34 protein-coding genes and 1 pseudogene are annotated in these 42323 nt (G+C 62.9%); 16 read left to right on the top strand and 19 right to left on the bottom strand.

What is annotated here, in order from left to right; translation table 11 throughout:
* The 3 genes and pseudogenes from KBX19_RS08920 to KBX19_RS08910 all read left to right on the top strand — a co-directional run.
* Window positions 1-1029 (top strand): annotated as a pseudogene (locus KBX19_RS08920) (hypothetical protein); the annotation flags it as partial.
* 138 nt (window positions 1030-1167) lie between these two features.
* Entirely contained in the window at window positions 1168-1947 is a 780-nt protein-coding gene (locus KBX19_RS08915; RefSeq protein ID WP_255998497.1) for a class F sortase, read from the top strand.
* A gap of 197 nt (window positions 1948-2144) precedes the next feature.
* Window positions 2145-3779 (top strand): DUF5979 domain-containing protein, encoded by a 1635-nt coding sequence (locus tag KBX19_RS08910; protein ID WP_255998495.1) that lies wholly within the window; start codon window positions 2145-2147, stop codon window positions 3777-3779.
* A 203-nt stretch (window positions 3780-3982) separates the two neighbouring features.
* On the opposite strand, the gene KBX19_RS08905 is transcribed toward KBX19_RS08910, so the two are convergent.
* The gene (locus tag KBX19_RS08905; protein WP_255998494.1) at window positions 3983-5263 is read right to left on the bottom strand and encodes a hypothetical protein; all 1281 of its coding nucleotides are present in this window, start codon (window positions 5261-5263) and stop codon (window positions 3983-3985) included.
* Between the two features lie 518 nt (window positions 5264-5781).
* Between KBX19_RS08905 and KBX19_RS08900 the strand changes: the two genes are divergently transcribed.
* The gene (locus tag KBX19_RS08900; RefSeq protein WP_255998493.1) at window positions 5782-7890 is read left to right on the top strand and encodes an Ig-like domain-containing protein; all 2109 of its coding nucleotides are present in this window, start codon (window positions 5782-5784) and stop codon (window positions 7888-7890) included.
* A 295-nt stretch (window positions 7891-8185) separates the two neighbouring features.
* On the top strand, window positions 8186-9472 hold the full coding sequence (locus KBX19_RS08895; protein WP_255998492.1) for a hypothetical protein: 1287 nt from the start codon (window positions 8186-8188) through the stop codon (window positions 9470-9472).
* A 196-nt stretch (window positions 9473-9668) separates the two neighbouring features.
* Here the strand turns inward: KBX19_RS08895 and KBX19_RS08890 are convergent, their stop codons facing one another.
* Both KBX19_RS08890 and KBX19_RS08885 read right to left on the bottom strand, forming a co-directional pair.
* Window positions 9669-10415 (bottom strand): DUF3800 domain-containing protein, encoded by a 747-nt coding sequence (locus KBX19_RS08890; RefSeq protein ID WP_255998490.1) that lies wholly within the window; start codon window positions 10413-10415, stop codon window positions 9669-9671.
* Between the two features lie 119 nt (window positions 10416-10534).
* Window positions 10535-11926, bottom strand: coding sequence for an FAD-dependent oxidoreductase (locus KBX19_RS08885; RefSeq protein WP_255998488.1), 1392 nt, complete (start codon window positions 11924-11926; stop codon window positions 10535-10537).
* A 356-nt stretch (window positions 11927-12282) separates the two neighbouring features.
* Here KBX19_RS08885 and pta point away from each other — a divergent pair, with 356 nt between their 5' ends.
* Entirely contained in the window at window positions 12283-13644 is a 1362-nt protein-coding gene (pta, locus tag KBX19_RS08880; protein ID WP_255998486.1) for a phosphate acetyltransferase, read from the top strand.
* 3 nt (window positions 13645-13647) lie between these two features.
* Window positions 13648-14847, top strand: a complete 1200-nt coding sequence (locus tag KBX19_RS08875) for an acetate kinase (RefSeq protein WP_255998484.1) — start codon at window positions 13648-13650, stop codon at window positions 14845-14847.
* A gap of 270 nt (window positions 14848-15117) precedes the next feature.
* Here the strand turns inward: KBX19_RS08875 and KBX19_RS08870 are convergent, their stop codons facing one another.
* Entirely contained in the window at window positions 15118-15495 is a 378-nt protein-coding gene (locus KBX19_RS08870) for a hypothetical protein (RefSeq protein WP_005288372.1), read from the bottom strand.
* 298 nt (window positions 15496-15793) lie between these two features.
* Here KBX19_RS08870 and KBX19_RS08865 point away from each other — a divergent pair, with 298 nt between their 5' ends.
* Both KBX19_RS08865 and KBX19_RS08860 read left to right on the top strand, forming a co-directional pair.
* Entirely contained in the window at window positions 15794-16402 is a 609-nt protein-coding gene (locus KBX19_RS08865; protein WP_156774804.1) for a hypothetical protein, read from the top strand.
* Window positions 16399-17076: a roadblock/LC7 domain-containing protein gene (locus KBX19_RS08860; protein ID WP_255998482.1), complete on the top strand. Its 678-nt coding sequence runs from the start codon at window positions 16399-16401 to the stop codon at window positions 17074-17076. Before KBX19_RS08865 ends, KBX19_RS08860 begins: the two co-directional genes overlap by 4 nt.
* A 6-nt stretch (window positions 17077-17082) precedes the next feature.
* Here the strand turns inward: KBX19_RS08860 and KBX19_RS08855 are convergent, their stop codons facing one another.
* The 3 genes from KBX19_RS08855 to KBX19_RS08845 are packed head-to-tail and all read right to left on the bottom strand — an operon-like array spanning window position 17083 to window position 22236.
* Window positions 17083-19713, bottom strand: a complete 2631-nt coding sequence (locus KBX19_RS08855) for a serine/threonine protein kinase (protein ID WP_255998480.1) — start codon at window positions 19711-19713, stop codon at window positions 17083-17085.
* Window positions 19706-20725, bottom strand: a complete 1020-nt coding sequence (locus tag KBX19_RS08850) for a glutamate ABC transporter substrate-binding protein (RefSeq protein WP_255998478.1) — start codon at window positions 20723-20725, stop codon at window positions 19706-19708. The genes KBX19_RS08855 and KBX19_RS08850 overlap by 8 nt, the downstream gene beginning before the upstream one ends.
* Window positions 20725-22236, bottom strand: a complete 1512-nt coding sequence (locus KBX19_RS08845; protein ID WP_255998476.1) for a hypothetical protein — start codon at window positions 22234-22236, stop codon at window positions 20725-20727. Before KBX19_RS08845 ends, KBX19_RS08850 begins: the two co-directional genes overlap by 1 nt.
* Window positions 22237-22308: 72 nt before the next feature.
* Here KBX19_RS08845 and KBX19_RS08840 point away from each other — a divergent pair, with 72 nt between their 5' ends.
* The 4 genes from KBX19_RS08840 (at window position 22309) to KBX19_RS08825 (ending at window position 25953) form a co-directional block, all read left to right on the top strand.
* The gene (locus KBX19_RS08840) at window positions 22309-22773 is read left to right on the top strand and encodes an NUDIX domain-containing protein (RefSeq protein ID WP_255998475.1); all 465 of its coding nucleotides are present in this window, start codon (window positions 22309-22311) and stop codon (window positions 22771-22773) included.
* Window positions 22766-23875, top strand: coding sequence for an ABC transporter ATP-binding protein (locus KBX19_RS08835; RefSeq protein WP_255998474.1), 1110 nt, complete (start codon window positions 22766-22768; stop codon window positions 23873-23875). Before KBX19_RS08840 ends, KBX19_RS08835 begins: the two co-directional genes overlap by 8 nt.
* Complete coding sequence (locus tag KBX19_RS08830) at window positions 23868-24626, top strand: ABC transporter permease (RefSeq protein WP_255998473.1); 759 nt, start codon at window positions 23868-23870, stop codon at window positions 24624-24626. The genes KBX19_RS08835 and KBX19_RS08830 overlap by 8 nt, the downstream gene beginning before the upstream one ends.
* Before the next feature lie 454 nt (window positions 24627-25080).
* Window positions 25081-25953, top strand: coding sequence for an endonuclease domain-containing protein (locus KBX19_RS08825; protein WP_255998472.1), 873 nt, complete (start codon window positions 25081-25083; stop codon window positions 25951-25953).
* Between the two features lie 4 nt (window positions 25954-25957).
* Here the strand turns inward: KBX19_RS08825 and KBX19_RS08820 are convergent, their stop codons facing one another.
* From KBX19_RS08820 to KBX19_RS08805, 4 genes are read right to left on the bottom strand one after another with little or no spacing between them, the layout of a single operon-like run.
* Window positions 25958-27637 carry a phospholipase D-like domain-containing protein gene (locus KBX19_RS08820; RefSeq protein WP_005288400.1) on the bottom strand — a complete coding sequence of 560 codons (1680 nt, stop codon included), beginning with the start codon at window positions 27635-27637 and terminating at the stop codon, window positions 25958-25960.
* Entirely contained in the window at window positions 27634-28416 is a 783-nt protein-coding gene (locus KBX19_RS08815) for an exodeoxyribonuclease III (protein ID WP_255998471.1), read from the bottom strand. The genes KBX19_RS08820 and KBX19_RS08815 overlap by 4 nt, the downstream gene beginning before the upstream one ends.
* Window positions 28417-28421: 5 nt before the next feature.
* Complete coding sequence (locus tag KBX19_RS08810) at window positions 28422-29426, bottom strand: GNAT family N-acetyltransferase (protein ID WP_255998470.1); 1005 nt, start codon at window positions 29424-29426, stop codon at window positions 28422-28424.
* Between the two features lie 10 nt (window positions 29427-29436).
* Window positions 29437-30006 (bottom strand): peptide deformylase, encoded by a 570-nt coding sequence (locus KBX19_RS08805; RefSeq protein WP_255998468.1) that lies wholly within the window; start codon window positions 30004-30006, stop codon window positions 29437-29439.
* Window positions 30007-30028: 22 nt separating this feature from the next.
* On the opposite strand from KBX19_RS08805, the gene KBX19_RS08800 reads away from it, so the two are divergent.
* The 3 genes from KBX19_RS08800 to KBX19_RS08790 all read left to right on the top strand — a co-directional run bounded on the left by KBX19_RS08800 (window position 30029) and on the right by KBX19_RS08790 (window position 33211).
* A complete protein-coding gene (locus KBX19_RS08800) occupies window positions 30029-30256 on the top strand; it encodes a DUF3263 domain-containing protein (RefSeq protein WP_255998466.1) in 228 nt (75 codons plus the stop codon).
* A 427-nt stretch (window positions 30257-30683) separates the two neighbouring features.
* On the top strand, window positions 30684-31841 hold the full coding sequence (locus tag KBX19_RS11385; RefSeq protein WP_255998464.1) for a LytR C-terminal domain-containing protein: 1158 nt from the start codon (window positions 30684-30686) through the stop codon (window positions 31839-31841).
* 248 nt (window positions 31842-32089) lie between these two features.
* Window positions 32090-33211: a glutamate--cysteine ligase gene (locus KBX19_RS08790; protein ID WP_255998502.1), complete on the top strand. Its 1122-nt coding sequence runs from the start codon at window positions 32090-32092 to the stop codon at window positions 33209-33211.
* Here the strand turns inward: KBX19_RS08790 and KBX19_RS08785 are convergent.
* From KBX19_RS08785 to KBX19_RS08750, 8 genes are all read right to left on the bottom strand, one after another.
* Window positions 33208-33573, bottom strand: a complete 366-nt coding sequence (locus KBX19_RS08785; RefSeq protein WP_005288420.1) for a monovalent cation/H(+) antiporter subunit G — start codon at window positions 33571-33573, stop codon at window positions 33208-33210. The genes KBX19_RS08790 and KBX19_RS08785 overlap by 4 nt on opposite strands.
* A complete protein-coding gene (locus KBX19_RS08780; protein WP_255998462.1) occupies window positions 33573-33851 on the bottom strand; it encodes a monovalent cation/H+ antiporter complex subunit F in 279 nt (92 codons plus the stop codon). The genes KBX19_RS08785 and KBX19_RS08780 overlap by 1 nt, the downstream gene beginning before the upstream one ends.
* A gap of 6 nt (window positions 33852-33857) precedes the next feature.
* On the bottom strand, window positions 33858-34376 hold the full coding sequence (locus KBX19_RS08775; protein ID WP_255998460.1) for a Na+/H+ antiporter subunit E: 519 nt from the start codon (window positions 34374-34376) through the stop codon (window positions 33858-33860).
* A complete protein-coding gene (locus tag KBX19_RS08770) occupies window positions 34376-36250 on the bottom strand; it encodes a Na+/H+ antiporter subunit D (RefSeq protein ID WP_255998459.1) in 1875 nt (624 codons plus the stop codon). The genes KBX19_RS08775 and KBX19_RS08770 overlap by 1 nt, the downstream gene beginning before the upstream one ends.
* Window positions 36240-36734: a Na(+)/H(+) antiporter subunit C gene (locus tag KBX19_RS08765; RefSeq protein ID WP_255995622.1), complete on the bottom strand. Its 495-nt coding sequence runs from the start codon at window positions 36732-36734 to the stop codon at window positions 36240-36242. Before KBX19_RS08765 ends, KBX19_RS08770 begins: the two co-directional genes overlap by 11 nt.
* Window positions 36735-39785: a Na+/H+ antiporter subunit A gene (locus KBX19_RS08760; RefSeq protein ID WP_255998500.1), complete on the bottom strand. Its 3051-nt coding sequence runs from the start codon at window positions 39783-39785 to the stop codon at window positions 36735-36737.
* A gap of 239 nt (window positions 39786-40024) precedes the next feature.
* On the bottom strand, window positions 40025-40546 hold the full coding sequence (locus KBX19_RS08755) for an acetyl-CoA acetyltransferase (protein WP_255995620.1): 522 nt from the start codon (window positions 40544-40546) through the stop codon (window positions 40025-40027).
* Window positions 40547-40910: 364 nt separating this feature from the next.
* The gene (locus KBX19_RS08750; protein WP_255998458.1) at window positions 40911-42284 is read right to left on the bottom strand and encodes a M20/M25/M40 family metallo-hydrolase; all 1374 of its coding nucleotides are present in this window, start codon (window positions 42282-42284) and stop codon (window positions 40911-40913) included.
* Window positions 42285-42323: the final 39 nt, after the last annotated feature.

Genomic DNA, 42323 nt, shown 5'->3' with positions numbered 1-42323 from the left:
ACGGACGAGGAGCCGGAGCCGACCACCACGGAGGAGCAGCCGGAGCCGACCACCACGGACGAGGAGCCGGAGCCGACGACGACGACGGACGAGGAGCCGGAGCCGACCACCACGGAGGAGCAGCCGGAGCCGACCACCACGGACGAGGAGCCGGAGCCGACGACGACGACGGACGAGGAGCCGGAGCCGACCACCACGGAGGAGCAGCCGGAGCCGACCACCACGGACGAGGAGCCGGAGCCGACGACGACGACGGACGAGGAGCCGGAGCCGACCACCACGGAGGAGCAGCCGGAGCCGACCACCACGGACGAGGAGCCGGAGCCGACCACCACGGACGAGCAGCCGGAGCCGACGACAACGGACGAGGAGCCGGAGCCGACGACGACGACGGACGAGGAGCCGGAGCCGACCACCACGGACGAGCAGCCGGAGCCGACCACGACGTCGGAAGAGTCCCCGACCACAACCACCACCGGAGACCAGACCGTCCCCGGTGACGATGACGGTGAGACCGGCGGCAACGGTGACGGAACCAACGACGGTGACGATGACGGTGAGACCGGCGGCAACAACGACGGGACGGACGGTGAAGACGACGGCGGAACCAACGGCAACAACGACCCCAACAAGGAAGGTTCTTCTGCCTTCCCGTGGTGGCTGCTGCTCCTGGTCCCGGTCATTCCGATCGGTAAGTGGTTGATCGACAACTTCCCGGGCGGTTCCTCGAACCCGGCACCGGGCAAGCCATCCCCGGGTGAGCCAGCGCCGGGCCGGGGAGATAAGCCTGCTACGGACGAGCCGGGTGGTTCGGAAGGCCAGGGTGACAAACCCAAGGGCAACCAAGGCAATGAACCCAAGGGTGGAAACGGCGACAAACCCCAGCAGGCTGAGTCCGGCCAGCCTGGACGAGCCCCTGGTGGGAAACTCGCACAGCCCGGTAAGCCGGGTGGCGGCCGCCAGTCCATCCAGTCTGTGCCGTCCGGCGCAACTGCGAAGAGCGGTAACGTCCCGGACTTCATCGGCTAAAAATTAACCGCGCACCGTGCAGGACGGGCTGAAGGGAGAGATCCTTTAGCCCGTCTTTTAGTTTCCTCCCAAGACAATGACAATTGCTTGGGTATCGATGTCCCTTTCCAGCCCAAGTATGATTTAGGATATTTCGCGATGAGTACTGCGACACCAAACCCCAACAACCTGCCGGATCCCGAAGATACTTCCTACGGTAAGTACCCGGATGACACCCGGGAAAGCGAAGCGACCGAAAGCTCGAAAAAGAAGCTGCCCCTGATCCTCGCTGCGCTCATCGGCGCAGTCGCCTTGATCTGCGCCATTGTTTTCATCCCGTGGGGAGGGAGCGACGACACAGAAAAGGCATCGGAGGCGTCGGAGGCACCGCAGCCTCAGACGAGCGCGGCGCCCGAAATTATCGAGGACGGCTATGTCGACGATTCCGGTCAGCAAGAAGAGGAGCTCAAACCGGTCCCTCAAAGCCATGAGGACATCAATGAGATGGCGTTGCAGATGAGCATCGGCACCGCGCCGGTCGAGATGGTGGGCCTGACGGCTGAGGGTGCGCTCATTCCGCCGGAGGACGTCAGTCGTCTCGGGTGGTACGCGTCGTCCGCGATTCCGGGCGATCCGGAGTCGAAGGGGTCCACCGTGATCACCGGGCACGTCAACCACCAGACGCAGGGCCAGGGTTTCGCTTACAACTTCACGCAGCTTGCGGCGGGCGATGAGGTCTCCGTGCTTATCGACGGCACCACCCACACCTACCGCGTCACCAAACCCCCCTTCCGCGCCTCCAAGGAGGGGGCTCTGCCTGAAGAGGTGAATGATTCGACTGGTGAGAACAAGCTCGTGTTGATCACATGCGGTGGTGAGTTCGTCGGTGGAACGCTCGGTTATGCAGACAACGTATTCGTTGTTGCAGAACCAATTTAAGCCTTGCTCAGGAATTTCGTAGAAAGTTCTCCGTCAGCCTTTACATATAATTGAAAACTGGGTACGATGCTCAACGTGCTCTGACAGTTACCTAAGAATTTAAACTAAAACTGTGAGCGACGTTCGAGACGTGCCGATCACTCTTGTCGGTATCGCCATCAGGACGAAACAGATATCGACTAATCAAGGAGTGATTCATGGACGCGCAGCGTAGTCTCGTGGGCCGTAAAGGCCTGCGTGCAACCCTCATCGCGTTGGTGACGGTTTTCGCCGTCTTCGTCGCTGCAGCTTTCGGGGGCAATGTTGTTCCCACAGCTAACGCGACTGAAGATGGGCACGTTCACGGCGAGTCGGAACAGGCCAAGACTGCCGAATCCGAGGCTGAAGAGCGTGCCGAGCAGCACGAGTCTGAGCGGGCGCACACTGATGGGGAACCGGGCGAGTTCCACATTAAGAAGGAAATCGAAGACTCGAACCTGGCTCACGAGGATAAGCCTGACGCAGAGACGCAGCTGAAGGACGCCACCTTCGAGGTAACCCTGGAGTTCGAGTTCCCGGAGGGTCAAACCGCTCCGGCGAAGCTTGGGCTGGATGGTAACAACACGAAGACCGTGGATCTCCGGGTTGGTACTGGTGCCTACGCTGATAAGAGGGGACTTGCGTTCTCGGACATCCCGGCAGGCACGAAGGTGACCCTCTCGGAGACCGGCAAGCCGGAGCTCGATGGCTTCCACTTTGATGAGGAGAAGTTCATCGCTGAGCAGGTCTCCCCTGGCGATAAAAGAGTTCTGAAAGATGAGGGCAAGACCGTCACCATTGAGTTCGAAGGCGACGATTGCTTCGAGGTCACGCTGACGAACCCGATCAGGAAGACGGTTCCGGGCGAGTTCCACATCAAAAAGCAGATCGACTACTCGAAGCTGACCGATGAGGATAAGGCTAAAGCGAAGGAGCTTGCGGAGGGGAAGCAGTTCCCGGTCAACATGACCTTCGAGTTCCCGGAGGGCACCAACCGTGAGGCTGTGCTTGAGGGTAAAGAGTTCGAGCTCGTTGGAGACAACAAGGCGCAGGTGAAGCTCAACGTCGACGCAGACCCCGAATCCTACGCAGCTGTCGGCGGCGACGAGAGGGGTATCGCATTCTCGCACCTCCCGATCGGCACCAAGGTGACTTTCTCTGAGGGCGAGAAGCCTAACCTCGGGGGCTTCGGTTACGGCGAGGAGGTCTTCATCGTGAAGGAAGGCCACCCCCACATCAAAGACAAGCCTGTGAAGGATAAGGGTAAGACGGTCACGATCCAGATCAAGGGCAATGACTGCTTCGAGATCGCCCTTTCGAACCCGATCACGTCTGGAGCCACTCCGGGCACCGATACCCCGGGCACCGATACGCCGGGCACGGACACTCCGGGCACCGATACGCCGGGCACGGACACTCCGGGCACCGATACGCCGGGCGCGGACACCCCGGAGGAGCCGGGAAGCTCCGATGACAAGAAGAACCTGTGGTGGCTCCTGCTTTTGGTTCCGGTCATTCCGGGTCTGATCTGGCTGTTCAACCAGGGTCCGGGTACGTCTTCCACCCCGACGCCGGGTAAGCCGGATGACAACCCTCAACCGGGTAAGCCGGGTGACACCCCGCAGCCAGGCAAGCCGGGTGACAACCCGAAGCCCGAAACGCCGCGCGAGGGTGACAAGCCCCAGCAGGCGCAGCCTGGTACTCCCGAACAACCGGTGAAGCCTGGTGCGCCCAGCGATGGGCGTCAGCCGATTCAGTCGGTGCCGTCTGGTGCGACTGAGAAGGGCAATGGAGTTGCTGATTTCATCGGCTAGGAGCTAACCACTACCTAGAAAAGGCGAGCTGAGGGAGAGTTCCCTCGGCTCGCCTTCTATTTCCCGTCAAGTGGGTGAGGATTGCTTGGATATTCAGGGCCGATCTTGACTCTTTCAAGGCTTGGTTACTGAATCAATGAACATGGAGCTGGACGTAAAGAAGCGGGTGGACTGCGTTCAGCAGCCGACCCGCTTGATTGTTCTTATCCGATGAAGCGCGCCGTTCGATCCGTCAATGCCGTCGCGCCGGACGGCACTGACTGAATCGGTCGCCGTCCCTCTGCGGATGGGGCAGTGGGGGGACCAGAAGGCTGAACACCTTCAGAGTCAGGCCGGCCAGATGCGGGAGCGGACGGGGACTCACTTGGATAAGTAGCCGGCAACGGAAGCTTTGACGGTGCGGTATCCGTCTCAACCTTTCCAGAGCTATCCGTCGTTGTTGGCGTGGCTGCGCTGGAAGGTGGTGGAGCTGTCGAGGGCTCCGATGGTGTCGACGAATCGGGTGGCGTCGGAGCTATTGTCGGAGCATCGGTGGAGCTGGTGGTTGGCTCAGCGCTCTCCTCGGTGGCAGTGGGGCTTGCCGGTGTGCTTTCTTCGGTGGATTCCGGGGATGGTTCTGGGCAGGACGCATCGGGAATGAACGTAAACGAATGGAAGACGACCTCATCCGGTTGAGCCTGAGGATAGAGTTCCTCATTGGCTGCGGAAGTCCACAGATTGATGTGTAGCTGTTGCGTGCCGTTGTCGATCGGCACCCGTTCCGTCGCTGTGACATCGCTCAATATAGTGCCGTCGGAGGTTGTCGTCGTCACGCGGAGAAAACCTTCTCGCCACTCGGCGACCGTGGTCAACCTCTGCGGCCCCTCGGGGATATCGAATCCACTGATGAACATGCCGTCACCGGGTTCCGGGGCCTTGGTCAGATCGTCGGGATAGTAGGTGACGCCAGCATGCGGCAGTGGCCAGTCTTCTTCGCCCCAGCGGCTGATCTCAATGAAATCGATTTCAGTGAACCCGCCTTGGGTTGTGTGATTGTCGTCGACTTGTGCTGCGAGATCGTAAAGGAATATTCCCAACACGCTACTGGGGTCCATGTGGTCGAAGTCGGCAGAGTATTCGAGGGTGTAAGTTCCATACCCCACCGATTCGGTGGTCATCAGCTCCACACCGCCGCGGATTCCTTCGTTGCGCACGGCGAGGTCCCCCGCATCATTCACTGAGGCACCGTTAACCCAGTTGCCGACTGCTTCACCGGGAGCGGGTGCTTGCGGTCCGCCCCATGGCATGTAGTGGTTTCGTTCGCGAACGCCCCATTCGAAACCGGCCCAGTTGAACGTATTGAAGTCGTAGTCGGTGCGGAACCGAGCGCACTCCTGGGAAACGTTCTGCGCTGGATCGTCAGGTTCAGCGAAGCTTATAGGCGGAAGGGCGATCGCTGCCGCGAGCGCGACAGCGAAGGCACGGTGGACAGCACGTTTCTTCATTACCCGGCTTTCTTCTCTTCGAGCGTGAGCATCGTGTGGGTTGCGTTGGTCCCCGTATATTCGAGCGAGACAATCGACGGGTTTAGCGACTTAGGCTCGCTCAAGGAGGTACGCAGCATGCACCGATAGCATGTAGTTACCGCGTCAATCATATAGGGACTGATCGTGCCCGCAACTCCTGATTGTGAAAGTCCCGAAGTTTTCATGGCGTGAACCTGGACGGAACCTGACGCAATTTGCAGAAGTGTAGGCCCGAAGCGCGGAAAACTTGCGAATCATTTGGGAAACTTTGGCGCTCGGTTATATGTAACCGCCGGTCACTGAGCTGGGAGAGGGGGTGCGCTAAAAGAATGTTGGCGAAGACTTGACCTATTAATCAACAGTGCTACGATCTCAACCGTCTCTGTCAACATGCTTAAAACAACGTCATAAGAGGCAGAGGATACGAGTTTACGGCGGTACCGAGCACTCCTTTTCGGTATTGAGCCGAATCCTAACTAGAGGAAGCAGGAGTGAACATGAACAATCAGAATGCAGCCGGCATGACAGTCGGCCTGCGTCGAACGCTGATCGCTCTGGTGACAGTCGTCGCCGTAGTGATGGCAGCAGCGTTCGGTATGAAACAAGTGCCGACGGCTAACGCCGATACGGTGGACGTAACCATCTCGGATGTAACTATCACTAAGCAGGCTGAGCCGGGGGACGAAAACCCCAACATTGTAAAAGGCAATAACGTCTCAGTTTCCATGAACTGGGCTGCAAACGGTCCATTCAAAGCGGACGATACATTCGAAGTGGCTTTCCCGGAAACGTTCAAGCCCCAGGCGGGAACAGAGTTCGACCTTAAAGATGAGGGTGGCGTCGTCGGTGGTACGTGCTCTGTGGCGAACGGCGCCCAGACCCTTGTTTGTACGCTGAACAATGCATTCCAGGAAAAGGACAACGTCAAGGGCGTCATCGGGCTGCGCGCCCAGGCCGAAAAGGCCAATACGGAGGAGAGCTACCCGTTCACGGTAAATGGCAATCAGGAGCGCACCGTCAGTGCGAATGTGCCTGGTGGTGTGAAGGATCAGGGCAAGATCGACAAATATAACCCAGTCGACCAGCTGGAAAAGAGTGCTCACATTGCAGGACTCAGCGACGAGTACCTCCTCTGGAACGTCCTAATCCCGTATGACTCATTCGCGGGCTCCGATCAAATCGTGATCAGAGATACGCTTACGAGTGATAACCACAAGCACATCAACGCCATCGAGCCCGTTCAGGGGGAAGAACGTAGGGGTGCTTCCCAACGAAACCTCCAGAACCAGACTCATCCTTTGAATCCAAGTTTCGAGATCTTGAACAACGGCAAGGAGCTGGCGGTTACGATCAAACCGCTCAAGGGGAAGGATCCTGAAACTGGTGTAGACCACACTGGTGAGTGGCAAGAGGGCCAGGATATTCACCTGACTTACTGGACCCAGCGTTTGAACCCGGTCACTTTGGAAGGTGACACTTACTCGAACACTGTCGAGGTGACGGCCGGTGAAACCACCACTAGCGCTGAGGCGGAAGTCTTCTGGAACACCGAAGGCTACGGCACCATCGAAGGTGTCAACACGGGTTCCTTCTCACTGACCAAGAAGGTTCAGGTCGAGGGCGGAGAGGCCTGCGGTGCTCTTGGGGGAGCTGGCTACCGAGTCAACGTGAAGATCACCCTGCCGGAAGGCTTCGAGGAGAACAAGTACCCGGAGAGCGAACGCCGTGGTGAGCGCGATGGAAAGGTGATCACCTACACCGACACCGTGAAGAATGGCCACACTATCCGCGGTTACGACATGTTGCCGGCTGGCACCGTAGTCGAATTCAGCGAGGTTCAGCCGGCGATCGAAGATGTTACCTTCGAGGCGCCCGCGTTCTCCCAGCAGCAGATCACTATCGAGAACGAGAATGCCTCGAACGTTGCTGTGACGCTCACCAACTCTGGGCAGTGCACCCCGCCGACTACTACGTCGGAGGAAACCACCCCGCCGACTACTACGTCGGAGGAAACCACCCCGCCGACTACTACGTCGGAGGAAACCACCCCGCCGACCACTACCTCTGAGGAAACCACTACTTCGGAGGAGACCACTACCTCTGAGGAAACCACCACGTCGGAGGAGACCACTACCTCGGAGGAGACCACTACCTCTGAGGAAACCACTACCTCGGAGGAGACCACTACCTCTGAGGAAACCACCACGTCGGAGACGACCACTTCTGAGACCACCACCCCTGGTGAAACGCCAGAGAACCCGGGTAGCTCCGGGGACAAGAAGAAGCTGTGGTGGCTCCTGCTTTTGGTTCCGGTTGTTCCGGGTTTGATCTGGCTGTTTGGTAAGGACTCGGGCTCCTCTAACCCGAACCCGCCGGTTCCGGGTAAGCCGGGTGAACCGGGCAAGCCAGGTGAGCCGGGTAAACCAGGTGAGCCAAGTAAGCCGGGTGAACCGGACCAGCCGGGCGAAAAGCCTGAGCCGGGCGAGCCGAGCGTGGTGAACACGACGGGCCAGCCGGGTGCCCCCGGTGAAGGCCGCCAGCCGATTCAGTCCGTGCCGTCCGGTGCGACTGAGAAGGGCGACGACGTCGCTGACTTCATCGGCTAAGAGCTAATCGCTCGAAAACTAAGAGCGGGTTGATGCAACCAAGCATCAGCCCGCTTTTTCATGCTTTGATCTGCGTTCCGTGTCGCACCGCATAAGCATCGGCGCCAACGTCATACACGTTCTAGCTGCAAATACGTAGTATTATGCAAGGTCAAACTACTTAGTGGACCTAACAGTGAATAACATATACCATTCCTGAGAGGGATTAAGGTTTCATCCCGAAGGTGGTCACTGCAGGGGGACAGTTCAACCAGTTCTCCTGGGTGCGAAGGTACGACGTGTGAAGAAAGAGAACATGAAGAAGCAGGTAGTTTCCCTGACCGTGGCGGCGGCGCTTGTCGCGCCGCTGGCAGTAATTCCCGCCCAGGCACAGGCGGACGTGCCGGTGCACATTCAGCGCACTGGTGAGCGTTTCAGCACTGACTATGATTTCCCCACATTCGACTGGAGCGGCTGCGAGTGGGCCGTCCGCCAGACGGAGGGCAAGCTGAACTTCGGTGGCCCGCAGGCGGCGGACCCCGCTGACAACCGCGCGAAGTGGGTCAACGGCGCAACGCCTTTGCCCAACGGCGACCTGAAGATTCGTAACGAGGGCATTCGTGGCGGTGTGGAGATCAACGCTGTGGACTCCACCGGCTACGGCACCTACACGTTTGAGTACTCCGCTGATTTCAACGAGATGGATCCGCACAACGTGCTGGGCATCTTCCCGTATGACATGGCGGAGCTCGAGCTGAACAAGTACGACGAGGTGCACAAGAACTCCCACGGCTCCACTGAGATCGACTTCATCGAGATCAGCCGCTGGGGCGTGGTCAACCGCCCGCTTCCGCACGGCGGCGTGACGTACTACCCGGACACGGCTCAACGCCCGGACCGCATCAAGCCCGCTGAGTTCGACATCCCGGCCGGTCACCAGACCCTGCAGACCATTGCTGAGTGGGAGAAGGACTACCTGCGCGTGATCACGAAGACGAAGCAAGGCCAAGTGCTTTCCGACGTCACTTCCACCCACCGCGTCCCCCGCGACACCGGCACCCAGCAGCTGCGCATCAACTTGTGGACCAGCGGCGCCAACAGGAGCGAGCACAAGAACGCGGGTGCCGACGAGATCATCTTCCACGACTACAACTACTCCCCGCACATCGGTGCAGCCGCTCAGCAGCCCACCGACACCGACAAGGGCGCTGTCCCGCCGGCTCCCGAGGCAGACGCACCCGAGGTCGAGGCTGGCACAGTGCCGCCGGCACCGGCCGAAAATGCCCCTGAGGTAGAGGGCGGAGTAGTTCCTCCCGCACCGGAAGCTGACACCCCCGAGGTAGAGGATGGTGCGGTCCGGCCGGCACCTGCACCGGAGGAAGCGCCGTCGAACGCCCCGGAGGCAGCTCCGTTGGAAAACGGTGCTCCTGAGGTTCAGCCCGAGTCCGAGCTCTTCGACCCTGAGCAGCAGGAGAAGGAGTCCAAGGAAGAAAAGGCTGCGGAGAAGAGCAAGAACCGGAGCTCTGACAAGAGCAGCAGTAGCAGCAGCGAAGGTGCCCTCGCTCGCCTGTGGCGCGGGATCCGCAGCTTCTTCGGGTTCTAGTCTGACACGGGTTCTATGGCACACCGTCGGCTACCACTGGTTGAAGCGCCGGCGGCGTGTCAGTCTTGACTAAAGGCGTCGTCCTGTGTAACGTCGCGGGCATGCAGGAGTCGTCCCTGAAAGGGGACGGCTCCGGCCCATTTCGGGGGTATTATTCAAGGTCCTGCAGGCCATAAGCCTTGGACTCGGGCCTTCACTACTGCTTGGGCCACACATATTCATATTCCAGAAGACTGTCCACTTCTGAGCAGATGTGCTCGACCTGAGATCTCGCCCAAGCATTGTTCATGGGGGCAGAGAACCGTCCCTTTTGGTAAAAATATGTACATACGTCGACCGCTTGCAATAGGCGGCTGTGGTCGGATGGGCCAAAATAGGCGGTATCAAAGATGTGGTCCAAGGCGACACTAATTTTACCCTTGAGTGCTTTTCCTCTCGCAGCTCGTAGGTTCGCACGAGAGTCATTAGCTGAGTGGTGCTCGTCTGCGAAAATGAGAGCGCGTTCATCGGAGTAGTTTTTGCGCATCTGTTTCTCTACTTCTTCGAGAATGTAACCCATGGTCTGCTGATGAAGTGGGAATGCCCTAGTTCCATACCGTGCTCGGTAGAGATTCTCGTCAATCGTGCGGGTGACAAAGATAGGCTTCTGCCTTTTGATGACCTGAACAATCTCGGAGAAGAGATCGAAACGATCGGCCATGGCGATTTGTCGCCAATGGCCTTTGCCGTGAAAAATCTCTACTGCGTGAAATTCTGATTGACTTGGAAGAACGGTTGAATAACGGCTGTGCAATTGGTCGCCGAGCTGATTGATCTCTTCCTCAACGTTTACGGCTTGCGCCGGACTGCACATCAGCGCGCCGAAAGTGTAGAAAGAGTCATCTGTAGTCTCTGATTCGTCTAAATAGCACAACCGGACCGAACGGTCTGCGTTTTTCCCCATAGTGCAATGCTACTGGCGAACTGGTTAGCTTTCCTGGTCGTGTCGGACAGAAAAGTCTACTGAAAAAAGGTCCCGGCGAGTTGCCGGGACCTTGCTTTAGATCCTAGTGCACTAGGGACTTAGATCTCGTATTCCGGGTGCGAGGCGGTGACCATGTCGTTCCACTCGACGACCTTCTTGCGCTCGCGTCCTTCGGCCTCGCCGAGGGCGCGTTCGTGGGCGTCGAGGTTGTGCCAGCCTTCCCAGGTGGTCGCGTTGACGTTCTTGGAGGCCAGCAGGTCCAGGATGTCTTGGGGGTCGCGCTTGTCGGTCAACTTCAGGGAGCCGTTGCGGAAGTCGTCGATAAGCATCGTGGTGGTGTCCTTGGCGTCGGACTTGGTGTTGCCGATCAGCCCGACGGGGCCGCGCTTGATCCAGCCGGTGGCGTAGAGGCCGGGGACGATGTCGCCGCCGGGCTCGGTGAGCACGTGGCCTTCGTCGTTGGGGATGACGGCCTTGTAGTCGTCGAAGGGGACACCGTCCACGGCGTCGGAACGGTAACCGACCGCGCGGTAGACCGCCTGGACATCCCAGGTGGTGGTCTCGCCGGTGGTGGTCACGCCGCCGTTGCCGTCGAGCTCCGTGCGCTCAGTGACAAAGCCGGTGACCTTGCCGTCCTCGCCGATGATCTCTACCGGGGACTCGAAGAAGTGGATGAACAGCTTGTGCGGGGCGCCCTTCGGGTCGCGCATGGCGTAGCCCTCGAGGGTCTGGCAGATTAGGTCGACGGACTTGGAGTCGCGGCGGGCCTGCTCGGACGCCTCGTCATAATCGATGTCCTCCGGGTCCACAATGACCTCGATGGTGGGGGAGTGGTCCAGCTCCTTGAGCTCCAGCGGGCTGAACTTCGCCTGCGCCGGGCCGCGGCGGCCGAAGATGTGAATCTCCTTCGCGGCGGACTTACCCAGGTTCTCATAAACGTTGTCCGGGATCTCGGTGACGTGGAGCTCATCTGCAGTCTTGGCCAGCACGCGCGCAATATCCAGGGCGACGTTGCCCACGCCGACAATCGCGATTTTCTCAGCCGTGAGGTCCCAGTCGCGGGTGAAGTCCGGGTTGCCGTCGTAGAACCCGACGAACTCGGCGGCACCGTGGTGGCCGTCAAGCTCCGCGCCCGGGATGTTCAAGTCGCGGTCGGCGACAGCGCCGGTGGCGAAGATGACGGCGTCGTAGTACTCCTGCAGCTCCTCGACAGTGATGTCGGTGCCCACGTCGACGTTGCCCAGCAGGCGAATCTCCGGCTTGTCCATCACGTTGTGCAAGGACTTGATAATGCCCTTGATGCGCGGGTGGTCCGGCGCCACGCCGTAGCGGATCAGGCCGAACGGTGCGGGCATGCGCTCGAAGATGTCCACCTTCACGTCCACACCCGATTGGGCGAGGTCAGACTTGATCAGCAGGTCGGAGGCATAGATGCCGGCCGGGCCGGAGCCGACAACGGCGACGCGGAGGGAATCCTGGGGAGTGCTCATAGAAACTGCTGTGTCCTTCTCGTGGGTGATAGTGCGTGCTAGTTCAACTCAGTAACTGAGTTATTAATACCTGCCAGTGTAGCGGTTTGGCTAATAATACCTAGACCGCTCGTTCTATCACATTCGTACTGAGTGGTGCGGGGGATGGGACGTCGAAAAGCAACGAGCGGGGGCTCGCGGCGTGCGCACGTGAATTGCTGCTGCGCGATAAGTGTGAATCACGTTTCACCTGCGGATTTTTTCAGGCACGCGCCCATGGCCGTGGCTACACTGGTGACCAATGTCGCGCGCGGCGACGACTGCGCGACGGCACACAACACACGTCAAATGTGCACAACCCACGCGAAAGGATCCCCATGGCTAACAGGTCCGTTTTGATCACCACGGTAGGCCGCACCCTCGACGGCATCGACGTGGATGCGCTGGCTCAGGAATCCAACCTGACGGCAGTGCGCCTCAGCGAGCACGAGGCTGACGTTTCCGCCATCGTGTCCGCAGACCTGCTGTCCGCAGGCGACTCCCTGATCGTCGGCACCGGCGACTACAACTTCGACGCTGACACCGCATCCGCGCTGGGCGTTCCGGTGCTCGTCGTCGCTGCGGCCGATGGTGTTGCAGAGTTGGCGAAGAAGCGTATCGAAGAGCTCGGCGCCACCGTCGCCGCCGTGGTGACAGATGTTGACGCTGCTGCCATCAACACCGCGCTGACCACCGAGACCGAGCAGGTCATGTCTGCAGCCGTGTTTGAGAACTGGTTGCTCAACCGTGCCAAGGAGAAGCGCTCCCACATCGTCCTGCCGGAGGGCGAGGATGACCGCATTCTCGAGGCCGCTGACCAGCTCCTCGCGCAGGACGTTGCCGACATCACGATCCTGGGCGACAGCGACGATATCGCCCGCCGCGCAGACAGCAAGGGCCTGAACCTATCCAAGGCGAACATCATCGACCACCTCAACTCCGAGCTACTGGAAGAGTTCGCCGCTGACTTCGCCGAGCTGCGCAAGAAGAAGGGCATCTCCATCGAGGAAGCCCGCGAGACCATGAAGGACATCTCCTACTTTGCCACCATGATGGTGCACAAGGGCCTCGCAGACGGCATGGTCTCCGGTGCCGCGCACACCACCGCGCACACCATCAAGCCGTCCTTCCAGATCATCAAGACCGCCCCGGGTGCGACCGTGGTGTCGTCGATCTTCCTCATGGTCATGCGCGGCCGCCTGTGGGCCTTCGGCGACTGCGCCGTGAACCCGAACCCGACCGCGGAACAGATCGGTGAGATCGCAGCCGTCTCCGCTCAGACCGCAGCCCAGTTCGGCATCGACCCGAAGGTCGCCGTGCTGTCCTACTCCACCGGCACCTCCGGTTCCGGCCCGGACGTCGACCGCGCTGTCGAGGCCACCGCGAAGGCGAAGGAGCTCGCACCGGACGTCGCCATCGACGGCCCGCTGCAGTTCGACGCCGCATGCGACCCGGGCGTGGGCAAGAAGAAGGCGCCGGATTCCCCGGTCGCCGGTGAAGCCAACGTGTTCATCTTCCCGGACCTCGAGGCAGGCAACGCCGGCTACAAGATAGCTCAGCGCACCGCCGGCGCGCTCGCTGTCGGCCCGATTCTGCAGGGCCTGAACAAGCCGGTCAACGACCTGTCCCGTGGCGCGACCGTCCCGGACATTGTCAACACCGTCGCAATCACCGCTATCCAGGCACAAGGAGCACACTAACTCATGGCATACGTACTCGTTCTCAACTCCGGGTCCTCCTCGATCAAATTCCAGATCGTCGACCCGACCGCCTCCGCCGCAGACACCCCGTTCGTCTCCGGCTTGGTTGAGCAGATCGGTGAACCCAGCGGCCACATCAAGATCAAGATCGAGGGTCGTGCGGTAGAGTCCTCCATGCCGATCCGCGACCACCGCGGCGGCTTGCAGCTGGCCATCGCCATGCTGGACGCCAACGGCGCTGGCCCGACCCAGGTGGAGATCATCGCCGTGGGCCACCGCATCGTGCACGGTGGTCAGACCTTCAGCGAGCCAGTGCTTATCGAAGACACCGTGGTCGAGCAGATCCGCGACCTCATTCCACTGGCCCCGCTGCACAACCCCGCCAACATTGACGGCATCGAGGTGGCACGCGCACTGCTGCCGAACATTCCGCACATCGGTGTGTTCGACACCGGCTTCTTCAACCACCTGCCGGCCAACGCCGCCACCTACGCCATTGACGCGGAGGTGGCCAAGGAGCAGAAGATCCGCCGCTACGGCTTCCACGGCACCTCCCACGAGTTCATCGCGTCCCAGGTCCCGGACTTGATTGGCAAGCCCCTCGAGGAGACTAACCAGATCGTGCTGCACCTGGGCAACGGTGCGTCTGTCTCCGCTGTGCGTGGCGGCCAGCCGATCGACACCACCATGGGCCTCACCCCGCTCGAAGGCCTGGTCATGGGTACCCGCTCCGGCGACATCGACCCGGGTGTCATCTTCCACCTCTACCGCCAGGCCGGCATGAGCATTGACGAGATCGATAACCTGCTCAACCGCGGCTCCGGCGTGAAGGGCATCGCCGGTGTCAACGACTTCCGCGAGCTGCACACCATGATCGAGGAAGGCTCCGCCGAGGCGAAACTGGCTTACGACGTCTACATTCACCGTCTGCGCCGCTACATCGGTGCCTACATGATCGCCCTGGGCCGTGTTGACGCCATCACCTTCACCGCCGGTGTCGGCGAGAACGACTCTCAGGCTCGTGCCGACGCGCTGGCAAATCTCGAGGGCTTCGGCGTGAAGCTAGATGAGGCGAAGAATGCTGAGCGCGGCGACGCCCGTATCATCTCCACCGACGACTCCGCTACCAAGGTCCTCGTGGTTCCGACCAACGAGGAGCTGGCCATCGCCCAGAAGTCCGCGCAGATCGCGCAAGGGGCTTAAACGACTGGGGGACCGCGCCCCCGGGCAAGACAAAACCCACGGCGGGCAGTTCATGCGAACGGTTCCCAGCCGTGGGTTTTGTGGTGTTCTTCAGGTGTGCGGATCAGTCCCCGCGTCAGCTGCACTGACGGCGAAGAGGAGGTCGCCCTCCACAGGCATGGGCTGGATGGCGCGCAGTTGCGCGAAGTCCATGGATGGGGGCTGAGACGCGATCACGGACCACAAAGGCTGGCCTGCGGACGAGTCTCCTCCGCTATCAGTGCGAGCTCTTCAGGAGAGGCCGTGCTTGTTCAAGCCGGACTTGACCACGTTGCGCATCAGCGCGAGGTTGGTCTGGTCCGAGAACGCAGCCACGTACACGAAGAGGTTGTTGTCCAGCATCTTGATCAGGTGGAACTGGTCGTTCAGGGTAAGCAGCATGTCCTGCAAGTTAGTGCGGGAGATGCTCAAAGCGTCCATTGCCTTGAACTTGGACTTGACCATCTCAGAGTTGTAGGCCGCTGCGACGTCAAGGTCGAAGTTCGGGTAACGGGAGTTGGTGGCCAGGGACATGCCGGTGTCCAGGTCGACGATCGATGCGCCGATGAAGCCGCCGAGGTCGCTGGCGATCTCATTGAGGTAGTTGTTCAGAGTTTCTTGGTGGGACATGTTCTTCCTATCTGTTTGTACTTGCGGGAAATCCAATCGAGAAAGTTAGCACTCAACTTGGAGGAAACCCAATACTGAAAGTAACTCCTGGTTTTCCACATCAAGCAGAAAAGTCACTTTACTTCTCTGTAGGTTACATTATTATCGGCAATCTAGGGAGTGTCGCACAGCGATTTGGAAGAAATAGGGTAAAGCGGCTACCCCTATGATGACGCGACAACAAATGTTAGGTTGAGAAAGCAAGGAGATAAATGCCGTGGAAGAGTACGCAGGCGTTCACCGGCGTCAAACTGGTGACGTGAACCGACCGCGCCGCGCTACCAAAGTAGAGCAGCCGTGGGAGAAGGAAGCCCTGGTCGGATCTTATGTCGACCGTGAGGTCGTTTTCTTAGGGCCCGTGGGAGTAGGAAAGACGACCGCGATCTCTACTCTGTCGACGCTTGCGCCCGTTCAAACGGAGGTGTACGCAGCAGCATCGGATGACTTCTACGTGCACACTAAAACGACGACCACCGTGGGCATCGATTTCGGAATGTGGCACCGTCCCGACGGCCGCACCATCGGCCTCTACGGAACCCCTGGGCAGGAACGCTTCCAGGCCGCCCGCGGGCCGGCGATGAACCCGGAGGCCGGGTTGGTTCTCTGGCTGTTCGGCTACGAGCACCTGCTTGAAGACCAGGTTAGTGAGTGGATCATGGCTATCCACGACATGAAGGCGACGAACCGCGTCGTCGTCGCGGTGAACTTCAAAGAGCCGGGCCAGCCTGATCCGGTGACCGAGTTGCGCCACCTCATCCCGGCATTCGGTTTCCCCGATGTGCCGATCATGTCCGCTGATCCCCGCAAGGCGGGCGACGTAGCGGCTGTTGTGGACGCAGCCTTGAACCGAGTGGGAGCCACAGCATGACGTTCACCCAGCAATACGCACCTTATCCCTTGACCTCCGATGCGAATTCCATGAGCGAACCGAACCCTTACTTGAATAACCGCCGCTTTCCCGGCGACAATAACGTTGTGAACCCCGACGCGAATTTCTACCGAAACGTGGACGCTAATGCCCGAATAGCGGACGCGGACATAGTAGATGCCGAAATCGCAGACGACGATACGGCTGGCGTCGACGAGTGGTCCACCCAGATTGGACGCCACCGTCGCGTGCGCGGCACAGATTTTTCCACCAGCGACTTGGCAAAGGCGTGCTTGCCGATCATGTCGAATCTGCGCAACGAGGTGCCCGGTGTGCACTCGGTGGTCCTCGGCACCGGTGACGGCCTGCATGTGTGCTCCATCGGCTTGAAAGACGGCATCGACGCATCGCGTATCACGGCGCTCAACTCGTCGATGTTCGGTGTGGCCGCCGCCCACGCAAAGGTCATTGACCCGGTCTTGGGTGATGAGCACAGCACCAGCGTCATCGTTGAGCTCCCCGGTGACAACCTCATGGCACTGGTGAGGATCGAGCACGAGCCGATCGGCCACCTGGTCATGGGCATTTTCGCCACCGACACCCAGCTGGGCATGCTGACCCACCACGCGCGCAGCTTCGGTAAGCGGCTCGGTGAGTGGCTGAGGGAGATTTAACCCCGGCTAAAACCAGGTTGCCGGCCGCACCTGGTTCGCCGTGTCCACCAGTGCATACCGGTGGCGGGCAAACGGTGCGCGCCGGGCTTGCTCTCGCAGGGTAATGGCAAGGCCGCGGCGGAGGCCGTGGATGGTGAAGTCATACTCGAACAATTGGTTGCGCGATGCCGCCTCGAGGACGTCCTGCTCAATCAGGTAAGTCAGGCCGGCGCGCAGTACAGCGATCTTGATCTGCAACAGCCGCGGTTCGTTGGTCGGGATCTCCTCCAAGCGCCGGGCCGCGCGGCGAATGCGCGACTCGGTCAGGTCCCCGCTGACCAGATATAAAATCGTGGTCAGTTTGGCCATCCGGTGGTGGCGCGAGGACATCGGCACCTTATCCAGGGCAGCCACGGCCATTTCCACTTCGCCTTCGAAGATGAGCTGGCGCGCGAGCCCGAACGCGGACGACACAGTGGTCTGGTTCGCCGCCCACACCAGGGCGTACAGGCGCATTGCATTGAGTCGCAGCGTCTCCGGTTTTTGCGAGATGTGCGACCAGTTCGGCGTGATGTCGCCATCCTTCTCCAGCCGGACAAAGTAGGAGTCCGGCAACTCGCCTAAGTCGGATCGGATGGAGGCGAGGTGGCGGGACAAGGTGGCGTCGATAAGCTGCTGCTGTTGCAGGCCAGCTTCCTGCAATAACAGCTCATCGACGGCTGCGAGCGCGAGTTTGGGCGCGGCCTCGCCCGGCACGATGTCGAGGACTTGCGCGAAATCGCGCTGCGCTGCCACGAAGTCGCCGTGGACGAGTTCAGTGACGCCGCTGTACCAGTGGAAACGCCAGTCTTCGCGGAGCCGCTCGTTGAGTTGGGAGAGCCAGTGGCGCGCTTGCGTGGTCAGGCCCAAGTCGAGCATCGCGCGGACGACACCGAAGGGAATCTCGGCGGAGTGCTCGTACTCCGGGGTCTGCATTGCTTGGCGCAGCGTCTCCAGGGTTTCCTGCGGCTCGGCGTAGGAGGAACCGGTGAGCATGCCCGCACCGACATCGCTGCGGTCAATCAGGGGCGTGGGCAGCGCGGATACGACTTCGGACGGGGTGATTTCGGCGGTGCGGTCGATGCCGTCGATAAGCTGATCGGTCCGGAAGACCAGGTGCTTGGTGCCGAATGTCGTACGTTGCGGCGAGAACAGCGAATGCTGCTGCGGGAAGTAGAGACCGTCGCGCACGGCGAGCACCTCGCGCAACACCCCGAGGAGCTGGACTTGAAGCTCACCCACGCTGGAGAAACGTTGCGCCGGGTCGGGGTCGCAGCAGCGCACGAGCAGTCGGTAGAGCGAAATGTGGCGGCGCAGCGTCGGCGATTGCGTGGGCGTGGGCAGCTCCATCGTGAGCACGCCGTTTTCCTTCGGCAGGTCCAAAATGAGTGCGGCGAGCGTGCGGCCAATGGTGTAAATATCGCTGGTGATGCTCGGGCCCTGGCTCGCGACCTCCGGAGCCTGGTAGCCCTTCGTTCCGTAGATGTAGCCGTACGCGCCGATGCCGCTGACCGCGCCCAGATCAATCAGTTTCACCTGGTCCTCGGCCACAATGATGTTGTCCGGCTTCAGGTCGTTGTACACCACCCCGCGTGCGTGCAGGTACCCCAGCGCGGGCAGCACCTCCAGGATGTACGCGATTGCCAGGTCGATGGGGAGGAGGTGATTGCGCTGCTCATTGCGTCTTTCGCGTAACGACGGCCCACCCACAAACTCCATCACAATGAACCCACCGGAAACACGCGGATCGTCGATAAAGTTGAAAATCTTCACAATCCCCGGGTGCGTGATGTCTGCCAGGAATTCGCGCTCCGCCGCGGCAGCAGCCGTCTCGTCGACGCTCTTTTCCGCCTGCATGCCCTTGAGCACCACCACGCGGCCGGCGACGTGGTGGTCCTGCGCCAAGTAAATCCAGCCCATGCCGCCGTGGGCGATCACACCCTGGATCTCGTACTGGCCGGCCACGACATCGCCGGGGTGCAGCTGCGGTTCCGGGATGCCCTTGTTCACCACGGCGTTCGTCGGATCCTTGATCGCATCCTTCGGGTCCGTCGGCGGGATCCACGGCAGCTCCACCATGCCGTCGGCCACTGTGCGGCCCTTGCGCTTTGTCGCGCGGCGCTCCATGAACGTCTCCAGCGCTTGCCTGCGCGACCTTTCCGACGTGCTCTTCTGCAGCTCCTGCAGCTGCGCATTCGTGAGACCGGCCGGGCCGGTGCTGGATGAGCCGGTGAAACTCGGACCGGAGGCGGCAGCCGTAGCTGCTGCGGTGGCTGGATCCGTGCCGGGGCCGGTGGTCGGGCCGGTCGCCCCGCTGTCGCCGCTGCGCAGCTTGTCCAAGTCCTTGAGAATGCCCTCGAACTCGCCGGTGCCGGAGTAGGGGTCGAAGTCCTCTCCCCACTCGTCATCATCAGCATCGTCGTCGGCGAAGGGGTCGAAGGCGACGGCGCTGGTGCTTTCGGTATCATCCGGATCGCGGTCTTCTGTGCCCAAGCCGTCAGCGGACGGGTCGAATTTCACCGCGTGGGTTTTGGCGGGGGAAAGCGGCTCGGGGTGCTCGGCGCGCTCGGTCGGCTCGGGGTGCTCAGCGCGCTCGGTCGGCTCGGGTGCGTCAGTCATTCTCAACCTCCGTGTCAGCCGGTGCGTCCGGCTCGGTGGGGTCCTCCGGGCGGTATCGCAGAGCGGGGGCGGACCGGCTGGCGATGTGGGGGCCGAGCCAGTCGTCGAAGATGCGGTTCCAGGTACCGTCGTCACGCACGCGCTCTAACGTGGAATTGACCTGGCGGGTCAGCCCGTCGTAGCCCTTGGGGATGCCGATGGCGTACTGCTGCTCCGCCACAGCCTCACCGGTGACCGTGGTCAGCGGGTCTTGGGCAGCGGCGCCGGCGAGGATGGTTTCGTCGCCAAGAATGAACCCGGCCTGGAACTGCTGCATCGCCATGAGGCAGTCGGTCCACGTGCGGGTACGCAGAACCTCCTGTTTGGGGAAGGTGCTGCGCGCCATGTCGACCACGTTGGAACCGTCGGCAACGCACACGCGCTCATCGCCGACATCCTCCACGGACTCGATCCCGGAGGCCGCGGGCACGAGCATGCGTACCGACGAATCCAGGTACGGCACCGAAAAATCCACCTTCTCCGCCCGCTCGCGCGTGATCGACATCGTGCGGATCACCACATCCACCTGCCCGCTTTGCAGAGCTTCGGTACGCATGGTGGATTCCACGAAACGGAAGTCGACTTTGCTGGGGTCGCCGAAAATGTCGCGGGCGATCTCGCGTGCCAAGTCGACTTCGAAGCCGCGCAACTCACCGGTGGCGTTGTCGCGGAAGCTGAGCAGGTACTGCGATTGGTCCACACCCACGATGAGGCGGCCGCGCTTGACGATGTCCGGCACACGCTCCTCCGGTTTCTTGTCATCCGGACGCAGCGAGCCCTCCCACTCGAAGGTCGTTGTCGCCGACTCCGGCTCAAGGCCAGGGATGTCGATGTCCGCGCCGGGCGGCAGCGGAACGTCATCATGAACCGTGTCGGGCGCCGGCAGCGGAGGCGGTGGGGGAGCAGGGGTGCACGCAGTGAGCGCGCCCAGCGCGGCGAGCACCGAGACACTGAAGACCTTCCGCGCGCCCATCACATGTACTCCTGCATCCGTGGACGGATTCCGAACCACATCGCGATCACAGCCGCGAACACGAGCAGCATCACACCCGGCGCCACGGCGCGCGAAGCAGACAGGCCGTCATTGATGTCCGCACGGAGATCTTCGCGGGAGGAGGAGATGAGGTCGGTCAGGGAGTCGTCGAGAAGCGAAAAAGCGCTCGCGGCACTGTCCTCATCGCTTGTCGACGCCGCAATGTCCACCGCCCGCTCATAATCACCCGACTGCAACGCGTTCATCATCCGGGTGTGGGCCCGGCGCCACTCGCTCAGCGCGGTGCGGGCTGTGTCGACCTCGCCGGCGTTGTCCTCATTCTCGATCGCGTCGAGCGCGTCGCGGACCTCTTCGACGGTCGCCGCCATGGGCGAACCCTCCGATGAGCGGCGGGTCAGTAGCGTCAATGTCTCGTTCGTGCGCGTCTCCTGGGCGGAGATGCGTGCGCCGGTGAGTTGCTCGAACGGGCCAGCTGCGGCTTCGAACTCGCGTGTGCCGGCGTGCCACGCGGCGATGTTGGACACGCCCACCCACACGACTGCAATCAGCAGGAATGCCGTGGCGACGAGGAAACCGCGGTTGAGGCGGCGGCGGAACATCCGCCACAGCGCCCACTGCGCAGCCAGCAGGGCCAGCACAGCGATGAGGAGGCCGGACAGCGGGCCGAACTGCAGCGTGGACAAGCGCTTCATCTCGCCGCCGAGCTGCGCGCGGGTGAGCTGCAGAATTTCCTCGGCGCTGACCAGCATTTCCAAGCGCATCATCGTGCTTGCCTGCGTCATGTACGCCACGCCGAGCGGGTTGCCGGTGCGCTGGTTCGCCTGGGCGCGCTCCATCAGGCCGGTGTATTGGGGGAGGAGGCGCTGGATTTCGCGGACGTGGTTTTGGACGTCGGTGCTGTCGTCGACACGCGTTTCCACGCTGCCGCGCAGCACATCGTCCGCCGCGATGACTGCCTCATCGATCGCCGCCATGTATTCGCGGTGCGATTCCGCGTCCTGCAAGCCGGGCTGTACGAACGACGTGGTGGCCAGCGTGTCCGCCTGGCTCAGGCTGGTGTAGAGGATGTGCGCCGAATTGCTCATCGGCTCCGTGGCGGTGAGCATCCCGTCGAGTGCGGATTCGCGGTTCGCGCTCGACTGGCTCATCAGGTAACCGGTGCCTAGCAGCAGGAGAGTCAGCGCCACCATCATCGCGATCAGGCGGCCCAGCGTGGTGAGTAGGAACCCCCACGCTTCCACGACCCAGCGGCCGGTGCCGCCGAACGAGTCGTAGATCTTGTCCCGGAAGCCGCTGAAACCGGTGCGTGGCGGGGCCTCCTCGAGCGAGTCCAGCCAGGCGTCCTCGTTCTGCTCCGGCAGCACCGGGTCTTTGCGGCTCTTGCGGGGAGTGAAGCGGGGAAGGCGGCGTTTTTCGGGTTTTTCTTGCAGCGCGACGTCAGCGTCGGCAGCGAACTCCGCTGCCTCCTCTGAACGCTCCCGTACCGCCATTGCCCCAGAATAGCGCCCCGCACGCCCCCACGGCGGCAACCACACTGGTGGCATCTGGTTACACTGGCCCACATGGAAGGCGACGGAAACGGATGGGTTGACGGCCCCGGCGGCAAGCCGGTGTGGGGCAAGCACGGCGCGGCGGGCCTGTTCCTCCGCGCCGGGGACGCGGTGCTGCTGCAACACCGTGCGCACTGGGTTGCCGATGGCGGTACGTGGGCCCTGCCCGGCGGCGCCCGCGACTCCCACGAGACCGTCGAAGAGGCAGCGCTGCGCGAAACGGTGGAGGAGTGCGGCGTGGACACCGCGCTCATCGAGGTCGAGCATGCCATCGTCACCGCCGGCGAAGACCCCGGCTGGACCTACACGACGGTGCTGGCCCACACGACCACCGGCGGACCGATTCCCCTCGAGCCCAACGCGGAATCTATGGAGTTGCGTTGGGTTCCGCTGAATGAAATCCGTCAGTTTCCGCTTCATGCGGGGTTCGAGTCGTCGTTAAGCGTGCTTCTATGGCACGCTAAAGCGCATGATTGAAGTCTCTCACCTGACTAAAGAGTACGGTCAGGTCCGTGCGGTCGACGACCTCATATTCGCAGTCGAACCGGGGGTGGTCACCGGCTTCCTCGGGCCGAACGGCGCAGGTAAATCCACCACAATGCGGATGATCCTCGGCCTGGATGAGCCGACGTCAGGCACCGCGCTTATCGACGGCTCCCCCTACCGCTCCCTCCGCGACCCCCTGCGCAAGGTCGGCGCCTTGCTGGATGCGAAGGCGATTCACCCGAACCGCTCGGCGCGCAACTCGCTGCTGTGGCAGGCGCAGGCGTCCGGGATTCCGGCCTCGCGTGTCGACGAAGTGCTTGACCTTGTCGGTCTGACCAGCGTCGCCGGGAAGAAAGCCGGCGGGTTCTCGCTGGGTATGGGGCAGCGCCTCGGCATCGCGGCGGCGATGCTCGGCGACCCCGAGTACCTCATTCTTGACGAGCCAGTCAACGGCCTCGACCCCGAAGGCATCCGCTGGGTGCGCGAACTGCTGCGCCGCTTCGCCGCCGAAGGGCGCACCGTGCTCGTGTCCTCGCACCTGCTGGCCGAGATGGCGCAGACCGCTGACCGGCTCGTGGTGATCGGTAAGGGGCGGCTGGTCGCCTCCGGTTCCGTGAACGACTTCATCAAGGAGAACTCCGCCGTCACCACCGTCATCCGCTCCCCGCACCTGGCCGAGTTCTCCGCCGCCCTAAGCAGCGAGGGTGTCGAGTTCCACCAGGCCGCCGACCCCGACGGCCGCCCCGTGCTGGAGATCCCCGGCCGGTCGTCGGAGGAGATGGGCCAGCTGGCCTTCTCCGTCGGCGTGATGGTCACCGAGCTCACCGAGCGCCGCGCCTCCCTCGAGGACGCCTACATCCGCCGCACTGAAGGTTCTGTCGAGTACCAGGCGGCGCCGGGGGCGGTTGTGCCGCAGGGTGCGGGTGCTGGTGCTGGTTCGCCGGGTGTTGGCGCTGGTGCGCCGGGTGTTGGCGCTGGTGCGCCGGATCGTGGTGCTGCGCCTGGTGCTGGTGCTGCACCTGCACGGCCCTCGCAGCCTGCGCCGCGTGAGCCGCAGGACCGTACCCGTAGAGGAGGCACCCACCGTGCTTAAGACCATGCTTTCGGAGTGGACAAAGCTCCGCACCACCGCTTCTTTCTGGTGGACCTCTGGTTTGGCGCTGTTGTTCTCGATTGCTTGGGCTGTGCTCATGGCCAGTCTGGACAACCCCGACAGCCCGACATATGGCGGCGCATCTGCCATCATGGGATTCAATTCCTTCGGCCTGATGACGCTGTTGATCCAGGCCATCATGGTGGTCACCACCGAGTACCGGTTCAAGGTGAACTCGACGAACTACACTCTGACGCCGCAGCGGTGGCAGGTCGGCCTGGCGAAGCTGCTCGTGTACGGCATTTTCGCAGCGATCTTCTCCGTGGTAACGATCATGCTGTGCTTCATTGTCGGTGACCTCATCGCCGCCAACCCGATTGAGTGGTGGGACAACCCCTTCGTCCGCCGGTCGCTGTGGGTCATCCCGCTGACCACGTTCATGGCGGTCATGCTCGTCCAGGGCATTGGCTGGATCGTCCGCGCCACCGCCGGCGCGCTGGCCATCTACCTTGGTTGGCAGCTCGTGCTGGAGCCGGCGCTGGCCATGATCCCGAGGGTCGGCCGCAACATCCAGACCTACGCCCCATTCATGAACTTGCAGTTCTTCACGGCGAACATGAACAACCCGGGCCCGGACCCGCTCGACACGGCAGGTGCCCTTCCGTTGTGGCAGTCGTTCGTGCTCTTCGCAGTATGGGCGGTTGTCCTCTACGTGATCGGGCTGATCCTGCTGGAGAAGCGCGACGCTTAGCACTCTCGCTGAAGCGCTGAGCGCTTGTAAGGCCGGTCCCACACGGGGCCGGTCTTTCTTCTTTGAGTACCTGGGGCCCGGCTCGCGTCTGTTTTCCGGTTCAATCGGGCCGGTAGCCCCGCTTCTACATTTTTAGTATCGCCCTTCACCAAGTTCGAAGAAATCCGACCTGCGGAAACGCGGTAGAAATTCACTAGAAGGCGATACTAAAAATGTATTCCGTCGGAGACCCTCGGGCTCTAACCGCCGCCAAGCCGCCCGCACCCCATAGAACCAGCCACTGTCAACCCCTTCGCTCACCGCAGTGCGCACAACTGGGCACTCCACGCTTAATCTATCCACAGGTCAGTAGTGACGCGTCATCGAAAACGGTGGTTATCCACAGAGCGGGTAGCACGCGATGGACGGCTGGCTGGATTCGGTGCACCTTAGCGGTATGCACGCAGACTTGCCCATGCTCAACCAGCTCCTCATACCCATCGGTCACAAGACCCCGCCCGCACTGCAAGCTCGTTTCGATTCGGGCGATCTCTACCGCCTTGCAAGCCGCCGGGCGGTTCAAACCCAGAAACTGGTGAACCTCAAGGAGCATCAGCGCCGTATTCTTTTCGCTTTGGCTGTGGGACAGTCGGCCCGCTCGTCGTACTTGATTGGCGAGTCCGCTGCCGCCCTCCACGGCATATGGTTGCTGCAGAACAGCCGAGCGCGGGTGGAGTTGGCGACGCGCAGTGGGGCACTCCCTCCCCGAAAGCAGTGGCCGCGTGGCAGTGTGTTCCGGAAAGTCAAGACCAGCCCGGATGGCATTGTCACGCTTCTGGGCGTCGACCTTCTGGACCCAGTTTCTACCTGGCTCGATATCGCGTGCACCCAGGGTTTTGAAGCTGGCTTGGTCGCAGCGGACTACCTGCTTGCAAACGGTTTCGAGAGCGTCGAGTTAATGGACAAGCTTGTCGATGCTAGCCCCTGCCGCGGCATCTGCATCGCGCGGGACAGTCTTGAGCATGCGATCGACAACTCTCAATCTGCTGGTGAAAGCTTCGCCCGCGCCCTTCTCATCCAGGCGGACATCGGCCCGTTGACTCCGCAGGCGCAGGTCCTCGGCCCCTATAGCGTAGATCTCCTCATCGGTGAGTGGCTCATTGTCGAGGTGGATGGCAACGTGAAGTACAAAGATGATCCGGTCACAGCGACGGAGCGTGAACGCACTCGCCAGAAGCGGATCGAGCGGCTCGGCTATCGGTTTTTGCGCTATAAGCCATCGGAGATTGAGGAGGATCCCGCCGGTTTCATCGCGGAGGTGCGTCGTGCTCTTGCGCAGTTGGCTTAATCACTTATTGCAGCGCGGAGGTCAGCTTCATCACGTTGTCGATGTACCTGCGCGACCACGGCCGCTTCTTCCACTCGTCGAGCGTGAGCTGCCGCGACACGGACAGGTACGCCGACGCGAGCTCGCACAGGTCGGTGATCAGCGGCCCTTGCAGGATGAACAGGCTGTTTTCGTAGTTCAGCGAGAACGAGCGCATGTCCATGTTGGACGAGCCCATGATCGCGATCTCATTCAGGTGGGCGGCATCGGGCGCCCGTTGCACATTTCCGCTTGTCGACGCCTCCGACCCAGCACCCCCCTCATGCCCCGCATGGTCGGCCCCACTCGTAGCGGCGTGAGCTTCGACCGATGCGCCGCGCGGCAGGTCAGCCGATTCTGTAGGGGTTTTGGCAACATCCCCCGCCCGGGCAGTGCCTGGCTTTGGCTCGCCTGCGTCCGGATAGGTCAGCGCGACGGGGTCCGCGATGGCGAACTTGGTGTGCAGCACGTAGGGGGCGGGGAACTGCCAGATGTGCACGCCGGCTTCCAGAAGCTGCTGGTAGTAGGCGGATTGAGCGTGGTTGACCATGAACTGGTCGGCTTTCTCGCCGACGAGGAGGTCGACGCGCACGCCGCGGTAGCAGGCGGTCGTGATGGCTTCGAGCATGGAATCGTCGGGCACGAAGTAGGGGGAGCAGAGAATGAGCCGGTGGCGGGCGTGGTGGATCAAGGTGTTGAACATCCGCAGGTTCGGCTCGGTGGTGTAACCGGGGCCGGAGGGGATGAGCTGGAGGACGTTCTGGTCTTCGAGGGTGGCGGGGTCCGGGTCGTGCGGGGCGGAGATCTCGAGGATCTCGCCGGCTTCGGTGTACCAATCGACGGCGAACATGGACTCGAGCGAGGCGACGATCGGCCCGGTGAGCTCCACAAACGCATCGACCCATTGGCGGCCGTGCTTGACGTGGCCGGGCATGAGGTACGTCCGGTCGATGAGGTTGAACGACCCCATGAACGCGACCTCATCATCAATGACCATGAGTTTGCGGTGGTTGCGCAGGTCCGGCCGGCGGAATTTGCCGCGCAGCGGCTGCAGCGGCAGCATCATGTGCCACTCGATCCCAGCCTCCGTCATCCGCCGTTTGAATGTGCGGAAGTCGGGGTACTTCCAGGAGCCGATGTGGTCGAACAGAACCCGGACTTTCACGCCGCGCGCGACTGCCCGCTCCATCGCCTCCCACACTTGCCCGGTCGTCTTGTCCCAGGCCATGGCATAAATCTCGACGTGCACGTGCGAGGTCGCCCCGTCGATCGTCGAGGCCAACCGTCGCATTGTCGCCGAATAGTCGGACCAGAGGTGCTTGACGTGGCCGTCCAGCGCTGGGAAGCCCGTCAAGGTCCGGTTGAGGTGGGCCATCGTCGCCACCTCGCCGGATACTGATGCGGCGGAGGGGTAGTCGGGGAAGGAGGTGTGGACGTCGTTAAGCATCGCGTTGGCCTCCCGCTGAATGCGGTGACGCCGCCGCGACAGAAATGTCGAGCCGAGGAAGAAATAAATCGGCAACCCAAGGAACGGAATGAGCAGGATGACCAGCAGCCACGCGTTCGCGCTGGACGGTTTGCGGTTTTCCGGGATGACGCCGATGACGGCGAATTTAATGGTGTAGTCAATCACCATCAGTACGAGTTGCCACGTGGCGAGGCTCATCGGACCTCATCCAACTGCAGCCGCGCCAGGTCGTAATCCACGACGACGGGTGCGTGGTCGCTCGCGCCCTTGCCCTCACGCTCATGCGTATCGACGAATCCAGCCCCCTCCAACCCCGACAACTGGAAATCAATGAGCATCCCCTCGCCCTTTTGGAAGCGCATGCCCTTGTAATCCCAGTAGGAGTAGGGCTCGGGGTGGGTGGCCTGGTTCAGGCCGGCCTCGAGCAGGGCTTCGAAGGCGGCGCGCTCCGGCTCGGTGACGTGGGTTTTGCCCTCAAAGAAGGCGCGGTCCCAGACGTCTTTGTCGGTCGGGGCGATGTTGTAGTCGCCGCAGAAGACCTGGGGTGTGGAGGGGTCGATCTGCTCGGCGAGGCGCCAGAGGAACTCGAGTTTGTAGTCGTAGTGGCGGTCACCGATCTCGCGGCCGTTGGGGACGTAGAGGCTCCACACATCAACACCGCCGCAGGTGGCGGCGATGGCGCGGGCCTCGCGGTCCTGCGGCGCGTCGGGGTCCTTGTTGAAGCCGGGCTGGCCGTCGAACCCGTCGCGCACGTTCTCGAGTCCGACGCGGGAGATGATCGCCACACCGTTCCACTGGTGGTAGCCGACGTGCGCGACATCGTACCCCGCGGCCTCAAACGCCGAGTAGGGGAACTTGTCGTCGGAGCATTTCGTTTCCTGCATGGCCAGGACGTCGACATCATTGCGCTCCAGAAAGGCGACGGCCCGGTCGACCCGGGTACGTACCGAGTTGATGTTCCATGTAGCTACTCGCATGCGATCTACCCTAGCCGGGCGTAGCGGTGGCGGTGGTGCTCGGTGAAGCCCAGCTTGTCGTAAAGGCCGATGCCAGCGTCGTTGGTCGCGAGCACTTGGAGGTACGCCGCGTCCGCATCGCGCTGCGCACCCCACTCCAGCATGCGCCCACCCAGCAGTGTGCCAAGCCCGCGCCTGCGGTACTCCGGCGCGACTTCGACTGCGGAATACCCCAGCCAGGCGCGGCCGTCATCGGACTCGGTGATCGTGCCGCGGGTGACCGCGACGACGTTGCCCTGCGTGTCGAGGAGGGAGCCGAACCCCATCTCCCCCTCAATCCCGTCACGCAACTCTGCCAGGGCTTCCGGCGGCAACGGCTGGCCGCGGAAGTGGTACATCGACAGCCAGTCGTCGGAGGGCTGGGAGTCGATGCGGAAGGTGAACCCGCTGGCCAGCGCGCCGGGCTCGGTCTCCGCGTCTTCGCCGGCGAGCTCGCGCGTCATCGTGATGATCTCCGGCCCGAGCTCCCAGCCCGCACCACCCGCACCCTGCTCGCGTGCGACCAAGTCGGCCGCCGGCTTTCCGATGCGCTCCGGAATCAACAACTGCACCGGCATCCCCCGCTCGGCATAGAACGCAGTGATCTCGGCGAGCGGAACCGGTTGAAAACCAGCCGAATGCCCGATCGGGGTGGCCGAGTTGGAGCGTTCGGCGATGGAGGAACCGGAGCGGGTGAGCCAGCCGTCGATGAGCATGCGCTCTTGGCCGGGGAACGCGCGGGCGTACGCGGTTTCGACGGCGCGGATGTCGGAATTGCGGATGCGGCGCGGGCTGAGGCGGCGGAGGACCAGGATGTCCTCGGCCGGGATGGTCAGCGCTTCCGCCTCGGACGGCAGCCCGCCCACTTTCTGCGGGCGGATGACCAGCGGGTCGAGCGCCTCGATGTGGCCGATGACGTCCGTGGCGTGGTTGCCGAAGCGGCGGCGCACCACCACCCGGTCGCCCGGGGAGAGGGGTTCAGCGCGGAACACGAGTGCTCTTCTAGTGCCCGAACGGGTCCTCGTCGGTGCCCGGCAGCCACGTGTTGCCGGCCTCGGTCCACCCGTTCGCCTTCACCGCGCGCTTCGCCTCGCGCTTGTAGCGGCCGGTGAGAACGTCCAGGTAAACATAGCCGTCGAGGTGGCCGACCTCGTGCTGCAAGCAGCGCGCGAAGAAACCGGTGCCCTCGACCTCGACCGGGTCGCCGTTCTCGTCGAGGCCGGTGACCTTCGCCCACTCGGCACGCGCCGTCGGGAAAGACTCGCCGGGGACGGACAGGCAACCTTCGTCGTCTTCGCCGTCGTCCTTTGGCATGGTCTTCGGGATATCGCTGGTCTCCAGCACCGGATTGATCACCGTGCCGCGGCGCATCGTGTCGCCGTCCGGGCAGTGGTACACGAACAAGCGCTTATTCACGCCGATCTGATTCGCGGCCAGCCCCACGCCGTTGGCCGCATCCATCGTTTCGTGCATGTCGTCGATGAGCTCTTTGAGCTCCGCGGCCGGCTCGGTGACAGGCTCGGTCGGCGCGTGCAGGACGGGGTCACCGTGTATGACAATCGGTCGGATCATGGCGACCAGTATAGTTTCGCGCATGGACCCCACCGACCTGACCATCCTCGACTTCGCGGACCGCGCGCCCCGCAGCCTCGGCGCGCGCGAAGAAGCCATCCGGGTTGAGCTGGGCATGTCGCCGTTCAGGTACTACCAAAAGCTCAACACGCTTATCGACGACCCCACCGCCCTCTCCCACAACCCCCAACTCATCCGCAGACTCCAGAGGCTGCGCGACACCCGCGCCCTCGGCCGCGACGCAGGGTAGGGGTTCGCGGGCCTGGTTGGTGGGCCGGGCTGGTGTGGTGGTCTTGGCTGGCCCGCGCTGGCGAGCTCGCCTGGCCAGCCCTCGCAGTTCGCGCTGCAAAAGTTTACAAACCCGATTTCGGTTTGCTGCCTGAAAATGCTCTTACCTGCAGTGATATTTCCAGAGCGACATCGAGTTCGTCATCTTTTGCACAAGCGCCTACGGGGAACGCGTTCTACACTGTGTCTGAGCTGCGTTCGGGGTTTCAGTGGCAGTGTGTTGCGGAAAAGTTGACGAGCTCGAGGTGCCTGTATGACACCAAAACTCGCTCACCAGCTGTTTCGGTTCTAGGCGAAAATCGGGTTTGTCAACTTTTCTGCAAAGCGCATTGAAAGAGTCGGCGCGTCGCAAACCTTTCGAGACAAAAGAGACAACTAGGGTGACTGCTGTGACTAATGTGAACTCTGGTAAACCTGGCACCTTCGATCGTTCGTCGAACCTTTACTCCGACCGGTACGACGAAATTTCCGACGGCTCCTTCGGCGAAGCCTACGAGGAGTACTACGACACCCCTCTAGAACCGGACGCGCCGGCTACTCCGGCTGAGCGCGCATCTTCGGGCGGTAGGCACCGCCGCCGCGACGAGGACGATTATGACTTCGGCGCCTCGGCTGGAGCAGTAAGCGCGGCTGGCGCTGCTGGCACCGTTGGTGTAGCGGGTGCGAGCGCGTACACCAGCGGTGACCTCCACACCCGTGACGCTACTTACGGCGACACCGTTTATAGCGACCGCGGATACGGCAGCCGCGATTACGTCGATGATTACTCCGACGGCGAGTACGCCGAGGCAGAGTACCCGGAGGCAGAGTACGCAGACGGTTACGCTGCTGACGAGTACGTCGACCAGTACGAGGACGCGTATGACGATCGGACGGTGATGGTGCCGGCGGTGCGGGCGTCGAGAAGCGAAAGGGCAGGTAGCTCCGCTGTCGCCGCAGGCAGTGTGCCTAAGCGTGGTCTCGCGATGATCCTGATTGCCGTTGCCGCGCTGCTCGGACTGTGGGGCCTCTACGCGATGATGCAGAAGGATAATTCCGGTGACGTCGCGCAGGAGCAGGTGCAGAACGCGAACGGCCAGAACAGCTCGAACGTGCAGAGCGGCCACGACGGCAATGAGCTGGATCCGGCTGCGCAGAACGACAGCCGGCAGAACGCGAGTAACGACAGCGCCCAGACCAACCAGGCCGACAACCGCACTCCGGAAGGCGCTGCGCCGGCGGCCAGCGGCCAGGCGATGACGGCTGAGAACGAGACGATCAACGTCTACAACAACTCCACCGTCCCGAACCTCGCAGCCGAGGTGTCTGACCAGCTCAAGGGGCAGGGTGTGCAGGTCGGTGAGGTCGGCAACATTGGTGAGCAGCAGGCCGTCCTCGAGCAGAACACCGTCTTCTTCGACCCGGCGACCCCGGGTGCGGAGGAGCGGGCGCGGGTGCTGGCGGACCGCGTTGGGGGTGTCGCTAAGGCGAACGACCCGACCGTGCCGAGCGAAGCGAACAACCCTGGTTCCCTGACGCTGGTTCTGACCGGCCCGGTGAACCTCTAGCCGACAAAGTTCACGAAAACCGGCCTTGTGGCGGCACCCGACCGCACGAAAGGCCGGTTTTGTCGTTTTAGTATCGCCTTCTACTGAGTTCGCTAAGATCCGACCTGGGAAAATGCTGCTGAAATCCGCCAGAAGGCGATATTAAAATTGTAAAACCGCCCCGCATGACGTATTCAGAAACAATGCAGCCCAACGCGAACACCGCGAGCAACGCGAACCCCACGCACAACCCCGCCGCCGACTCCGTTATGGACCCGTTCCGCGATTTCAACCGCTCGGAGGGCCCGTCGTTGGGCGTGGAGTGGGAGATTGGTGTGATTGATCCGGCCACCCGCGACCTGGTGGCGCGGGGCCCGGAGGTGATCCAGGCGGTGGACGATCGCTGGCCGGATGTGCACCTGGAGAAGGAGTTTCTGCAGAACACGGTCGAGCTGGTCACCCCGGTGTGCCGCAATACGGCGGAGGCGATCGAGTATCTCCGCGCCACGAAGGACAAGATTCAGGCCGTCACGGACGAGAAGAACTTGCAGTTGTGGGCGAGCGGCGGCCACCCGTTCTCGGATTTCCGCGAGCAGGCGGTGGGGGATAAGCCGACGTACCAGGAGATCGTTAACCGCACGCAGTACTGGGGCCAGCAGATGTTGCTGTGGGGTACGCACGTTCACGTGGGCATTCGGCATGAGGAGCGGGTGTGGCCGATCATCAACGCGATCATGACGAAGTACCCGCACCTTTTGGCGATCAGCGCAGCGAGCCCGGCGTGGGAGGGCCTGGACACGGGCTACGCGTCGAACCGCACTATGTTGTACCAGCAGCTTCCCACCGCGGGCATGCCGTACCAGTTCCAGAATTGGTCGGAGTGGGTGCAGTTCATGCGCGACCAGACCACCTCGGGCGTCACGTCGCATACGGGCTCGATGCATTTCGACGTTCGCCCGGCGGCGAAGTGGGGCACCATCGAGGTGCGTATTTCGGACGCATCGCCGACCCTCCGCGAGCTCGCGGCGGTTGTGGCGCTCACGCACTGTTTGGTGGTGCACTACGACGCGATGCTTGACGACGGCCGCGACCTGCCCACCCTCCAACCCTGGCACGTCGCAGAAAACAAATGGAGGGGCGCTCGTTATGGCCTGGAGGCCGAGGTGATCACGAGTCGTGCGACGGATGAGCGCCTCGTCACCGATGAGCTGTATGACATGGTCGAGGAGCTCCAGCCGGTGGCGCAGCGTTTGGGGTGCGTTGATGAGCTGAATCTGGTGCCGGGGATCATCGAGCAGGGCGCGGCGTATCAGCGTCAGCGCGCGATCTACGAGCGGACGGGGGACTGGCGCGACGTGGTCGACGCCACGGTTGCTGAGCTGCGCGGCTAGTACTTCGCGGGGTTCTCGTTGACGGCGATCTGGTCGTCGCCGCCGTAGAGGGCTTCGCGGCGGGAGACGCGGCCGAGGCGCTGCGCCGTGACCGGGTTGGTCATCAGCGCGAAGAGAAGCAGGAGGAAGAGCATTCCGATGTCGCCGCGCTGGCCGGGCCCGAAGCTGTCGGAGCCGGTGAGGCGGAAGATGACGCCGATGATCACCAGCACCAGCCCCACGGTCTGGGGTTTGGTGACAGCGTGAATGCGGGCGAGGGTGTTGCCGAAGCGGGCGATGCCGACGGAGGCGAAGAAGACCTGCAGGGCGCCGAAACTGATGAAGATGAGTGACAGGACGTCGGAGATGAATTCCCAGGTCATTAGAGTGCACCGTCCCTCTTGCGGAAGCGGGCCACCGACAGGGAGCCGATGAAGCCTAGCAGGGCGACGACGAACATCGCATTGACCACGGTGGTGTCGAGGGTCCAGCAGATGTAGGTGGCCAGCGCGCACTGGAGTGAGGCGACAACGCCGTCCATGGCGATGACCCGGTCGAGCGAGTTGGGACCGACCACGAGGCGCCAGGTGGTGATGAAGAACCCGGCGACAAGAAACGCGGCCGCGGCGGCCAGCACGGAGTTGTAGATCATGTCGTCCATGGTGGATCAGTGGGCCTTTCTCTTCTCGAAGATGGCGATCATGGAGGCCTCAAGGTCCCGAACGTCCTGGAGAGCGCTCTCAATAGCCTGCTGGGACCCGGCGTTGAGCACGTGAATGGTCCAAATGCGGTTAGCCAGGTCAATATCGGTGACACAGCCGCCGGGTTGGAGGTTGTAGGCGCAGGTAGCGAAGTACAGTTCCAGCTCCGACCCCAAGCGCATGGGCACCTTGAAGATACCGCCCTTGGGCGGGTCGGCGGGCCGGATGGCCAGCCAGGACACTTGAACGGCGGCGCTGATGAGCTGGCCGACCCAGCGGACACCGAACTTGATCAGCTCCCAGAGGTTGATGCTGATGCCGCCGGTGGGCAGCGGCGGCAGGGGCAGCAGCACGGTGATCAGGATGCCTAAAGCGAGGCCGGCGAAGACGTTGCCCCAGCTCAGTTCACCCATGAGCAGGATCCACATGAGGGTCAGCCAGACGATGAACCAGGGACGGAAGCGGCTGCGGAATCTTTGCATCATTAGTCCTCTGCCTCCCCGACGACGGAAGATTTTTCACGCTCGGGGCGCACCCCGCCGGTGGCCTTTTCCTGTTCAAACGAGGCGTTGGTGCCGCCGTTATCAGCCCGTGCACCCGTGTCGGCCGGCGAGGGAACAGGCTCGGTGGAGACCCCAGCGTCGGGGGTGCGGATGTCGTGGCGCCGCTGGTCGATGGTGTCGGAGCCGTCGTCAAGCCTGTCTTGGTCAAGGGTGCGTGAGGGGTTCGACCAATCGTCGCCGAGCACAGCGGTGCGGTAGATGGATTGGTCCATCGCGGAGTCGGCGGCGCGGCCGGTGATGGCGGAGATTGGGCCGGCGAGCACCGTGATGCCCACAGATGCGGCGATGAGTGTGGTGGTGGAGGCCATCATGCCGAACGGGACGCGGCCGACGTCGGAGCGTTCGGAGGCGTCGACGGTGTCGTGAATGTCAGCCAGCGGGCTGACGCGCACGCTGGTGACGTTGCCTTCGGGGGCGTCGGAGCGGTCGCGCAGGAACGCCTTCGACCAGACGATCATCATGGCGTAGAGGGTGAGCAGCGATGTCACCACGGCGCCGACGATGAGCACCCACGACAGCCAGGTGCCGTCCTCGGCGCCGGCCTGCAGCAGCATGACTTTGCCTAAGAAACCGGAAAACGGCGGGATGCCGCCCAGGTTGAGCGCCGGGACGAAGTACAAAATGGCAATGAACGGGGCGGTATACAGCAGCGAGCCGAGGCGGCGCAGCTGCGAGGAGCCGACCTGGCGCTCGATCAGGCTGACCACGAGGAACAGCGAGGTCTGCACCAGAATGTGGTGGACCGCGTAGAAGATCGCGCCGTTGAGACCGTGCTGGGAGCCCAGGGCGACACCGAAGATCATGTAGCCGATGTGGCTGACCAGGGTGAACGACAAGAGGCGTTTGATGTCGTTCTGGGCCAGGGCACCCATGACACCGACAATCATCGTGGCCAGCGCGACGACCATGAGAAGGGTGTCCAGCGATCCGTCGGTGAACATGGTCACGCGCACGCGGATGATGGAGTACACGCCCACCTTGGTCAAAAGTCCGGCGAAGACGGCGGTGACCAGGGATGCGGCGGTGGGGTAGGAGTCGGGCAGCCAGGCGTCGAGGGGGAAGATCGCGGCCTTGATGCCGAAGGCGACGAGCAGGGTGGCGAAGATGGCGGCGCGGGTGCCGTCGTTAAGCTCCTCGAGGCGGATGCCTGCTTGCGCCATGTTGATCGTGCCCACGGACGCGTAGACCAGGCCGAGCGCGAACAAGAAGACCATCGATGACGCCATGGACACCATGACATAACCGATGCCGGCGCGGACACGCAGCGGGGACGCGCCCATGGTGAGCAGGACGTAGGATGCCACCAGGAAGATTTCGAAGCCGACGTAGAGGTTGAACAGGTCGCCCGCCAGGAAGGACAGGTTCACGCCCATTGACAGCAGCATGTAGATGGGAAGGAAGACTTCCACGGGGTCGTTCTCGTTGCCGTCGCGGATACCCTGCGAGATGGCGAACCACATCACGCAGAACAGCACGATCGCCGAGACGAACAGCATGATGCCGGAAAGACGGTCGGCGACGAACGTGATTCCGATCGGCGCGTCCCAGCCGCCTAGCTGCACGGTCTGGATGCCTTCGATGTCGGCTACCAGAATCATCGACGCCGCGATGACGGCGAGCACCAGGAACGTGAAGAACGCGATGTTGCGCTGCAGCACGCGGTGCTTGCCGGCCAGCAGAATCAGACCGGCGGCCAGTGCAGGAATGAGGACCGGCAGCGGGATGATGCACGGCATGTACGGCATCAGCCAGTCCACGTAGGACGTGTACCAGGTGTGGTCGAGGTTAGCGCCCATCTTGCGCCTCCTTCACGGGTTCCTCGAAGGAGCGGGGGCCGAAGGCGTCGCCGCCGCGAGAGAGGCGGCCAGTTTCGGGGTCATCGGAGGCGTCAGCGTCCGGCGCGGCAGACGGCGTCGCGGGGCGCGCCGCAATCGCCTGGTCCTCGGCGTCGTGCTCAATCACGTCGTCAGTACGGTAGCGGTACTGCCTGTACAGCAGCGCGAGGATGAATGAGGTCATCGCCATCGAAATCACGATCGCGGTGAGAATCATCGCCTGCGCCAACGGGTCCGCAATCACGTCGCCGAAAATGAAGGATTCGCGCTCCTTGATCGGCGGCGACCCCGCCTGCCCGCCGGATTGCAGCAGGAGCAAGTTCGCGCCGTTGCCGATGAGCATCACGCCGAGCAGCATGCGCGTCATCGCGCGGTCCAGCATGAGATACACGCCGCACGCGATCATCACGCCAGACGCCATGAGCAAAAATAGGTTCGCTTCCACCTACAGCTCCTTTCTGCTTATCGACGCGTGGGGCCGGCCCTCGCTGCGCTCCGCGCCGCCCCCACGAGCTGTCTCGGCCTTCTTTTGTTTCTCAGCTTCCCGTTCTCGTTCGCGCTGGGCGAGGGTTTCCTCGCGGAGAGCGCGCCGTTGCTCGTTCTTGCGCTGCAGGGCGCGGGCACGGTCGCGGGCGCGCTCCTTGCGCTCGTCCTCCTCGAGGTCGAGCTGGCCGCCCAGGGAATGCAGGATGTGCATGGCCAGGCCGATGACGATGGCGTACACGCCGGCGTCGAAAAGCAGGGCGCTGGGGATGGTGACCGGGCCGACGAGCGGCAGCTCCGGCTCGATGTAGCCGGAGGTCAGTGGCGGGTAGCCCATGAACATCGGGATGATCGCCGCGGCGCCGGAGAGCAGCAGGCCGGTGCCGAGGATCTTTGCCGGATCGACCGGCAGGGCCTCTTCGAGTTCCTCGCGGCCGCCGGCGAGGTAGCGCAGCGTGAAGGCGAGGCCAGCGACCAAGCCGCCGGCGAAGCCGCCGCCGGGCGCGTTGTGGCCGGAGAAGAAGAAGTACGCCGACAGCAGGATCATCGACGGGAAGAGGATGCGGGTGACCACGTCCACCATGATCGAGCGGTTCTGCGACTTCTCCGTGTCCACGCCGGAGGCCAGCCAGCGCGGTTGCCGGGAACTCAGCGTCGGGCGGCGCGAGCTGCGCTGGAAGGACTGGGTGCGGTAGATCAGGGAGGCCACGCCGGTCGCGGCGATGACCAGGACGCTGATCTCACCGAGGGTATCGGCGGCGCGCAGGTCCACCAGCAGCACGTTCACGGTGTTGCGGCCGTGGCCGATCTCAAAGGCGAGGTCGGGCATGAACTCGGAGATCGGCGTGGCGGTGCGGGCGGACATGGCCACCATGGCCACGACCACCACGGACAGGCCGGTGCCGACCGACAGCCAGGCCCGCAGGCGGTTATCCAAGTCCTTGCGGACATCGACGTCGGTGGGCAGCTTGCGCAGGACGAGCATGAACACGACCATGACGATCGTCTCCACAAGCACCTGCGTCAGCGCCAGGTCCGGCGCGCCGTGCAGAGCGAACATGAACGCCAGGGCGTAGCCCGTCATGCCCACCAAGATCACGATGGACAAACGGTTCCGGGCGCGGGTCGCGGCGACAGCGCAGATCATCAGGATGATCGCGGCCATGCCCTGCCACGGAGAATCCCACAGGATCATGCGGATGTCGTTGGCGCCGCCGATGATCAGCGCGCCGATGGGCACGACCATGAGCACAGCGAAGATCGTGGCCAGGTTGATGGTCAACGAACCACGCTGCGTCGACGCGGTCAAGCGTAGCGACGCCTGACGCAACGCCTTGAGCATGTTGTCCCACAGAGCATCTGCATCGCCCAGCGCCGGGCGGTCGAACTGGGCGCGGGCGACCAGCTGACGCTGCAGGAACATGATCGTGCCCACCAGCACAATGACGATCGTGAGCATGAGCGGCACCGTGATGCCGTGCCACAGCTTCAGGTCTTCGCCGGGGTCGCCGGGGAAGCGCACGTCGAGGTGCTGGTTGAACGCGTCCGACAGCGGGCCCGGGAACGGTCCGAAGATGACGGTCAGGACGGTCAGGACCGCAGGAGGCAACCACTGGAGGAATTGGATCGGGTCGCGGTCGCGGACGGCGGGGGTGGAGCCGTCGATAAGCTCTGTGTCTTCGCTGAGCTCGTGCTCTTTTTTGCGGGCGAAGGCGCCCCACAGGAAGTACAGCGAGTACGCCATGGTGAGGATGGAGCCGACCACGAATGCCACGAGCATCATGTTGCGCGGCATGCCGACCAGCAGTTCCTCGTGCAGGGTCGCTTCGAGGGCGGCTTCTTTGGCGACGAAGCCCCACAGCGGCGGAATGCCCGCCATCGACGCAGCGGAGATGGTGGCCAGGATGGCGACCAGTGGTTCGCGGCGGCCCAGGCCGGACAGTTCGCGGATGTCGCGGGTGCCGGTGGTGTGGTCGATGGCGCCGACGATCATGAACAGGGCGGCTTTGAACAGCGAGTGGCTGAACACCAAGGTCAGGCCAGCCATCGTGGCGGAGGGGGAGCCGATGCCGATGACGGCGATCATGAATCCCAGCTGCGAGACGGTGCCGTAGGCGAGGATGAGTTTCAGGTCGACCTGTTTCAGAGCCATCCAGCCGCCGAGGAGCATGGTGAAGATACCGGCCGGGATGACCACGACGTGCCAGGCGGGGATGGGTGCAAAGTCGGGTGCGAGGCGGGCGATGAGGTAGACGCCAGCCTTCACCATGGCTGCGGAGTGCAGGTAGGCCGAGACCGGTGTCGGGGCGGCCATCGCGCCGGGCAGCCAGAAGTGGAACGGGGCTTGGGCGGACTTGGTCAGGGCGCCGAGGAGCAGCAGCACCACGACGGCGGAAATCCACGGCACGTCCGCCAGCTCGGTGCGGGCCGGGATTTCGGACAGCCGCCAAATGCCGGTCTGGGTGCCGAAAAGGACGATGCCCAGCAGCATGGCCAGGCCGCCGAAAGTGGTGACCAGCAGCGCCTGGTTGGCGGCGCGGCGTGACGACGCGCGCTCACCGTAGTAGGAGACCAACAGGAACGACAATACCGACGTGATCTCCCAGACGATGTACATGACCAGGAAGTTGTCGGAGATGACCAAGCCGTACATCGCCATGGCGAACATAGTCAGCTGGGAGCCGAAGATGCTCAGGCGGATCGGGTTCGTGTCGAAGTACCCCCAGCAGTACAGCAGCACCAGAGCACCCGCGCCGAGGATGATCAGGGAGAACAGGCCCGCTAGGGCATCGAGCCGGAACTCCAGGTTGAGATACAGCCCGGGCATCCACGGGTAGCTGGCCAGGATCTCGCCGCCATCTTTGAAGGTGCCGTCGGCGAACTGGTACACCATCCACGCGAAACCGGCCCCGGGAACCAGGGCCAGGATGCCGAAGGCGGGGCGGCCGAACGCGCGAAGCAAAAACGGGGCGGCCGCGGTGGCTGCGACGAGGGCGAAGAGCAGCGTGATCACAGGGCCTCCCAAGATTCGAATCTAGTTTTCGCACGTTTTTCCGGCGCGCTGACAGGACAGAAACACCCAGCTCAACTTGGGAAATAATGAGACCAAATCAAAAAAGGCGCGTCATCGCTGGCGCGGCCGACGGGATTTACTTTACCGGTTTTTTGCCGCGGCCGTAATCCGGAGGTTCGACGTGGATTCGAGGATATCGGGGTTAGCCGTAGATTCGGAGTTAGCCGCAGAACCGCGGGTTAGCCGTAGATGCGCTGGGCGCCAGAGGACATGGCGGCGGCGATGGAAGCCTCGGAGGTGGGGCCGAAGCCGATGGCCCACGCGGTGTTGCGCTCGTTGATCTGGTGGGCGACCTTGATCGCGGTGAACGTTGCCTCGTACAGCTCGATCTGGTGGAATTCGAGGATCTCGATGTAGCGGCCTTCGGTCGCCAGCATCGCAGCGAACGCGTGGGCCGGGCCGGAGGCGGTGACCTCGTGGTGGGTCGTCTGCGGCGGGAACGTCTTGGAGGTCTTGGTGACGTCAGCGGAGTAGCTGTTGTAGCACCAGTTCGCCTTATCCGTGTGGATGTCGGAGATCCGCAGCGTCGGGGTCGGCGCGTAGGTGGCGGTGAACAGCGACCAGCTCATGCCCATGGCTTCCTCGCGCAGTTCGCGCGGGAGGCGGCGGGGGGATTCGAAGCGCAGCTGGAACGGATCGAGTTCCTCGGTGCGGGTCTGCTGGGTCTGAGTCTGGGTGGCAAAGGCGGTCGTGTTCGACATGTCGAGTCCTTCTACATTTCGCGGTGTTGTGTGGGGGAGGAGTACCGACTCGCTTGTACTGGTTGGCTAACGACCACTCACCCGTGCCGCGTGGAGTCGGTTACTCCGCGTCGGGGTCCGTGGCCCGTAGTACCGCTAGTAGAAGAATGCGCTTTTGCATGACAGTCACTTTAAGCGAGCTTCACGTGACGCGCAACACATTTCGCCGATTCATATCCGCGCGCCACTCGCTTATCGACGCCCCCGCCCGCCGTTCTCCCATCTCAGCCCCTGTTTCTGCGGTCTCGGTTCTCGAGTAAAACTCTCGCAGAAAAGGCCCGAGAATGTTCCGTGGGGCGGGATGGGTGGCGTGGTTTCGGGCGAGTTAGAGCTGTGAGACCCGCTGGAGGAAGAGTGCCTCCGCCACGGCGACCCGCTCGATCTCGTACGGGTGCACCGATTCGTCCACGGAGTGGATGCCGGCTGCGTTGTCTTCCACGCCGAACATGGCGATGGCGGCGTCGGGGAAGTGCTTCTGCAACGTCGCCGTGAGCGGGATCGATCCGCCGGAGGCGACGACGGCCAGCTCGACGGCGGGGTCGTCCTCGGCGTAGGTCTCGCGGAGACACGCGCCAAGCAGCCCAATGGCCGGGCGGTCCGGGTCGGTGGCGAACCCGTGGTTGATGTCAAAGATCTCCACCTCCACATGCGCGCCCCACGGAGTGTGGTCGATCAGGTGTTGTTTCAGGGCCTCGGCGGCCTCGGCCGGATCCATCGTCGCGGGCACGCGCAGGTTGAGCTGCGCCTGCGCCTGGGGGACGATCGCGTTCACGGCTTGGTCCACCGGGGTGGAGGTGAAGCCAGTGACGCTCACGGCGGGGCGGGCCCATACGAGGTCGGAAGGCTGCTCGCCGGCCTCGGCATCGCCCATCAAGCCCACGCCGTCGAGGACGCCGCCGTCTTTGCGGAAGGTCTCGGCGGTGTACGGTTCACCCTCCCATGTCTGGGTGCAGTCGAGGCCGTCGATGACGGTCCGGCCGTGCTCGTCGCGAAGCGAATCCAACGTCCGGATCAGCGCCGCCACCGGGTCGGGTGCGGCCCCGCCGAAGGTGCCGGAGTGGATCGCGCCCTCCAAAGTCTTCATGGTCACGCGTACCTGGGCGCCGCCGCGCAGGGCGGTTGTCAGGGTGGGCGTGCCGACCGCAACGTTGCCAGAGTCAGCGATCAGGATGACGTCGGCGCGGAACAGGTCCGGCTTCTCATCGATCAGCTTCTCCAGGCCACCGCCGCCGAGTTCTTCCGAGCCTTCGACCACGACAAGCAGGTTCGCGTCGGTGCCGCCGGCGGCCTCGAGCATGCGCAGAGTCTCGAGGTGCATGGCGATGTTGCCTTTGCAGTCGGAAGCGCCGCGCCCGTACCAGCGGCCGTCGCGCGCGGTGAGGGTGAAGGGGTCGGAGGTCCAAGCGGCGGGGTCGCCGGCCGGGACGATGTCGTAGTGGGAGTACAGCAACACGGTCGGTGCACCATCGGCGCCGGCGCGGCGGCCGATAATGACGTCCGCATTATCGACGGTGGGGTGCCGCTCCACCTCAAAACCATGCTCGGCCACAGCGGCGGTGACCCAGTCCGCGGCGGCGGAGTGCTGGTCGGCCAGTTCCGGTGTGGAGTGCGGGGAATTGAACGACACGAGGCCGGACAGGTCCTTGAAGATCCGGTCGCGGTTGGGGACGAGCTGTGCTGTGGTGTTGTCGGTGTTCATGTTCGCGACCGTACTCGCGGTGCCGAGGGCGCGCGGCTT

Source organism: Corynebacterium sp. CCUG 71335 (assembly GCF_024454075.1).
In the GTDB taxonomy this organism is placed as follows: Bacteria; Actinomycetota; Actinomycetes; order Mycobacteriales; family Mycobacteriaceae; genus Corynebacterium; species Corynebacterium genitalium.
The sequence above is the reverse complement of the archived record's forward strand: the minus strand, read 5'-3'. Positions and strand labels throughout refer to the sequence as shown.

Coding starts and splice junctions, on each gene's coding strand:
- KBX19_RS08915 (WP_255998497.1), top strand. CDS start 1,168: ATGAGTACTGCGACACCAAACCCCAACAACCTGCCGGATCCCGAAGAT.
- KBX19_RS08910 (WP_255998495.1), top strand. CDS start 2,145: ATGGACGCGCAGCGTAGTCTCGTGGGCCGTAAAGGCCTGCGTGCAACC.
- KBX19_RS08905 (WP_255998494.1), bottom strand. CDS start 5,263: ATGAAGAAACGTGCTGTCCACCGTGCCTTCGCTGTCGCGCTCGCGGCA.
- KBX19_RS08900 (WP_255998493.1), top strand. CDS start 5,782: ATGAACAATCAGAATGCAGCCGGCATGACAGTCGGCCTGCGTCGAACG.
- KBX19_RS08895 (WP_255998492.1), top strand. CDS start 8,186: ATGAAGAAGCAGGTAGTTTCCCTGACCGTGGCGGCGGCGCTTGTCGCG.
- KBX19_RS08890 (WP_255998490.1), bottom strand. CDS start 10,415: ATGGGGAAAAACGCAGACCGTTCGGTCCGGTTGTGCTATTTAGACGAA.
- KBX19_RS08885 (WP_255998488.1), bottom strand. CDS start 11,926: ATGAGCACTCCCCAGGATTCCCTCCGCGTCGCCGTTGTCGGCTCCGGC.
- pta (WP_255998486.1), top strand. CDS start 12,283: ATGGCTAACAGGTCCGTTTTGATCACCACGGTAGGCCGCACCCTCGAC.
- KBX19_RS08875 (WP_255998484.1), top strand. CDS start 13,648: ATGGCATACGTACTCGTTCTCAACTCCGGGTCCTCCTCGATCAAATTC.
- KBX19_RS08870 (WP_005288372.1), bottom strand. CDS start 15,495: ATGTCCCACCAAGAAACTCTGAACAACTACCTCAATGAGATCGCCAGC.
- KBX19_RS08860 (WP_255998482.1), top strand. CDS start 16,399: ATGACGTTCACCCAGCAATACGCACCTTATCCCTTGACCTCCGATGCG.
- KBX19_RS08855 (WP_255998480.1), bottom strand. CDS start 19,713: ATGACTGACGCACCCGAGCCGACCGAGCGCGCTGAGCACCCCGAGCCG.
- KBX19_RS08850 (WP_255998478.1), bottom strand. CDS start 20,725: ATGGGCGCGCGGAAGGTCTTCAGTGTCTCGGTGCTCGCCGCGCTGGGC.
- KBX19_RS08845 (WP_255998476.1), bottom strand. CDS start 22,236: ATGGCGGTACGGGAGCGTTCAGAGGAGGCAGCGGAGTTCGCTGCCGAC.
- KBX19_RS08840 (WP_255998475.1), top strand. CDS start 22,309: ATGGAAGGCGACGGAAACGGATGGGTTGACGGCCCCGGCGGCAAGCCG.
- KBX19_RS08835 (WP_255998474.1), top strand. CDS start 22,766: ATGATTGAAGTCTCTCACCTGACTAAAGAGTACGGTCAGGTCCGTGCG.
- KBX19_RS08825 (WP_255998472.1), top strand. CDS start 25,081: ATGCTCAACCAGCTCCTCATACCCATCGGTCACAAGACCCCGCCCGCA.
- KBX19_RS08820 (WP_005288400.1), bottom strand. CDS start 27,637: ATGAGCCTCGCCACGTGGCAACTCGTACTGATGGTGATTGACTACACC.
- KBX19_RS08815 (WP_255998471.1), bottom strand. CDS start 28,416: ATGCGAGTAGCTACATGGAACATCAACTCGGTACGTACCCGGGTCGAC.
- KBX19_RS08805 (WP_255998468.1), bottom strand. CDS start 30,006: ATGATCCGACCGATTGTCATACACGGTGACCCCGTCCTGCACGCGCCG.
- KBX19_RS08800 (WP_255998466.1), top strand. CDS start 30,029: ATGGACCCCACCGACCTGACCATCCTCGACTTCGCGGACCGCGCGCCC.
- KBX19_RS08790 (WP_255998502.1), top strand. CDS start 32,090: ATGGACCCGTTCCGCGATTTCAACCGCTCGGAGGGCCCGTCGTTGGGC.
- KBX19_RS08785 (WP_005288420.1), bottom strand. CDS start 33,573: ATGACCTGGGAATTCATCTCCGACGTCCTGTCACTCATCTTCATCAGT.
- KBX19_RS08780 (WP_255998462.1), bottom strand. CDS start 33,851: ATGGACGACATGATCTACAACTCCGTGCTGGCCGCCGCGGCCGCGTTT.
- KBX19_RS08775 (WP_255998460.1), bottom strand. CDS start 34,376: ATGATGCAAAGATTCCGCAGCCGCTTCCGTCCCTGGTTCATCGTCTGG.
- KBX19_RS08770 (WP_255998459.1), bottom strand. CDS start 36,250: ATGGGCGCTAACCTCGACCACACCTGGTACACGTCCTACGTGGACTGG.
- KBX19_RS08755 (WP_255995620.1), bottom strand. CDS start 40,546: ATGTCGAACACGACCGCCTTTGCCACCCAGACTCAGACCCAGCAGACC.
- KBX19_RS08750 (WP_255998458.1), bottom strand. CDS start 42,284: ATGAACACCGACAACACCACAGCACAGCTCGTCCCCAACCGCGACCGG.